At 30.1% G+C, this 54,666-nt stretch carries 74 protein-coding genes and 2 tRNA genes (1 of these 76 only partly in view); 13 read left to right on the top strand and 63 right to left on the bottom strand.

What is annotated here, in order from left to right; genetic code table 11:
- The 18 genes from N5E64_RS06485 to N5E64_RS06400 all read right to left on the bottom strand — a co-directional run.
- Positions 1-123 carry the 5' portion of a hypothetical protein gene (locus tag N5E64_RS06485; RefSeq protein ID WP_280036496.1) on the bottom strand. Its footprint begins 90 nt before the window's first position, so 123 of the gene's 213 nt are visible here — the first part of the coding sequence; its start codon is at positions 121-123; its stop codon lies off the left edge, out of view.
- 2 nt (positions 124-125) lie between these two features.
- Complete coding sequence (locus N5E64_RS06480; protein ID WP_280036494.1) at positions 126-1,736, bottom strand: hypothetical protein; 1,611 nt, start codon at positions 1,734-1,736, stop codon at positions 126-128.
- Positions 1,736-4,198 (bottom strand): phage tail protein, encoded by a 2,463-nt coding sequence (locus N5E64_RS06475; RefSeq protein ID WP_280036491.1) that lies wholly within the window; start codon positions 4,196-4,198, stop codon positions 1,736-1,738. The genes N5E64_RS06480 and N5E64_RS06475 overlap by 1 nt, the downstream gene beginning before the upstream one ends.
- Positions 4,183-4,821 (bottom strand): hypothetical protein, encoded by a 639-nt coding sequence (locus tag N5E64_RS06470; RefSeq protein ID WP_280036490.1) that lies wholly within the window; start codon positions 4,819-4,821, stop codon positions 4,183-4,185. The genes N5E64_RS06475 and N5E64_RS06470 overlap by 16 nt, the downstream gene beginning before the upstream one ends.
- Complete coding sequence (locus N5E64_RS06465) at positions 4,818-5,357, bottom strand: hypothetical protein (RefSeq protein WP_280036488.1); 540 nt, start codon at positions 5,355-5,357, stop codon at positions 4,818-4,820. The genes N5E64_RS06470 and N5E64_RS06465 overlap by 4 nt, the downstream gene beginning before the upstream one ends.
- A complete protein-coding gene (locus tag N5E64_RS06460) occupies positions 5,332-9,582 on the bottom strand; it encodes a tape measure protein (RefSeq protein ID WP_280036487.1) in 4,251 nt (1,416 codons plus the stop codon). Before N5E64_RS06460 ends, N5E64_RS06465 begins: the two co-directional genes overlap by 26 nt.
- Positions 9,582-9,803: a hypothetical protein gene (locus N5E64_RS06455; protein WP_280036484.1), complete on the bottom strand. Its 222-nt coding sequence runs from the start codon at positions 9,801-9,803 to the stop codon at positions 9,582-9,584. Before N5E64_RS06455 ends, N5E64_RS06460 begins: the two co-directional genes overlap by 1 nt.
- A gap of 5 nt (positions 9,804-9,808) precedes the next feature.
- Positions 9,809-10,324, bottom strand: coding sequence for a hypothetical protein (locus tag N5E64_RS06450; RefSeq protein WP_280036482.1), 516 nt, complete (start codon positions 10,322-10,324; stop codon positions 9,809-9,811).
- Positions 10,325-10,470: 146 nt separating this feature from the next.
- A complete protein-coding gene (locus N5E64_RS06445) occupies positions 10,471-10,992 on the bottom strand; it encodes a hypothetical protein (protein ID WP_280036480.1) in 522 nt (173 codons plus the stop codon).
- 25 nt (positions 10,993-11,017) lie between these two features.
- Complete coding sequence (locus N5E64_RS06440) at positions 11,018-11,419, bottom strand: hypothetical protein (RefSeq protein ID WP_280036477.1); 402 nt, start codon at positions 11,417-11,419, stop codon at positions 11,018-11,020.
- 5 nt (positions 11,420-11,424) lie between these two features.
- Positions 11,425-11,874 carry a hypothetical protein gene (locus tag N5E64_RS06435; RefSeq protein ID WP_280036474.1) on the bottom strand — a complete coding sequence of 150 codons (450 nt, stop codon included), beginning with the start codon at positions 11,872-11,874 and terminating at the stop codon, positions 11,425-11,427.
- Entirely contained in the window at positions 11,865-12,197 is a 333-nt protein-coding gene (locus N5E64_RS06430) for a hypothetical protein (protein ID WP_280036472.1), read from the bottom strand. Before N5E64_RS06430 ends, N5E64_RS06435 begins: the two co-directional genes overlap by 10 nt.
- Complete coding sequence (locus N5E64_RS06425; protein WP_280036470.1) at positions 12,185-12,505, bottom strand: DUF6706 family protein; 321 nt, start codon at positions 12,503-12,505, stop codon at positions 12,185-12,187. Before N5E64_RS06425 ends, N5E64_RS06430 begins: the two co-directional genes overlap by 13 nt.
- Positions 12,506-12,507: 2 nt before the next feature.
- Complete coding sequence (locus N5E64_RS06420; RefSeq protein WP_280036468.1) at positions 12,508-12,963, bottom strand: hypothetical protein; 456 nt, start codon at positions 12,961-12,963, stop codon at positions 12,508-12,510.
- 11 nt (positions 12,964-12,974) lie between these two features.
- A complete protein-coding gene (locus N5E64_RS06415; RefSeq protein WP_280036466.1) occupies positions 12,975-14,060 on the bottom strand; it encodes a major capsid protein in 1,086 nt (361 codons plus the stop codon).
- A gap of 19 nt (positions 14,061-14,079) precedes the next feature.
- Positions 14,080-14,469, bottom strand: coding sequence for a hypothetical protein (locus N5E64_RS06410; RefSeq protein WP_280036464.1), 390 nt, complete (start codon positions 14,467-14,469; stop codon positions 14,080-14,082).
- Positions 14,470-14,485: 16 nt separating this feature from the next.
- Positions 14,486-15,142: a hypothetical protein gene (locus tag N5E64_RS06405; RefSeq protein ID WP_280036462.1), complete on the bottom strand. Its 657-nt coding sequence runs from the start codon at positions 15,140-15,142 to the stop codon at positions 14,486-14,488.
- A 412-nt stretch (positions 15,143-15,554) separates the two neighbouring features.
- Positions 15,555-15,812: a helix-turn-helix domain-containing protein gene (locus N5E64_RS06400; protein ID WP_280036461.1), complete on the bottom strand. Its 258-nt coding sequence runs from the start codon at positions 15,810-15,812 to the stop codon at positions 15,555-15,557.
- A gap of 174 nt (positions 15,813-15,986) precedes the next feature.
- On the opposite strand from N5E64_RS06400, the gene N5E64_RS06395 reads away from it, so the two are divergent.
- Together N5E64_RS06395 and N5E64_RS06390 are read left to right on the top strand one after the other, a co-directional pair.
- Positions 15,987-16,181, top strand: coding sequence for a hypothetical protein (locus N5E64_RS06395; protein WP_280036459.1), 195 nt, complete (start codon positions 15,987-15,989; stop codon positions 16,179-16,181).
- A 120-nt stretch (positions 16,182-16,301) separates the two neighbouring features.
- Complete coding sequence (locus N5E64_RS06390) at positions 16,302-16,577, top strand: hypothetical protein (RefSeq protein WP_280036456.1); 276 nt, start codon at positions 16,302-16,304, stop codon at positions 16,575-16,577.
- Between the two features lie 186 nt (positions 16,578-16,763).
- Here N5E64_RS06390 and N5E64_RS06385 read toward each other — a convergent pair whose 3' ends face one another.
- From N5E64_RS06385 to N5E64_RS06215, 35 genes are all read right to left on the bottom strand, one after another.
- Positions 16,764-17,792: a hypothetical protein gene (locus N5E64_RS06385; protein ID WP_280036454.1), complete on the bottom strand. Its 1,029-nt coding sequence runs from the start codon at positions 17,790-17,792 to the stop codon at positions 16,764-16,766.
- Between the two features lie 18 nt (positions 17,793-17,810).
- Positions 17,811-18,074: a helix-turn-helix transcriptional regulator gene (locus N5E64_RS06380; RefSeq protein ID WP_280036452.1), complete on the bottom strand. Its 264-nt coding sequence runs from the start codon at positions 18,072-18,074 to the stop codon at positions 17,811-17,813.
- Between the two features lie 58 nt (positions 18,075-18,132).
- On the bottom strand, positions 18,133-18,324 hold the full coding sequence (locus N5E64_RS06375) for a hypothetical protein (protein WP_280036451.1): 192 nt from the start codon (positions 18,322-18,324) through the stop codon (positions 18,133-18,135).
- A 10-nt stretch (positions 18,325-18,334) separates the two neighbouring features.
- Positions 18,335-19,726 carry a phage portal protein gene (locus N5E64_RS06370; protein ID WP_280036448.1) on the bottom strand — a complete coding sequence of 464 codons (1,392 nt, stop codon included), beginning with the start codon at positions 19,724-19,726 and terminating at the stop codon, positions 18,335-18,337.
- Positions 19,727-19,733: 7 nt separating this feature from the next.
- The gene (locus N5E64_RS06365; protein ID WP_347881226.1) at positions 19,734-20,855 is read right to left on the bottom strand and encodes a terminase large subunit; all 1,122 of its coding nucleotides are present in this window, start codon (positions 20,853-20,855) and stop codon (positions 19,734-19,736) included.
- Positions 20,856-21,049: 194 nt separating this feature from the next.
- Positions 21,050-21,283: an NUMOD4 domain-containing protein gene (locus N5E64_RS06360; RefSeq protein ID WP_280036446.1), complete on the bottom strand. Its 234-nt coding sequence runs from the start codon at positions 21,281-21,283 to the stop codon at positions 21,050-21,052.
- A gap of 7 nt (positions 21,284-21,290) precedes the next feature.
- Positions 21,291-21,734 carry a hypothetical protein gene (locus tag N5E64_RS06355; RefSeq protein ID WP_280036444.1) on the bottom strand — a complete coding sequence of 148 codons (444 nt, stop codon included), beginning with the start codon at positions 21,732-21,734 and terminating at the stop codon, positions 21,291-21,293.
- A 5-nt stretch (positions 21,735-21,739) separates the two neighbouring features.
- Entirely contained in the window at positions 21,740-22,930 is a 1,191-nt protein-coding gene (locus tag N5E64_RS06350) for a hypothetical protein (RefSeq protein ID WP_280036442.1), read from the bottom strand.
- A gap of 8 nt (positions 22,931-22,938) precedes the next feature.
- Positions 22,939-23,364, bottom strand: a complete 426-nt coding sequence (locus N5E64_RS06345; protein ID WP_280036440.1) for a hypothetical protein — start codon at positions 23,362-23,364, stop codon at positions 22,939-22,941.
- A complete protein-coding gene (locus tag N5E64_RS06340; RefSeq protein ID WP_280036438.1) occupies positions 23,345-23,941 on the bottom strand; it encodes a hypothetical protein in 597 nt (198 codons plus the stop codon). Before N5E64_RS06340 ends, N5E64_RS06345 begins: the two co-directional genes overlap by 20 nt.
- Before the next feature lie 3 nt (positions 23,942-23,944).
- A complete protein-coding gene (locus N5E64_RS06335) occupies positions 23,945-24,460 on the bottom strand; it encodes a hypothetical protein (RefSeq protein ID WP_280036436.1) in 516 nt (171 codons plus the stop codon).
- 161 nt (positions 24,461-24,621) lie between these two features.
- A tRNA-Phe gene (locus tag N5E64_RS06330) sits at positions 24,622-24,694 on the bottom strand.
- A 34-nt stretch (positions 24,695-24,728) separates the two neighbouring features.
- Complete coding sequence (locus N5E64_RS06325) at positions 24,729-25,154, bottom strand: hypothetical protein (protein WP_280036434.1); 426 nt, start codon at positions 25,152-25,154, stop codon at positions 24,729-24,731.
- 348 nt (positions 25,155-25,502) lie between these two features.
- Complete coding sequence (locus tag N5E64_RS06320; protein ID WP_280036433.1) at positions 25,503-25,808, bottom strand: hypothetical protein; 306 nt, start codon at positions 25,806-25,808, stop codon at positions 25,503-25,505.
- Between the two features lie 220 nt (positions 25,809-26,028).
- Positions 26,029-26,238, bottom strand: coding sequence for a hypothetical protein (locus tag N5E64_RS06315; RefSeq protein WP_280036432.1), 210 nt, complete (start codon positions 26,236-26,238; stop codon positions 26,029-26,031).
- A gap of 42 nt (positions 26,239-26,280) precedes the next feature.
- Positions 26,281-26,703 carry a hypothetical protein gene (locus N5E64_RS06310; RefSeq protein ID WP_280036430.1) on the bottom strand — a complete coding sequence of 141 codons (423 nt, stop codon included), beginning with the start codon at positions 26,701-26,703 and terminating at the stop codon, positions 26,281-26,283.
- A complete protein-coding gene (locus N5E64_RS06305) occupies positions 26,703-27,038 on the bottom strand; it encodes a hypothetical protein (protein ID WP_280036428.1) in 336 nt (111 codons plus the stop codon). The genes N5E64_RS06310 and N5E64_RS06305 overlap by 1 nt, the downstream gene beginning before the upstream one ends.
- Positions 27,035-27,625, bottom strand: a complete 591-nt coding sequence (locus N5E64_RS06300; RefSeq protein ID WP_280036427.1) for a hypothetical protein — start codon at positions 27,623-27,625, stop codon at positions 27,035-27,037. Before N5E64_RS06300 ends, N5E64_RS06305 begins: the two co-directional genes overlap by 4 nt.
- Before the next feature lie 617 nt (positions 27,626-28,242).
- On the bottom strand, positions 28,243-29,226 hold the full coding sequence (locus N5E64_RS06295; protein ID WP_280036424.1) for a phosphoadenosine phosphosulfate reductase family protein: 984 nt from the start codon (positions 29,224-29,226) through the stop codon (positions 28,243-28,245).
- Entirely contained in the window at positions 29,223-29,501 is a 279-nt protein-coding gene (locus tag N5E64_RS06290) for a hypothetical protein (RefSeq protein WP_280036423.1), read from the bottom strand. The genes N5E64_RS06295 and N5E64_RS06290 overlap by 4 nt, the downstream gene beginning before the upstream one ends.
- On the bottom strand, positions 29,491-29,886 hold the full coding sequence (locus N5E64_RS06285; RefSeq protein WP_280036422.1) for a hypothetical protein: 396 nt from the start codon (positions 29,884-29,886) through the stop codon (positions 29,491-29,493). The genes N5E64_RS06290 and N5E64_RS06285 overlap by 11 nt, the downstream gene beginning before the upstream one ends.
- Positions 29,864-30,808, bottom strand: coding sequence for a hypothetical protein (locus tag N5E64_RS06280; protein WP_280036421.1), 945 nt, complete (start codon positions 30,806-30,808; stop codon positions 29,864-29,866). Before N5E64_RS06280 ends, N5E64_RS06285 begins: the two co-directional genes overlap by 23 nt.
- A gap of 127 nt (positions 30,809-30,935) precedes the next feature.
- Positions 30,936-31,778, bottom strand: coding sequence for a DUF4373 domain-containing protein (locus tag N5E64_RS06275; protein ID WP_280036420.1), 843 nt, complete (start codon positions 31,776-31,778; stop codon positions 30,936-30,938).
- Between the two features lie 5 nt (positions 31,779-31,783).
- Positions 31,784-31,999: a hypothetical protein gene (locus N5E64_RS06270; protein ID WP_280036418.1), complete on the bottom strand. Its 216-nt coding sequence runs from the start codon at positions 31,997-31,999 to the stop codon at positions 31,784-31,786.
- Between the two features lie 109 nt (positions 32,000-32,108).
- Positions 32,109-32,375 carry a hypothetical protein gene (locus tag N5E64_RS06265; RefSeq protein ID WP_280036417.1) on the bottom strand — a complete coding sequence of 89 codons (267 nt, stop codon included), beginning with the start codon at positions 32,373-32,375 and terminating at the stop codon, positions 32,109-32,111.
- A 13-nt stretch (positions 32,376-32,388) separates the two neighbouring features.
- On the bottom strand, positions 32,389-32,820 hold the full coding sequence (locus N5E64_RS06260; protein ID WP_280036416.1) for a recombination protein NinB: 432 nt from the start codon (positions 32,818-32,820) through the stop codon (positions 32,389-32,391).
- A 9-nt stretch (positions 32,821-32,829) separates the two neighbouring features.
- Positions 32,830-33,651 carry a site-specific DNA-methyltransferase gene (locus N5E64_RS06255; protein WP_280036415.1) on the bottom strand — a complete coding sequence of 274 codons (822 nt, stop codon included), beginning with the start codon at positions 33,649-33,651 and terminating at the stop codon, positions 32,830-32,832.
- 4 nt (positions 33,652-33,655) lie between these two features.
- Positions 33,656-34,405 (bottom strand): MBL fold metallo-hydrolase, encoded by a 750-nt coding sequence (locus N5E64_RS06250; protein ID WP_280036412.1) that lies wholly within the window; start codon positions 34,403-34,405, stop codon positions 33,656-33,658.
- Positions 34,406-35,293, bottom strand: a complete 888-nt coding sequence (locus N5E64_RS06245) for a recombinase RecT (protein WP_280036410.1) — start codon at positions 35,291-35,293, stop codon at positions 34,406-34,408.
- A gap of 19 nt (positions 35,294-35,312) precedes the next feature.
- Positions 35,313-37,304: an ATP-binding protein gene (locus N5E64_RS06240; protein ID WP_280036408.1), complete on the bottom strand. Its 1,992-nt coding sequence runs from the start codon at positions 37,302-37,304 to the stop codon at positions 35,313-35,315.
- Between the two features lie 19 nt (positions 37,305-37,323).
- Positions 37,324-37,758 carry a hypothetical protein gene (locus N5E64_RS06235; RefSeq protein WP_280036405.1) on the bottom strand — a complete coding sequence of 145 codons (435 nt, stop codon included), beginning with the start codon at positions 37,756-37,758 and terminating at the stop codon, positions 37,324-37,326.
- Positions 37,755-38,126, bottom strand: a complete 372-nt coding sequence (locus tag N5E64_RS06230) for a hypothetical protein (RefSeq protein ID WP_280036403.1) — start codon at positions 38,124-38,126, stop codon at positions 37,755-37,757. The genes N5E64_RS06235 and N5E64_RS06230 overlap by 4 nt, the downstream gene beginning before the upstream one ends.
- Before the next feature lie 3 nt (positions 38,127-38,129).
- Positions 38,130-38,444, bottom strand: coding sequence for a hypothetical protein (locus N5E64_RS06225; RefSeq protein ID WP_280036402.1), 315 nt, complete (start codon positions 38,442-38,444; stop codon positions 38,130-38,132).
- 93 nt (positions 38,445-38,537) lie between these two features.
- On the bottom strand, positions 38,538-38,870 hold the full coding sequence (locus tag N5E64_RS06220; RefSeq protein ID WP_280036401.1) for a hypothetical protein: 333 nt from the start codon (positions 38,868-38,870) through the stop codon (positions 38,538-38,540).
- Positions 38,871-38,888: 18 nt separating this feature from the next.
- A complete protein-coding gene (locus N5E64_RS06215; protein WP_280036399.1) occupies positions 38,889-39,179 on the bottom strand; it encodes a hypothetical protein in 291 nt (96 codons plus the stop codon).
- A 105-nt stretch (positions 39,180-39,284) separates the two neighbouring features.
- Here N5E64_RS06215 and N5E64_RS06210 point away from each other — a divergent pair, with 105 nt between their 5' ends.
- A complete protein-coding gene (locus N5E64_RS06210; protein ID WP_280036397.1) occupies positions 39,285-39,524 on the top strand; it encodes a hypothetical protein in 240 nt (79 codons plus the stop codon).
- Positions 39,525-39,527: 3 nt separating this feature from the next.
- Here N5E64_RS06210 and N5E64_RS06205 read toward each other — a convergent pair whose 3' ends face one another.
- From N5E64_RS06205 to N5E64_RS06190, 4 genes are all read right to left on the bottom strand, one after another.
- Entirely contained in the window at positions 39,528-39,761 is a 234-nt protein-coding gene (locus tag N5E64_RS06205; RefSeq protein ID WP_280036395.1) for a hypothetical protein, read from the bottom strand.
- 21 nt (positions 39,762-39,782) lie between these two features.
- Positions 39,783-39,853: transfer RNA gene (locus N5E64_RS06200), tRNA-OTHER, on the bottom strand.
- 450 nt (positions 39,854-40,303) lie between these two features.
- Complete coding sequence (locus N5E64_RS06195) at positions 40,304-40,552, bottom strand: response regulator transcription factor (RefSeq protein ID WP_280036394.1); 249 nt, start codon at positions 40,550-40,552, stop codon at positions 40,304-40,306.
- 21 nt (positions 40,553-40,573) lie between these two features.
- Entirely contained in the window at positions 40,574-40,846 is a 273-nt protein-coding gene (locus N5E64_RS06190; RefSeq protein WP_280036393.1) for a hypothetical protein, read from the bottom strand.
- Between the two features lie 209 nt (positions 40,847-41,055).
- Here N5E64_RS06190 and N5E64_RS06185 point away from each other — a divergent pair, with 209 nt between their 5' ends.
- From N5E64_RS06185 to N5E64_RS06160, 6 genes are all read left to right on the top strand, one after another.
- Entirely contained in the window at positions 41,056-41,502 is a 447-nt protein-coding gene (locus N5E64_RS06185) for a hypothetical protein (protein ID WP_280036392.1), read from the top strand.
- 174 nt (positions 41,503-41,676) lie between these two features.
- Complete coding sequence (locus N5E64_RS06180; RefSeq protein WP_280036390.1) at positions 41,677-42,420, top strand: S24 family peptidase; 744 nt, start codon at positions 41,677-41,679, stop codon at positions 42,418-42,420.
- Positions 42,421-42,424: 4 nt separating this feature from the next.
- Complete coding sequence (locus N5E64_RS06175; protein WP_280036388.1) at positions 42,425-42,931, top strand: hypothetical protein; 507 nt, start codon at positions 42,425-42,427, stop codon at positions 42,929-42,931.
- 98 nt (positions 42,932-43,029) lie between these two features.
- A complete protein-coding gene (locus N5E64_RS06170; RefSeq protein ID WP_280036387.1) occupies positions 43,030-43,971 on the top strand; it encodes a putative phage abortive infection protein in 942 nt (313 codons plus the stop codon).
- 96 nt (positions 43,972-44,067) lie between these two features.
- Positions 44,068-44,628 (top strand): DUF6932 family protein, encoded by a 561-nt coding sequence (locus N5E64_RS06165; RefSeq protein ID WP_280036386.1) that lies wholly within the window; start codon positions 44,068-44,070, stop codon positions 44,626-44,628.
- Positions 44,625-45,545 carry a hypothetical protein gene (locus N5E64_RS06160; RefSeq protein ID WP_280036385.1) on the top strand — a complete coding sequence of 307 codons (921 nt, stop codon included), beginning with the start codon at positions 44,625-44,627 and terminating at the stop codon, positions 45,543-45,545. Before N5E64_RS06165 ends, N5E64_RS06160 begins: the two co-directional genes overlap by 4 nt.
- A 40-nt stretch (positions 45,546-45,585) precedes the next feature.
- Here N5E64_RS06160 and N5E64_RS06155 read toward each other — a convergent pair whose 3' ends face one another.
- Complete coding sequence (locus N5E64_RS06155; RefSeq protein WP_280036384.1) at positions 45,586-46,878, bottom strand: site-specific integrase; 1,293 nt, start codon at positions 46,876-46,878, stop codon at positions 45,586-45,588.
- 314 nt (positions 46,879-47,192) lie between these two features.
- Positions 47,193-47,654, bottom strand: coding sequence for an Lrp/AsnC family transcriptional regulator (locus N5E64_RS06150; RefSeq protein ID WP_115001022.1), 462 nt, complete (start codon positions 47,652-47,654; stop codon positions 47,193-47,195).
- Between the two features lie 328 nt (positions 47,655-47,982).
- Between N5E64_RS06150 and metK the strand changes: the two genes are divergently transcribed.
- Positions 47,983-49,242 (top strand): methionine adenosyltransferase, encoded by a 1,260-nt coding sequence (gene metK, locus N5E64_RS06145; RefSeq protein WP_280036383.1) that lies wholly within the window; start codon positions 47,983-47,985, stop codon positions 49,240-49,242.
- A gap of 58 nt (positions 49,243-49,300) precedes the next feature.
- Here metK and N5E64_RS06140 read toward each other — a convergent pair whose 3' ends face one another.
- A complete protein-coding gene (locus tag N5E64_RS06140) occupies positions 49,301-49,678 on the bottom strand; it encodes a hypothetical protein (RefSeq protein WP_115001024.1) in 378 nt (125 codons plus the stop codon).
- A gap of 98 nt (positions 49,679-49,776) precedes the next feature.
- Positions 49,777-50,160, bottom strand: coding sequence for a hypothetical protein (locus N5E64_RS06135; RefSeq protein ID WP_115001026.1), 384 nt, complete (start codon positions 50,158-50,160; stop codon positions 49,777-49,779).
- A 145-nt stretch (positions 50,161-50,305) separates the two neighbouring features.
- Between N5E64_RS06135 and fabG the strand changes: the two genes are divergently transcribed.
- Both fabG and menD read left to right on the top strand, forming a co-directional pair.
- Positions 50,306-51,049 (top strand): 3-oxoacyl-[acyl-carrier-protein] reductase, encoded by a 744-nt coding sequence (gene fabG, locus N5E64_RS06130; RefSeq protein ID WP_038336119.1) that lies wholly within the window; start codon positions 50,306-50,308, stop codon positions 51,047-51,049.
- Between the two features lie 82 nt (positions 51,050-51,131).
- Positions 51,132-52,802 carry a 2-succinyl-5-enolpyruvyl-6-hydroxy-3-cyclohexene-1-carboxylic-acid synthase gene (gene menD, locus N5E64_RS06125; protein WP_115001028.1) on the top strand — a complete coding sequence of 557 codons (1,671 nt, stop codon included), beginning with the start codon at positions 51,132-51,134 and terminating at the stop codon, positions 52,800-52,802.
- A 56-nt stretch (positions 52,803-52,858) separates the two neighbouring features.
- Here menD and N5E64_RS06120 read toward each other — a convergent pair whose 3' ends face one another.
- Complete coding sequence (locus N5E64_RS06120; RefSeq protein WP_038336116.1) at positions 52,859-53,230, bottom strand: hypothetical protein; 372 nt, start codon at positions 53,228-53,230, stop codon at positions 52,859-52,861.
- A gap of 10 nt (positions 53,231-53,240) precedes the next feature.
- Positions 53,241-53,897 (bottom strand): vancomycin high temperature exclusion protein, encoded by a 657-nt coding sequence (locus tag N5E64_RS06115; protein WP_125349808.1) that lies wholly within the window; start codon positions 53,895-53,897, stop codon positions 53,241-53,243.
- Positions 53,898-54,054: 157 nt separating this feature from the next.
- Here N5E64_RS06115 and N5E64_RS06110 point away from each other — a divergent pair.
- Positions 54,055-54,666: M64 family metallopeptidase (locus N5E64_RS06110; RefSeq protein WP_280036382.1), on the top strand; the 612-nt coding region annotated here is incomplete at its 3' end.

Raw genomic sequence — 54,666 nt, 5'->3', positions numbered from 1 at the left:
TTCCCAAATTGTTAGAATATCACTTTTGAAAATTACTTTTTCATCTCCTTTTCTGTAAAAATGACTTTCGGATATAATTCCTAAATCAATTGCTAATTGCTCGTTTATTATTATGTAATTCATTGTTATATTTTTAATGTTAAATCTTCTCTTAATTCGTAATCTAATTCTTTATTTTCAGCGTTTAAAGCCACTATATCAGCCATTGAAATATTCACTTTAAAACCTTTGTACTTAAAAGTTCCATTTGTTTGTTTAATCCACCCTACCGAAAAGTATTTTTCTGGATTTTGCATAACACCATCATTTGTTTTGATAATCATTTCGGCTTCGACTGAACTTGCTGATGCATCAATTCCACCTTGCGTTATTAATACTTCTTCTTTGTATTCTGGAAATTTTTTGATTAACAAGAAATCAGATTTATACGTTTTGGCAGGTTTAGTTGCTGGTCGATAGTTTTCTGGCAATTTAGTTTCAGATTTGTATTGAGCAGTTTTTTGAGCAACTAAATTATTCAAATCTTGTTTTGCAGGTGACCAATTAGTTGATACGCCTCCTATCTCATATTTAACATCCCAAATGTAAAGGTCAACACTTTCACTTACTGTCAAGGTGCGTAATTGTATTTGAAGAATTCCTGTACCATTACCTACAACCCCTTCCCATTTTATATATTCTTCTTTATTAGCTTCAATATCTATAGTTCCACCAATATTAGAATTTAATTTAACAGGTTTAGTCAAAGTCTTAATTTTAACAGAAAGAGATACTATTTCTCCTTGTTTTGGTGCATCAATAGATGTTAATGCTTTTATTAAAGCACTTCCTCCTTCAGACTTAATATGCGTTACTTTTTTTGAATTGTAATCAACAATTTGAGTAGTTATTTGCGAACCTTGGTAACCTGTAAATGAAGGAGTTTGTGAGTTATTTCTCAAATTCTCACCCTCGCTTTGATACAATCCCCTCCACTCAACAACTTGCGGGTCTACATCTACTTTTTGTTTAACTAATTGATTCACGTATTCCGAACAATCAGCTACTTCAACACGAATAACATCTCCTGTTTTAGAAATTTGCGAACTTGGAATGAAAAGTCTTTCAGTTTTAGAACCTACATAACCATTAGCATCTGTAATCTCTGTGTTACCTTTGTACCAATAATAAGCAGCTGGTAATTGTTCTATACCACGAAATAATCTCGCTTGCGTTAATAAACCATCTTGATTTTTATTAACAAACAAAGTACCTCCAACAAGCATTGTAGCTTCAAGTGTTACAGGAGTTTGAGCAATTGGTAAGGTAACTAAATCAAAATTTTCTTGAAAATTCACCACACGCTTAGAAATTGGTTCTAAATACTTTGCTGTAAAAATTATCGTTACAGGCTCTAAATCTGAGATGTTTTTATAAATTGATAATTGCCCTTTTTGTGCATTTTTACCAATTTTAAAATCTGAATCGCTTTCTAAAATATCTTTAAAAACACCATTTTCTGAGATTTTCCAACTGACAGAATTCAAGTCTGAATTTACATTTCCGTTTTTTAAATTATGTGGGTCTGTTACGCCACACTCTACCATTATAACTAATGGGTCGATACGTCTATCTGGCTCAAACGTCATTGTATCGGCATTGTAGTTCTGACGCTCAGAACCGCTTAAAACCCTAAGACTTTTAGTTGCGTTTAAGGGTTTGTAGTTTAGTTTTATATTTGTAGTTCCTGTTTTCATTATATTGTTATTTTACCATCAATTGTTTTATTCCCCTCTAATAATGCAGTGCATATAAAAGTATGTCCGTATTCAAAAATATCACTTGTGAAATCAGCAGGAGTTAATACTAAATCTTTTGTTATTTTACCTATTTTCCAAATTTCATCAGCGTCTTGTGCTTCTTGGCTTAATCCGCTTTCTCTCGTCCATTGCCAACTTATAACTTCATCTGTAACGTCTTTGAAATACCTATCAACAGAAACTATTAATGTTGTATTTAAATCGTCAATGTCAAGTAAATCGCCTTTTGTTGATGTTATGTAGAGATTTAATGAATCGTCTCCAAAAATTTCTTCTATTCTATCATCAATCTGATTTAAAGCAGGTGAATCTGACGTGAAGGTTATCTTGCCGCTAATCTCCCCTGTATCAAGGTCAAAATAAGTACCTCCACCACTCGATTCAATTCTACCCGTTTTTATAAATCTTCCTGAGACTGTTGTAAATCCATACATCAATGAGATTTCACGCGCCTTTACATCTTCCGAATAAGTGTTTATAATTCCGATTAAGAAATAATAAAAATTCCCTTGATCAACTACGTACTGCGTTTCCGTTATTTCAATTACACCTATATTATTTGACTTGTTGCATTTTGCGTACAAATAATAAGGCTTGTTCGACTCTAAATCCTTCTGACCTCCTTGAATTTGCCAATCAACTATTTTATCAGAAATAGTAAAATGAACAAGTTTACATGTAGACCATCTTATTTTATTTGGATTCCCTTCAAAATTAGGTTCGAAAAATGAATCGATAAGGTTAAATTGCATTGACTTAGCACCGACTTGCAGGTGAGTTGTTTCAATTGAATTTGGTTTAATTTTATCCGTATAATAATCACCTTCAACATCAAAAACCATATTCAAAACCTCCTGAGCATCTTTCCAATTACGGCGAGCTTTCGCAGGATCATTTAGATTATTTAGTTTTATAATGTTTTTAATCGTATTGATTTCTCCTGGAATAGTCCCACTTAAAAAGTTTGTAACTTTTGAATCTGAAAGCGTTAATTTATAATCAAATGGATTTTTTAAATCTCTTTCAATTGATTTAATTCTGATATAGCGATTAATATCAAAATCTTCATCAATAACTTTGATAAAATCACCAATTGAAAAGAATTGCGTTACAGTATCATTTAAAATTCTTTGAAGATGTAACGTATCAACATCAAGCAAATATTGAATGTTTGGTTCAAGCTTATCCGATAAATATTCATCAGCTTTTTCAAACAATTCAGCTTCTGCGTTATCGATATATGTTTGTGGCATTTGAATATCTAAAATAACATACTCATCGCCAATGCCAATTCTGAACGCATCACTATCTTTTGAAGGAAATTCATAGCTATTTTCATCAGCAAATTTGATAATATGAAATTCTTTTGTTTCGTGATTGTAATCGTGAATTTCGAATTCGTAACCAGCTAAATCACCTGTATTAAAATGAATCTTTGCATTAATTCCGTTTAGTAAATATTTAGTTCCGTTTTCATCTTTCTCTTTTAAATTAAAATCCATTGATGAATCAGAAAATTTGTAAACCGAATCCGAATTTATAGAAGTTACTTTTCCTTTACGTCTTGGATAAATATCATCAAAGATTTTAGTTGATTCGTAAATTCCATATTTAGCGACCGCTTGCGTATTTTCAATGTAAGAATTTGGTTTATTCTTATCTTTTAAGACTAAACGATTAGCACGGTAATCAGTTCCTAAGTTTTTATCTGAACCATAAACTTTTAAACGAGTAACAATATCGCTTGCGTCAACTTTTTCACGAGTTAAATTGTATAAACCTTTTTGAAAACCTACTTTAAACTCTAAAGAAATCTCTTCTCCAACCTGTTTAAAGTTTAGAATATTAACTCCGTTATTATCTGTTTTAATGATAAAATCAGTATCGTATTCATCGCATAACATTTGCAAGGCAGCTAAACAGTTTTCTTCTTCTGAAAATGTAATTGTTTTCGTTTCTGTTTCAGTTGGAATTTCGCCTAAAATCCACTTACCAGGAAAAACACGATTGATATTTTCAATTAAAATAGTTGCGAATAATTCTAGATCAGCAGTTAATGTTTCGCCATAAATAGCAGATCCTGTTGTGTCAATATTTACATCATAAGAAGCACGACGCAAATCAAACATTACTCCTTCAAATGTTATTGAATATTGAAAATCATTCGAACTATTTTTAAAGTAACGCGGGATTTGATTTAACGTATATTTTTGACCTAAATAATAAAAAGAATCACCAATTGTAAAATTGATAAATTCACGGCTTGAAAGTTCAACATTAATAACGTCATTACTTCTTAATTCAGTTGATTGGATGATTGAAGTAATAAAACTTCCTTTGTTTTTATCCTCAAGTAAATACTCCGAGTTATTTGCGCGTTTAACTAAAATCTGTTCCATAGAATAGTTGCATTTGAATTAAACGTTGTGATTGAATCTAAATCACCTAAAATCATAGGAAAATAAATCTCATTATTAGTGTATCTATGAGAATAGATTTCTTTATTAGGAGAAGTATATTCTTCGATTCCGTCTCCCCAATTAATTACTAAAACCTTTTTCGACTTTAAAGTAATTGTTGTTATTCTTTCAGTTGACTGAAGTATACGCTTAACAGGCATATTTTCAATTAACTTTAATTTGAAAGTACCAACCGCATTAGAATCGTCATATATCAATTTATTTTCTGCTGTGTCTTGTCTGAAAACTTGATATTCCATTCTTAAGTCACCTGCAATTACAGATAATCTACGAGATCCTTTTTGATCTAAAGCATTGAAAAAATTATTATACTTTTCAATACATTCTTTTAATGAATTAGCGGGAATAAAGCAATCAATCGTAATCGTTTTTGAATTATGATATCTAGATTGCAAATCGATATCATATCCGTGTTCATCACTCCAATCCTTCTTTTGATTTTCTTTTATAGAAGCTTTATCAAATAAGTTTGAAGAATCTGAAACATAAACATTGTAATTTTTAAAGGGTATTTGATCAAGTAAATAAATTACAGGAATCATCCGTACGTTTTTGAGTTTTTATATGAGATTTTTACATAACTATCATCGTTACTTTTATAAATAACTTTAGCACCTTTATAGCAATTCACTCGAACGTTAGCCTTATCGCTCGCTTCGATTTCTAACTGAACATTGTCGAAAATATCAATCATCACAAACGCGCTATCTCGAACAACTAATCGAGCTTTCGAGTTGTCGCGTAAATACATCTGAGTAACTGAAAATTCATCAGCTAAGTAGTTTAATCTTGAATCACCAAGACAAATAATATCTCTGTTATTATGTAAATCAATCGAATCATCAAGAAAAATTCCTTTATGTTCCATTTTACCTTTTAAATTTCTACGCATAAAATCGTTTGATAGAAATTCAGATGAAAAAGAAAAATCAATTCCTTTGATATACATATCAAGTAACTCATCCAAAGTTTGGGCGTTATCCATTTTAACCGCCCATTCTTCGCATATCTCGTTTTGTTTAGCTCTTTTAAGAGCTTCTATTTTTATATTATTAAAATCCATATGCTCGTCCTGCATTATCTATTCTGTTAATTAATTTTTCTAAAAGTGGTAAAACACTTCTCGTGTTGTAGTCTATGTTGGCCAATCTATCCAAACTATTTAGGAGTATTTTGTTCGAATCAATATTAATGGTTACAAGTTCCTTTTGAAGAATACGAATAGCGTTAAATTGACCTAAAAGAGCGTTACCTGTTTCTTCCGACATTCCTTTTATTGCTCCAGCCATTGCTGTCTCGTTTGGATCTTCCAAATCCTTAAACAAGTCAGAATATTGCTCTAATGCTCCTTGAAAGTTTTGAGAAATCTCTTCTATCTTATCTCTAAATTCTTGCTGTTCCTCTGGAGATAATCCGTCCCAACCTTTCTCATCAACTCCCATATCTTTTTCAAGTTGATCTAATGCCTTTTGAAGTTCTTCCTCAATATATCTCTTTTTAAGTTGATTTAAGACTGCGTTTTTAAGAACATCGTTCGCAACCTTTTCGAAAGATTTTGCTGCATCTTCTCCCTTACCGAATGCCTCGGCTAACGCGTCGCCCAAAGTTGATGCTAATTCTTTTGCAGATGTTTGTAAAATATCATTTGCAATATTCTCTTGTATTTCTATGATTTGTCTATCAATATCAGCAATCGCGTCTTCCCATTCATTGATTTTATTTCTATCAGTTTTCTTTTTCTTTTCTTCATTTTTGATCATTTGCTCCATTAAAACCTTTTGCTCTTCAAGATTTTTAATCTGATCTTTCTGCATAGAATATTCTTTTCCTCCTAATGCTCTTTCGATAGAAAAACTTAACTCATCATAGGCTCTTTTTAATTCTTTAACAGCCTCTTGTTGTTTCTTGATTCTTTTTTCTAAACGTTTATCTTTAGAACCTCCGATAATTTTAGCAACCTCAACAACGACTTGTGCAATACCCGCAACCATTTGCGCCCAATCACCCTTAAAGTATCCTTGAATAGCATTTTCTACACCGTTCACAATATTTTGAACAGATTGTATAGTTTGTTTTGCAGAATCATCTAACTTACCCCCAAATGCTTCCACAGCATCAGTAGTCATGTCCATGATTTCTTTAGTAGCTTCAAATACAGAATTAACTCCTGACATAAACTCATCTAAAGCTTCAAGTTTATCATCGTCTGTAGTTGCGTTCCAGAAATCATTCCATCCTTCTTGTATTGCTTTAAAAGGATTTTTTTTAGATATTTCGTCTTTTGCTTTTTGAAGTTGATCAAGGATAATCTTAATATCTTCAGCGGACATTTCTAAACCAATTTCAGGATTGTCAAGTTGTGATTCTATTTCTTTGATTAACTTATCTAAAGACTTAACCGACATTTTATCTAAATCACCTAATAGCTTTACAAATGATTCTGAGCTTTTCATTTGCTCTAAAGCGATTTTAGATAATGCTTTTTTCTTTTCCTGAAGAAGTTGTTCTTCTAATTTCTTATCGTTATTTAGTTTAGCAACTGAAATTTTATTATCAAAATCAAGAGTTATATCAGATTTTTTTTGTTCGAACGACTTAAATTCTAATAATAACTTATTGTAATTGTCATCGTTGGTAGGAAGATCTTTTGAATCTTCTGCGAATTTTACACCTCGCTTCCAAATTGAATCATTTATAACTGTTTTTTCAGCTTCCGTTTTTGCATTTTTAAGCGATTCTGTTAAGATTAGAATATCATTATTATATTCATTTGTAAGTTTTTGCAGTTGAGAGTAACCACCACCTAAAGAAGCGACTAAATCTTTGCCCACTTTGTCTAATTGCTCGAGCAACTCTAATTGAGTTTTATCAATAAATTCAATCTTAGGTGCTGTAAGTTCATTTGTATTTGAACTTAATTCATTTTTAACATCATCAATGATTTTTAATTTCTCAACAACTGAATCAACATTGTCAAGCTGTTTATCAAGATTATTCTTAAAAATTTCAACTTCACTATGATTAATTAATTTTAATAACTCATCATTTACGAATGAAAGTTTTTTTCTTGCAATCTCTGATATTTCAGCTGTTTTTGAGAGTTCTTTTTGTTGAGTACGCAAATACTCTTCATAAGTCTTTCCTTTACTTGACAATTGAGCTTGTAAAATTGCTTTCTCTGTTGCAAATGAAATATCATTAGCATCTAATATTTTTAAATACCTTTCATATTGTTCTTGAATAGCAGAAATCTGTTTTTTGTAAATTTCTACCGGATCATCTGCTTTTTTAGGCGTAGCAGGTTTAATGGATTTTGGCTTAGCAACCTTTGTAGATGTAACGCCCCATGCTTTTAAAGCATTATCAGCTTCGTTGATTTCATTTGTTAGCTTATTCCATTCTTCTTTATTTCTTGGATCTTTTGGATCGAGTTTATCTCTTTTGCTTGTTGCATCGGATTTTTTAGTATCCCAATATGATTTATTTTTTATTTCAGGAACAGCAGAATTAATCTGTCCATTAATAGCAATAAGTTGCTTCTGTGCTTCATTTAATTGAAAATTTAATCTTGAAACATCCCAGCTAAGAAAAGCATTTGAAACTTGATTCGCTAAATTATTTGTATCATTTTGTTTAATATTAACTTCTTGAATTGTAGAAATTTGCTTTTCAGTTGTTGAAATAATGTTTTCCCAATATACTCTTTTTTGTTCTAAAGTCATATTAGCAAATTTCATTTCTCTATCAATCTGATTAACAGTTGTAAGTTGCTGGTTATATTGATTATTTAATACATCTAATTTATTATAAAGACCGTCTAACGCAAGACCACCTTGACCATTTGCTTTATTTGCATTATCAATTTGAGATTTGATTGATTTAATTTGACCTTCAATATCTGATAGCTTCTGTTTTTGCAAATCAAGCCCTTTTACGTCATTCGCTTCGTTTACGAGTTTTTTAATCTCGTTAATATCCATAGCCTGAATTTGCTCAAGGCTTAATTTTTCAAATCCTTTAAGTTTAAGTAATTGCAATGCTTTATAAGCTTCAATTTGCTGATAAACTGTTGCTGTTTCGTCTTTTAAAATACTTATATATTCCTCAGCTTTTTGTTTAGTTTCATCAAGTTTAGATTTAACTTCTTCCTGCGTTTTATTATAGGATTCTTGCGCTTTTTCAGCAGCAGATGTATGATCTGCTAAAAAATAATAAGCTGAACCTAATGCTACAACAGCGGTAATAACAATTGCATACGGATTTGCCATCATAGCGGCATTTAATGCTGTTTGAGCTGCTGTAAGTTTAAGAGTTGAAACATATCTTAAAGCTTGCATAGCTGTAACTCTACCTTCTGCAGCTCCAATTGCTAAAGTTGTAGTTAATCTTGCTTTTTCAATAACATTTAAAACAATTAAAACTGCTTTGTAAGTTCCGTATGTAGCGACTAACACAGCTATTGTTTTACCAATTGCTTCATAATTCTCAACTACACTCGAAGCACCGCTAATAACACTTGTTACAAACCCTTGCGAATCTTTACCGATTTCGTTAAACATAACATCGACAGCGTCTTTTAGCTGTTCGATTTGTCCTGCAACAGATTTTGATTGAGCTTCCATTAAGCCACCGAACATCGAACCACTCGCTGTAAGATTTTCAATTACTTTTTGTACCTCTGGAAAACCTACTTTACCAGCTTCAACTAATCCTTTTACCTCGTTTTTAGAAACTCCTAAAATTTTTGCAAGCTCGTCCATCATCGGAATACCACGACCTAAGAATTGATTTAAATCTTGAGTGTATAATCGACCTTGCGTCATTGTTGTTCCGTACAAATAAGCAATATCTTTCAAAGGAATGCCAACTCCTGAAGCGATATCTCCAAGTTTTCGCATTGTATCTAAAGCAGTATCGGCACTTTCTCCATAAGCTAAGAGCATTTTAGTAGCTTCTGAAGTGGACTGCAATCCAAAAGGAGTTGTTGCTGCAAATGTTACAATTTCTTGCATTAAAGAATCTGCTTTCTCCTTGCTACCTAGCATAGTTGTAAAAGCAATTTCCAACTGCTCAAATTCTCCTCTAACTTTTACAAGTTGAGAAACAAATTGAGTTGCATAATCAACTGTTAAAAAAGCCGCTACTCCTTTTGCAAGTGTATTAACTACTCCTGTAGTTTGAGTAAATTGATTTTGAACGTGTGTATTAAAACTTTCAAAATCTTGCTTTGTCTGTCTTAGTATTTGTTGCACTTGTTTATTATCAAGTGTAATCGTGTACCCTATTCCGTTATTTATATCCATTAGCTTTGAAACATTTTAAGAATGTCATCTGCATTCTGTTCTGTTATTTTTACTGCTTTTTTTGTTTGGGTATTTTTATTTTCGTCATCATCGTAATCGTAAGAAGGTAAATCTGCCATCAAACGAATTACTTTTGACCAGGGGATTTGGTTTTCTAAATAATCAAGTGTCCAACTGAAATGCGCACAAATAGAAGCCCTTGTTCCGTAAGTACTTTTCATTCCTTTTACTCTACTTCGTTCGGACTTATCGTCATCTTTATCGATGCTAATCGAGTAGAGTGCATAAAATTTGCGAGATCTTGTGATTTAAGAATCTCATTTAAGACTTCAAATAGTTTTGCTGGTGTAAGAGAATTGTAAAGAATGTTTGAAACTCTTTTAAACTCTGATTTTGAATAATCAACGCCAAGAACTGCAACCGTAACTATGTTTGACATTAGTTTTGCGTTTTTATATGCAATAAGTTTTGTTTGATTAAAAATTTCAAGCTCGTTATTCAATTTACCTTCATCAAAAAATAATTCGATTTGATATTGGCAAAGTCGGTCCAAAGTCGATAATGTACAAGGTTTGATTTCGAACTTTTCTTTTACTTTTTGAACCTCAGTTTTTTCATATGGAATTAATCCAAAAAAGAACTTTTTTTGAATAATTACTTTCTTGTTATACTCAACTTCAAACTCGTAAGGCGTTTCAATCAAAGTTTTGATTTCTTCTCTTTGTATATCTTTCTTATCCATGGATTTCGATTTATACAAAAATGGTGAATAAATGAGAATTTGATATTGTAAAATCGAGCGAGATAAGAGTGAGTTAAGAGGAAGAAATAAAAAAAACCACTCCTAATAAGAGTGGTTTTTTAGTTATAAAATATTAAATCAATTATTTATCCAGCAGGAACTAAATCTGAAACCTTACCTGCTAATACCGATTTCATTCCTGCTCCAGGCGATAAAGGTTTAGCTGTGAAATTTAGAGTTAATAAACCACTTTGATTCAAATCACCTGCAATAACAGCAGAAATTGCAGCCTTTGGAAATTTAAAATACAATCCTTGTTGCGGCTTAATAAATAAAGCTTTTTGAACTGATTTCTTTTTTCCGTCAAACTCCCATTCTTTTGACGTTACTCCAACTGTACCTCCTAAATAATCAGATAACATTTTAGGATCTGCGTTCATAATATTAAATGCAACAGTAATTGAACCAGGTTTTTCAATAATAACTTTTGGATCTGGATTACCTTCCTCAAAAATTTCAGTCTTATCCCCTTCTTCTTGAGTCAAAGATGCTGAATCTTCTAATACTTCACCAATTTTTGTCATTGTTGAAATTTCAGGCATTAAACCTGTTTCAAGTACATCTGCTACTAAAATTTCGGCATTACCGAACGTATATACATCTGCCATAATATCGTTTTTTAAAAATTAATAATTAGTTTGTTTTTTGATCGTAAATTCTCCATTGAATGCGAAGATTTACATAATGTTCTTTTCCGTTTTGTTCTTGGATTATTCCTAAGTCTGAAATATAAACTGACTTCCCTATGAATTGATGATCTTCAAATACTTTGCGAACAACTCTCGAAATCTCTTTTAATCGTCTTGAATTTTTGATTCCTAATTCTAAATCTGGAACATAAATATTAATATTTGATGTTGCTAATTGCGGCTTAAAAACAGTTGTTATTGTAATAGTATTCACGACAATGTCTTCGTTCAGTGAATTTATTGGACGACTATCATTATACAACTTACCTTTGATAGCAGATTTAATTTCATCAATATTTAAAGCTTTAAAAAGCAATTCGTTTGCATCGAAAATATCATACATCATTTTATTTACATTTTTGGATCTCGCATAAAATTTCTAAACATACTTAACGCATGTAGTTTTGCCTCATGTTCTGTTGCCGTCAAAACGTTGTAACCTTTAGATTCTACATATAAAGCGTAATTCATTCCAGCGGTTAAAACAAGTACAATTTTATTATTTCGTAAAGTTGAAGCTATTCTCTTTGCTGTTTCTGGACCTTCTTTAATACCTTCATGTCCTTTTTTATGAAGAGTATATGCTTCTTTGTAAACTTGACCATTCACAAAAAGGACATAACCAATAGATGATCTTAAGTTTCCTGTTTGATCCGTAAATTCTACGTTATTTTTAGCATGAGTTACAAATGCTTCTCCGAGGTATAAATAGCCCCTTATAGCTTTATCGAAAACTTGTTTCTCAATCTTCTTGTGATACTTATCTAAATCTTTACTCGAAAAATTCGGTCTTATACCCATAATCGATTGTGTAATAAACCTTCTGTAAACCTTAGTGCACTACCTTTAATTCTTATGTCCTTACCTTCTAAATCATTTGAAACGATGATAGTTTTTCCTAAATCAATCGGTAAAACAGATTTATCCAAATGAATAAGAGAATTAAACGCGATTGTAATTCCATCAGTTCCAGCTATCATTTTTCCGCTTGAATTAACTTGTTCACGACACATAGAAACGAATTTTATTCCGTTTTCATTCGGAATCATTTCGCCTGTTTCCTCATCGTAAATCAAAGAATTATCTTCAATAAATAAATAATGATTGTGTCCTATTGCCCCCATGGATCAATCGCTGTTACAGTTGGTTCGTTTTCATCTAATGGATTAGGTAATTCTAGCTTTGAAGCCAAACGACCTAACATCATTCGAATCGCATTCCAATTCCATTTAACCGTCATATCTCCTTCGGAAATACTTTCGTACATCGGAATCCAAGAACAAAAAGAATCATACAAAGCTTTTTCGCAGTCTTCCAAAATCAATTGTGCATCTGGATCTAAATTTGGATTTTCAGCAAATAAAATATTTACATCATTTTCATTAGCTCCAACTCTCGACATTACGCTTTGTATGTATTCTTTGTTTGTCATGATTACGCTTCTGAGATTAGTTTACGTTCTAATAAAGAAGTAATACGAGATTCTTCAAAATCAACAGGAATAACTTCGTTCACTTCGTAAATCTTTGATTCGTTATTCTGGTCACGGAAACGAGAAATAACTTTGTAAGATTTAGCTGTTTCGTCTAAATTCTCGTCTAAATTCTGAAAACTTTCTCCTTCTTTAGACGCTAATGATTCTTGAACCTCAGCTTTCTTTTTAACACGAATAACTTGACCAACTTTAAAACCTTTAGAAACTAATCCAGGTTCTTTGTCTAAATCTTCCTGAGTTAACTCAATCAATTCAGTAGTTTCTAAAACTTTGTACAATTCGTCTAACTCCGATTGCTCAATTTTTGAACCTACTTCGATTTTTCTCTCAGCTAGCAATTCCGCTAACTGAGAGTTTTTTTCTACTAATGTTTTAGTGATTGTTACTTTAGCCATGATGTTTGATTTTAGCCTTTTGGAAGCGCTGCTTCATTTGAATTCAACACATAGATACCGTCAGCATTAGAGATTACAGGTAAAACTTTTGTTTCAGCTTTTGTAAACTCAACTAATGGATCTAATTCACCAAATTTTGAAACTAAGATGTAGTCAGCTTCTGCGTAATCTGCTGTTTTCTGACGTCTTGTATGTTCAATTGTTTTTGAATAAACTAAAGCGCCAACACTTGATGATGTAGAAAAAACCAAAGTTCCATTCGTCCAAGGTTTAACTGTTTTCGTTTCTCCGTTATCTTCAATTTGGAAAGTCTTATCAACTCCTGTCACTAAAGTAACTCCCCATTCAGATAAGAAATACTCCTTAACTTTTTGAGCATTTAACAAAGGATATTTGTTTTCATCAGCCAAAACAATACCTGAATCATTAGAAAACGCTTGACGTAAAGAAATAGAGTTTTTTAGTTTAGTCAATGAAGCATCATCTAAAAACAAAGTTGTAATTGTATTGCCTTCATCTTTAGCTTTCTTTAAGATAGCTTCAATGTCGTTAACTTCGATTTTATCCTTAGTCGCAACTTTGAATTTATTTTCTTCTTTATACCCGAAATCAGCACGAATTTCAGTTCCTTTTGATACGTTTTTATCAACCGCTACAACTCCATTACACAATCCATATAAGAATGAATATTCATTCAAACGGAAAATATTAGTAATTGCAGCTTTTGTGTCCTCAAACAACTCTTGAATAATTGTTTTCTCTTCAACACCTTGACGAATCATATTTTCAATATCTTCAAACTGCTTTTCAGTCATCTGATATTTATTTGAAACTTTAGGAATTTCACCTTGCGCCATTCCTTTAGAACCACGAGATTTTAAAGTTGCCGGTGAACCGATTGCGACATAATCCGCAATTAATCTTTTAAACATTCCTGTTAAAGAAGTCCAACGTCCATCAATAGAAAGTTTCTTTTCTAAATGTTTTTGATACAAGAATGTTTCTTCTTGTTCGTTTGTTCCATTGTATTTTTTTACAATAGCTGTAACCATTCCTTGGAAATGATTAATATAGTCTAAGAAAAATGATTTTACCATTTTTAAAAATTGTTTTTGATTAGTCTAAAATGATTGAAGGGCAAGCCGTTTTCAATGCTGTTTTTACAGCTTCAGGCAATTTATAAGGCATTGCCTTTTCATTGATAACTGCCGCAACTAAAATAGATGCAAAAGCTTTATCAGTAAAAATAGAATCAGCTAAAATCCCAACGATTACTGTACCTTCTGCTGCTGCTTCAAAGTTTTCACCTGATACGGTTACTGGTTTAAATTCTCCTGTTGTAGTGTCTTTTACGATTATATGACCTGCATACAATGCTTTTTCTGTAACTCCTGTTACATCTAACGAACGACCTCCATCTAAGAAGGCGATTCGTTTTTTAATCACAACTTGATCCTTTCCGTTTGTTGGATTAGAAGTGTTTTTTGTTAAATCTACAAATGCCATAGTTTAAAAATTGTTGTTAAACGATATTATCGTATTCAGCTTCCGTTAGCTTTCCTGTTGGAGCACCTCCACCATTACCCGGTTGATGACCTGCTAAACCTTGATTTACGATTGTTTGATTGATTGTTTGAATGTCCGTTGTAGTTTCTGTCAAGTATTCCTCAAAAGATTCATCGTTTTCAAAAGCCATTCTCCCAAAATCTTTAAGCGTTTTAGCTTTTAATTCGGGATTGACATCTTTTAAAACTTCTTCCATACGAGAAAGCCTTGTTTCTGTAGTTTTGCTAGCTTTGATAGAGTTGATTTCTTGCAATAATGGAGTTGTTGCTTTTTCAATAGCATTCGCAACGATTGAAGCAATATCTGTTGGATCTGAACTTCCTCCTTCTTCCTTTTTTGGTTCAGGATCTCCTGCTCCTTCACCACCTTTACCTTTGCCAGCATTTTCTAAAGCTGTTTTTGTTGCTTTAGCAATTTCAGAATCTACTTCCGAACGTAATTCTTTTTGAAATTCAGTAACTTGTTCGTCTGTTAACTTTTCAACAAGTGCCTGCGCTTCTTCTTCTGTTGTGATTTGTAACGAATAAGCTGTTGCTAATCGTGCCAAAACATCTTTTCGAACGCCTTTACCTAGAAATCTAGCATTAAGTAATTCAAGTAATTTATGTTTCATTATAATGAGATTTTAATTTCAAATCGATTAAAACAAAAATATTGAACGATTTTCGCTTAAGTTGTGTATTTTTTAACGAGATAAGAGCGAGTTACGGGAAAGAAAAATTATCCAATTACGGTTTTACGTAATTTTTATCTTATCTTAATGATTATTTTTGATTAAACTTCTAAATATGACAAAAATTGATAGAAATAATAGTGCAAAATGGATATTCATTTTAGTGATGATAGTACTAATTGTGATAATATTCTTATTTCTTTTTGAATATTTAGTATTAAATAACATTTAAAAATTAATGAAAGTCACAGGTCAAAAAACAAATGAAACTGACTACTTTTGGATTGGATGGGTGTCGAATCAATATTATTAAATAAAAAAGGAGTAGATTCTCTTAGTCTACTCCTTAAAATTACTTGTAAATATAACCTATAACGGTTTCATTTCCTTTTTCATCTTTTATATATATAGGTGTTTCACTTCCTTTTTGCGGGATAAAAAGCTCTAAAAAATCAACTTCCAAAGCGTTTGCTATTTCTTCTAATCTTTGTATTGTAGGATTTCCGTTTAAAGATTTCGATAACCCAACTTCGGTAATATTGATTTTATCTGCTAGATCCTTCATCATTAAGCCTTTTTCCTTACATATTTCCTTTACTCTTAATTTCATTACTTATACATTTTGTTTAACTGCAAATGTACATAAATTAATCTTTTAATTTAATTTTATAATATAAATATACATATTGTATAAATTTTAACATTTTATCTCTTGCATGTTATTAAACTATTCGTATATTTGTAAAAGAAAATTAAACGAAACGTATAATTAAAAATTACAATTATGTCACTAAGAATCGAAAAATTAACAGATTGTGCAAGCGGAAGCTGGGGTTATTTTGTTGCAGTTTACAAAAACGAAAAATGTTTAGGAACCGTTATGACAGACGGAACCTTAACAGCTAAAGAGTGTTATGAATCTTTGAAAAATAACTGGGAAATTGACAAAATGGAAAAGAACCTTACAACCTACTATTAATTTAGGCGGTTTAAAATAAATAAACAAAACTTATCCTATCATAAATAAAAGTGATAGGATTATGTGTAAATATTTGTAAAAGAAAATTAAACAAAACGTATAATAATAAAATAAATAATTATGTCAACTACATTAGTAAACAGAAAGCAAAAAACTATAACTACTTATCAAATTACAGATTCTGTTATTGAAAGTTTTAAAGAACTTAATAAAATGTTTAAACAAAATGACACTCCTGTATCTTTAGGATTTCAAAGACTTGAGAAGTTAAGTAAAAAGAAAAGACAGAAACTAGAGGTTTCTTTTCTTCTTAAGGGTTTAGGACAAAAAGAAGTAAAGAATTTTCTTGAATCAATGACAGAAAAAGAATATATAGAATTCAAAAAGTCAAAATAACTTATAAAGAAGCTAAAAAAATAACCCTTGCAGAAATAAGCGAGGGTTTGCATTTTAAAGGTCAATTTTTACCAAAAGAAAATTACTTAATACTTGGTAAATCTGTAAAAGTTGCAGAAAAAGCCTTTAATCATGTGCATGTAATTGAATTTAATCAAAATAAATACTTTATCAGCGAGGAGTTGTTTAAAGATAACTAACCCAATAAGGAACAGTTTTATATCCCCTATAAATGTCTGCTTTTTCTTTCAAATGTTCTTTGAAGTTAACAGGCATTTCTTTTATCTCAGTTTTTTGAAAATTACCTAAGTGCGAATAAGAAGGTTTTACAGCTCCTTTTAATTCATCCGTAAACATTTCGATTGGTTTAAGGATTGGGATTTGGTAACAGCGACAATTAACGTGAAATCCAATGAATTTAAACGTCTTTGGATATCTTCCAGCTAACGGACCACAAATACCACAATCAAAAACATTATTAGAACGTTTGATTTCAAAACCAACAACAAAGTCCATTGACTGCCAACGTTGATTTTCTGATTCTTTGTAAAAAGTATTGATTTCTGAACTTGCCAGCCTTAAAGCATTTTTATGAGCTGAACGATAAACTCCTTGTCCTGGATTATAAGCTGCAGCATTTTTACTTAGATGCAATTGACCTTTAACATCGCGAACTCTTCTAAAAAGCTTTTCGGGTTCGTTTAAATATTGTTTAATATCTCGTGCTAATATTTGAGCTGAATCACCATTTTTTAAAGCTATTTCTAACGAATCAATAATATTAGTTTCGAATTGCTTCGAATACTTCCAAACACGATCCGATAACTTAAATTGATTTAATCTTGATTTGCGTGCTTGCATATAATTATCAAGATTGTTATTTCGGAAAATATCTTGAGTAGCTATGTTTAGTTTATTAATGTCAAAATAAGTTTCAACGAATCTTGTTGCGGTTCCTTGCGTTAATAACCATTGCTCCTTTGTTGCTGAGTTGATTTTATTTTCTAAATCAAAAGCAAGTTGTTTCGTTAGCTTTTCAATTTCCTTTTTTAATTGCGGAGTTAAGGCATCTAAATCAATATTTTCGTTTAATTGATACAAAGAAATTACTTTCGAAATGTATTTTTGAAATAACTTTTCGATTTGTTGCAAGTTTTTTCCCGCTGCAATTCTTGCAAGTTTTTCGTCTTGGATTATGAATTCTTCGATTGACATTTTAAATATTCTTAATTTTTATAAATCCCAGCTTAACTCAACTTTATGAATTGTCTTATCTAAAAATTGAAAAGGAAAGTTTAAAAATTTCATTATCTCATCTATTTTTTTATCAGATAGTCCAATTCCTAATTTTTCGTATTTAGATAAATTTGACTGAGATAAACCTTTTATTTTTTTACACAAATTAGTTTGTGAATAGCCTCTAAATTCTCTAGCAAACTTTAATTGTTTACCTCTGTTAAATTGTTTTTTGACTTCTAGATGATTACTAAAATTCATTTGATGGTTACTTGATAAAACCTACCATCGGTATTACCGATAGCAGGTTGATTATTCTTTAATAAATTGTTTTAATAGGAGATAATTCCAAAGGATTAAAAATCATCGTTTCTGAATTTAAAGAAACAATATATTCAACACCTAAATTTGTTATTCTATAACCTAGAACTAACCCTGTGCTTTGCTCCATATCTGTTTTACAATAAACATTGTCACCGATTTCATATTCTACTTCTATTGAAAATCTCATAATTTTTAATTTACTCTGTTACAGGATTAAAGTAATCCCTATTACTCGCTTCGGTTTCTTCCTGCTTAATCTTCTCGTAATCCTCAGTATCTTGACCTTGCCAATTCTTAACAGACTTCTCGTGAGATTCTAAAGGTTTATTTCCGTTTTTAAGTAAAGCGATTTCGACTTGTTCTTTTTCGTTTTCAACCATAAATGGAACGATTTCCGGTTCGATAACAAGATTGTCAATTGCAGTTTTCCAAGCTGGATTTAATGTTGCAAGAATTTTTTTAATAATATTGATTCGACGCTGCAAATACTCATCATAAATTTCTCGTTTCTCCATTACTTTCAAATGCGCATCAAGGAATAACATTTTTAAAGCAGTTCCTGAAAGAGCACCTAAAGATTTTACTTCATCGAATGAGATATTTGGAGTTTGAGAGAATAATTGAATATTCTTTACAAGATTGTCGATTTCAAGTTTTATTGAGTCTGTGGCTTGATCCCATGATAAATAACTCATATCTGAATCTTTGTCAAGTTCAACTCCTCCTCCTGGTCCTTTGTTTAGATAATTTTTAAGTTTACCAATTACTTTAAGAATTGGATAAGCATTTCGGTCATTCACTTCTCCGTGATCTGAAACTAAAGTCTCAACCCTTTCTATTAAGTCTTGAACATCATACCAAGAAACATTCTCTTGTTCACCAAAAACAGCAGGAATTTTTTCTAGTACTTGCTTTTTAGGATACCCCTCTACAAGCTCCCATTCTTTAAAATTCTCGAATAAATAAGTAAATTTTTGTGTGTAAACTTCAAAAAACTCAACTTCTTTTCCTTCAATCTTTTTTATGTAATTACGAGAGAAACAAATCATATCATCAAAGTCATCTTTACACGGATATAGTTGACTACTATTTTTTAAAGACAATAACATTGCTTTGATTTTCATCTTAGTTTTAAATCCGTAAGAATCATGTTCTTCGCCTTCTTTCAAATACCAAAGCTCACCTCCTTCTGTAAAAGAACCAATTGATTCAGCAATCTTTCGATTAAATGATGGTTCTTTGATGTCGTATAAAATTCTTTCAATCGCTTTTAAGATAGATTTTTCGGTTTCGTCTTTTGGGTTAGCTCTTAAAATAGGTTGATTTCCAAAAATCATAGCTTTTTCTTTTCGAACAATCCATTTTTGATAAGCTAAAGAAATAGAAATTACATCTTTGTTTTTATCTTTTTCATCTTTATTCTTAGGTCGTCTAAGAATAGGATTCATAATGTCATGCTGTTTCGGATCTAATTCCTTTTTAGCTTTTTCAATGATTTTGGTTTTATCTTTTCCTTGCTTTAAGGCTTCGATAATCTTTTGTATATTTGAGTCTTCGGGTATATTTAATAGTTTACATAGTTCGTTCATTTATTTTTTAAAAGTTCAATCTTGATAGTATATCTTCGGTATTTTCTATTGAATTGCTTACCACGTTATGCGGTAATACTTCAATACCAATATATCTTAATGCGTCCATTGCGTGATTATAATCGTCGATAGGTCTATTTAGCTTCTTTCCTGTCTTATCGACATCCCAACAATATTTTCTAAATTCTTCGATAATATTCGTCGAGCGTTCAGTAATATTGAAATGATGATTTTGTAAAACTTCAATACCAAACATTATCGAATCACGTCCTTTACTTGCTGGTTCAATATAAAATCCATAGGAATTTATTTCATCAATTGATTTAGGCTCTGCCGAATCAGCAACCATTTTATCCTGTTCAGTAAATCCTTCTTTTTGAAGTTTACGAGCAATATTTCTGTTCGACATACCTGTTTTATACTCGACTTCATCAATGTAATATTCATTATTAAATTGATATAATGCAGGAATAGCAGTTGGATCATTCGTATATCCAAAGTCAATTCCTAATCCAAGTAATTTTGCTCCGTTTGGAATTTCTTTCACCTTTGACCAATCGCTAAAAATAACACCTTCTAAAGCTCCAAGTAATCCAAGCCCGTAAACTTTCCACCAGTTCGACCAATATTGATTCTTAATATTAGTTTCATTAAATAGTTTATCAATTGGTAATAATGGATTATAAAAGCCTTTTGTTCTTGCTTTCTCAAGCTCCTCAACGATAGTCTGCGGTAATGCTTCGTTATCTTTATAAGTAAGCGTCAACCATTCTACGTCACTATTATCTTTTTCAGATAATTCTTCGTGTGCCCAAAATTCATTTGATGGGTTAAAATCTATCCAAATTTCATGTGATGTACGAATAGCTAACTGATGATAAGTATCGAAACGAATATTGTTCGCTTCGTTCATATATAAAACATTACGACGTGGACCACGAACACGTTCCTCGTTATCGACTGAAAAGAACTCAATATAACTTCCGTTAGCAAAAGTATATGTAAGCAAAGTTCTATTGTAATTTTTATCAATGTAACGCCCTGTTGCTTTCATTATCTTTAAGAAGTCTTTCAAAGCTCCTTTACGCAAATGCGGTACCGACTCAGAAACAACAGATATTTCCAACATTGGAGTTTTTGCTGCTTTATCAATTAGAATTGGTAAAATACCAAATGTTTTTCCTTTATCTCCCCTTCCGAAATTAATCAGAAGGGGCTAACAACCTGCGGAGCTTCCTCCAGGAATAACCCTAATCCTTTTGGTTAGCTCTCGCAGTTTTTTAATTGCTGTTGTGTAAACGAAACCGTTATGTTTTTTAGTTTTTACCATTGTTTATATTGCCATTTAAAGCTATAGGCTGTTTTATAAAATGATTTACCTTCTTTACATAGTTTAACTTGTAAATATCCAGTCTTTTTCAACTGAAGTTTAAGCACCCTCTCTTGTTTAGTTCTTGAATCAGTAGAGTTGCCATTACCTAAACTCTTAACATTACCTAAGTCAGATATTTGATATAGATTTTCAAATCCTTTAATATCTCTCCAATTTTCTTTCATAATATTATTAATCATCTCCGAATAATGGTTGTTCCGTTTTAATTGTTATTTCTTCTTTCTTCGGAGCAAAATCTCCGTTAACTTTAGCTAAGTAGTCCAACGCTCTTAATCTATCTCCGTCAGAAGGAATAAGAATTTGCTCCCCTATCTTTCTTGCTTTCCCTAAAGCTATGTTACTAGCTATTTCCAACCTCTCGTCTTTTGTCAAAATAGCCTTTTTAAGACGTTCTGTTTCCGCTTCCAGCCTTTTGCTTTCTAATTCTTTCTGAATCAGCTCTTGCCTTTCTGAATAAGTAGAATTAGCTTCTTTCCAATATCTTTTGAAAGATGATTCACTTAGCGTCCATTTACGTCCAATTACGCCCAAACAAGCAGAATAAGTCGAACCTTTCTCAAGTTCAACTAAAATCAATTCTATTGCTTTCTGCTTATTTAATCTTTGGCTCGGCATTTTTTTTATATAATTACTGTTTCATTTGCATTAAATTCATCTCCATGATAGATCATGATTTGATTGTGTTCATCATCAAATAAGAAATCTAATTTTGTGCTATATTGTTTTTTTACCCAACTAAATGAAGGGTAGTTAGCTGGAATATTTAAGCCAGCTTTTGAATGCTGCCAATAAAGATGTAATAAGTTTCTTAAATCCATTTTTTTATAAAAATCTTTGTCATTGATAACAGCTCTATTAAAGATGTATTTTGAAATATTTCCTTGTAAATCTGGAAGTCTTACCGAAAAGAAATTGTAAAACTCTTCAAAATATATATAATCTCCTATTTCCTTTGTAACACTTACCCAGTTAAAGAAATCATCTAATGTAGGTAACAAGTTATCGTAACATTGTTTAAATTCGAAATAATTACTATTTGTTAAACCTGTGTCCATACCTAAAAGGTTCAAATTGTTTTCAGAGCAATAATTCATCATTTCCATACCTTGATCTATCCAATTATCTTGGAAACCTTTTGATTTTGCTTCTGTAAGTAATTCCGTTCCTAATATTGACTTCTCTCTATCTGTTAAGTTTGACTGCTGTTTAGGTGTAAGATGTAGTTTATTAATAACAAATGATTCTACTCCTAACTTTTGAGCTTCACTAATTATTTCTAAAGGATTTGAGCAAAACGTTTTATTTAAAGGATTGATGCTAATTATAACTTTATGCCCTTGTTTAATTAATTCCTCTGTCATTTCCCAGCGCTCGGACAAAGAAGGCGCTTTGGGTTCGTATTTTTCACGAATAACATCATCAGAATAAGGAATAGTTACATAAAAAACACTTGGAGTTATTTCTTGATAAATATCTTTCCACCCTTGCCCTCCTCTTGTTGCTAAAGCAACTGGAATCTCTAGATCTCTCAATGTCAATATCAAATCATTAACATAAGGCTGATTCGACTTACTAAAAGGATCTATGTTGTTTGAAAATAAAATAGGATATTTTTCTCTCATGTAAAACGAAGCTAAATCATCTCTTTTTTTAAAATTCTTTAATTGAGATAACACTCCTTTTACATCCAACTTTCTCTTAGGATTATTTATATTCGAAAAACAATAAACACATCCATGAGAACAATAGTTACCTGTAAATTGAATAGGTATTGGATTAGTTAAAAATCCATTTGTTAAAACATCTATCATAATTCAATTTAACCCATGTACCAATTATAATTCTTCTCAAATTCATTAGCTGAATATTTATGTCTCCTAACATCTTTAGACGAGTACCTTCTTGTTACAGTATATAATGATCCGTGTTTTTCAACTTTTATTTTAAGACTTCCATCTTTACCTTTAAGAGAAACTGAACCTGGATTTTTAGAACCACTCATAGCTTCAACTTTAGAGCCAAATTTTTTATAACTCGTCGACACGAAAGAGCCATCTTTTTGCAATCCATTTTTAGAAGTGGATTTAGAAGCTGCCCCTTTTGATTTTGTTTTTTTATTTGCTGCTTTTGCAGCTGCTTTTGCTAAAAACTTTGATTTACCAGCTTTTATAGCAGAATTAAAAGCGCCTATTGAAGCTTTGTTTGGGCGCTCTTTACAGATTTCGTTAGTCAATGCCTTTTTCATTTGAGTAGAATTTTATTAATTCAAAAATTGCATTCTTATCTTTTTTCTTGTTAAGATTTTCTTTAATCTTATTCCATACTTCTTGTTCATCATCTGTCAAGGCAACAGCAATCATATTAGATAAATCTTCAACAGTTTTCTTGTGCTCTAATTCCTCCTCGTCTTCTTCCTCGTAATTTTGATACCCTAATTCCTCAACATCAATATCAAATTCAGCAACCGCAACCTCTTCAATCATTGAATCGTCAAAATTTATATTATTCTTTGATACGGTATTAGCTAATAATGCCGCTTCATAAAACTCCTTTGTATCTGATTTAATATCAGTTCTTTTAATTACAATAGGTCTTTGTCCGTCAGTTTCGATTAAAATAGGTTCTACATCTCCAAATTTCTCTAACATCTTTTCTTGACGTGCATTACCAGTGATAATTTTGTCGTCCAAAGAAACAGTAAAACTCTCTATAACCCCTACTTTATCAATAGAATTACCTAATAACTCCATACCAGCATCAGTGTGCTTGTTGAAGTTTTTATTATCTTGTTTTAAATTTGATATTTTAATTATTTTACTCATAAATTAAACTTTATCAATTACTTGGTTATTTGTTATTATTTGCATCACGTCATTATAGTTTCTGCGATACTCTGGAGTGAATTTAAAAAGATCGTCGTGCTTTTCGACAATCAGTTCAATCGTTTTAATTGCTTTGTTTATTTTTTTAGAAATAAGTTTCTTTTCGATTTTATATGAAAAACAAATAGTAACATAGATTGTTCTAGCATAAAATAAATGAGTTCTCCTGTCATTTAAAGCATAATCTTGAAGGTTTAATCCTGTTACAATATTGATTGCTTTTTCAATTTCTTCAAAGATTAATTGAGTTGAAGTTTTCGGTGCTGAATCTGCATATTCAATTTTATATTTTTTTTGTTCAGCTCTAAATTTTAAAACAATAAGCTCTTCATCATTTATCCAATCATTTGGAAGAAATAGATACTGCTCATCTTCCAAAATCTCAATCCTTTTTGAAAGGTCCGGGATTAAAGATGTTTGAACATTCTTTGAGTTAAATCTATTTACTTTTTGATCCATGAATAAAAATAAAAAAGGCAGTAAATAGCGCTTTGCTACTTACTGCCTAATTATTAGCGCCTTTGATTATATAAAATTTAAAATTCATTTTTAAATAAAAGACTGACTACTAAACTTCATCAGTCTTTAAATACCCGAAACATTTCTTTTAACAGAAATAGTGGAAAAGAAAGGGCTCGAACCTTTGACCTTTGGAGCTTCAATCCAACGCTCTACCTACTGAGCTACTTATCCAACCAACAAAACACAAAAAAATATATGTAAAAATTCACCTTCCAAATATTAAAAGCATCGCGTCTCGTTGCTCTTGGTTTGTTCTTTTTTTTATTCCTGTAATGAGTGAAAAATCCTTGTTATCTCTTTTTTTAGTGGTTGGTTTTACCTTAAAATGAGTTAAGTTTAGATATTCACACATTTCAACAATCTTATAAGCTACTTCATGGTTTCGTCCTGTTCGGTTTCCAATATTTGCATTAATCGATGCAGAACCTTTTTTAAGTTTATGCCAATTAGATTTATTTAAAAATCCACATTCGACAAAAACTTTAATTTTCTCAGTTCCAAAATCATTTTTTAATGATTGTAACTTATCATAAAGCTCAAAGAACGATAGGTTTGCTAACTCATAATTTTTATTGTGAATTAATGCAAAACCATTTTTCTCAACGTCTGGATCTATTCCGACTAAAATCATATAAAAAACCTCCTATTTTCATAAGAGGTTTAAAAATCAAGTTCAATTGATATTAGCCACAAAACCCCTTTCGTTGAATATTGATTCAAATATGAGGTAAGTCTCTGTATTAAAAAAGAATAATCGTATAAAAAACATGTTTTTTTGGTGAAATTTCTGTTTTTGTTTACGGGTGTGTTGTAAAGTTTACAAGGGTGTAAATTTTATGATGTTTTTGCGCTGAATTTATATTTTATTTCTTTTTGCAATTTGTTGAATTCTACTTTTCTTTTTTGGGATAAATTATCGTAATTCCCATTTTTGAAGGTTTTTAGTTTATCTGATTCCTGGCAGTAAATTGCCTTTACGTTAAACATTTTCATATCTAGAATTATATAAATCGTTTGCTTTTTTGATTGCTTGTTCGGTGGCTTGTTGGCGAGAATCTTGATATGATGTCAAGTTATAATTTGCTTCTGTATTTACAATACAAAGAAATTTATCCCCTAATATTCTTGAATAATGAATTTCAATATAAATCCCAACCGAATCAAAAAACTCAATGATTAATGTATCTATTAAATGTAATGGATATAAAACGTTTAAATCTTGAAAATAATAATTTTCAAATACCCATTCTTTAAAATCCTCTTTCGCTTTATCCGTTAAAATCATAAAACTTCTATTGTTAAAATATTTTCTTTTTGGTATACAGTATAATCCGTTGTTCTGATATTATCTCCATTACTACTCAACGAGATGAACATATATAAGATTAATTTCATAGTATTTTTTTTGAAGTGTTCGGATTTTCCGAACGGTTGCGCCAATCTGAGTGTTAAGCGTCATTGCTTTCGTTCCTTTAAATCCTATATCTTTTAATTTTGATTAGGTTTTAAAATGGGAGATCTGATTCAGGTCGACAATCACTTATTGTAAACTCGTTAATTTCAAATGATTTTATTGAGCATAAAACAAAAGCTTTCTTTTTGTAGATTCTTGCTAATCTCTTCGCTTCATTTTCGGCACTATCTAATGTTGTGTGTATAAATGCTGGTGTTTTTTCATTTTCCAAATACACCATAAAAAAAGGTTGTGTTGTCATAACTTATTTTTTATTTTTTCCGAATTATCTTCTTAAACTCTTTTATATTGCTTTTAAGTCAAGTTGATTATTAATTCGTTCAGTATTTTCGATTAAAAAGTTAACACAGTGCTTTGTGTTGTTTATTTTATCGTGTTTCATCAATTCAACAAACCCCATTAAGTCAATGTACTCATCAACATTTATCGTCGATAAAAGATTAATTAATCTTCGTGTTGATTCTTCAGCGTAAATGAATTGTTTTTGATTTGCACTGTAATGTTGGTTGTAAATTTTTGACTGTAAATCTTCAATCATTGAAATGTTTTGCTTTCCAATATTTTTGAAGTGTTGATTCCAAACTTCTTTCTTATCTGCGATTTCGTCAAACTTTTCAAGTATTACTTGATTTAAAATTGCAATTGTGGTAAGTTTTGCATTTAAAACTTCTTGTTTTTGAAATGGCTTTACAACTAATTTATTCATTATATTTTTCTGTTTTTAAATTTTTGTTCGAAATTTTCTTTCCCAAGTTTACCTATTGCAGATGATAAATTATCGTAGCCTAACGATAGAGCAAATTCAGTTTTTTGCTCGTAAATATCTCTGTACTCAATCTCATTAGCTGTTTCAGCACCTAAAAGAAGTTGAGCTATATTTTGGGATTTTGCAGTTTTAGCTACGTTTAAAAGCAATTTTGTATTATTCGTAATTGCATTAGCTACGTTTACAATGCTGTCAGCTTTTTTAGCGTCAATTTTACCTGACTCAAGACTTTCTAAAGTCTCGTATAATTTTTGATTTAATTCTAAAATATTCATGATTTTTCTTTTATTTTTTTGTTGATTTTATTGATTAATCTAATTGTTTCTTTGAGTTCATTAGGAGTTCGATTTTTGGAATTTTCAAAAGCTAATTCTGCATCAGATTTTAAGACTAAATTTTCTTTAACAATATTCAACGGATTACCATCTTTAAAACAAACATTCATTCTTTTTGGAACTTCATCTATCTGGTTTTTATAGAAATAAGGCGCATAAGGAGTAAATCTATCTTTAAGCCGAATAACAACAACACTTCTTCCTGTAGAAAGCTTCCAAACTTTTAGAGTTCCAGTTTTTGTTACTCCTCTTGTTTTCCATGATTTTTCCGAAGTATTATATTTCCCGTTCCTTGAATTAGTTTTAACTATTTCTAACTTTTGTTTTTCAGTTCTCTTTAAACCTAAGTACCTACGCTTCTTTTCTATGTGTTTTTTAGTCCAACCCTTATTTTTTGTCCATTTCGAATTAAAGATTTTAGCAAGTTCAACATCACCAATTTTCTTGTAATTTTCTTTTAAAAAATTCACTTGTTCATCTGTCCAGTATTCAAGCTCCATTTTCTTTAATCCAAGTTCATAAATCAATGTTCTTGTTGTAGTTAATTTTAATCCAAAATGATTTGCAAATTGTTGATTTGTGTAGATTTTAAAATTATTTTGAACAAAGATTTTTTCTTCTTCTGTAAAAGAAATTTTATTATATTTCCCTATTATTGGCATAGTAATAAATTACATTCCTTGTTTAATTATTCTCCTTTGTTTTAATTTTGCATAATTGCGAACTTCTGCTATTATTTCATCGCAAGATTTCCCTTGTTGTTTCACTATGAAAATAGGTTTGTGTTTTGAACCTATATTCACGACATAACCAAGTTTAACTACTATGTTTAAGTAGAATTTACAGAACAAAAACTTTTCTTCAACTTTGTAAATTCGAGTTTCAGGATTCTGTTTTATATATTCAAAAATCAACTCTAATTTTTCAGGAAGATCTTTGTTTTTTAGTTCTTTACGTTGAGTGTTTGATTCAGCTTTTATCTGTTCATTTTCTTCCTCAAAAAACGTCTTGTAAAATTCATCTCGCTTTCTTGCAAATTCCTTTACTCCTAAGGAATTAATACAGTCAGTTCGGCCCTTTAAAGCCTAATCTTTTCGACATTTCGATTTGCGCTCGTTCTTTAAATTCTCCTGTATAATTCATTTTACTCACAAATATTATACACTGATTTACATTTAAATAACGGCTCATCTACAAACATGTCAAGCGTTGCATTTTTATCATTCACATATCTAATAACATCGTCGACAATAGGATATGTTTTGCCATTTTTATCTATCTTACTATGGTATCGTTTTGGTATTTTATCTGGTGGAAAGAATGATGAATTTGCTTCAATTTCTCCCGTTCGAACTTTATCCATTGTTTGTGGTGATTTTTTCACAGTAATAGCTATTTCATTAATCCCTTCCATTACGCATGGATCACACCCAACACGGGAATAACCATTATAGTATCTTGGGTTTATTTCATAACCTCTATTCAATGAAAAATAAATAACTTCATCTCCAGTCATATAGAAAACTGGACGAATAAGAGAATCATCATACTTATTGCACCACTCAAAAACTTCTTTTTTTCTATAAGTAAAGTATTTAGGATCTTCTTTCCCTTTTGCTAATCTTTCTTTAGCTTTTTCATGCTTTTTAACCTGAGCAAGAGAAGGTTTATTTTTTAGATTTTTAAAATTTTCAATTATTATTGAATTTGTTATGTATGGTTCAAAGTAGTATTTAAAATATCTACACTCAGGTAGCATTTTAGAACGCTTTTCACTTTCATTCGCTCGAATTCCATCAATAATAATTATAGATTCATTTAATGATAAAATATAGTCTACCATAGGATATATCTTTAATTCTTCAGTACAGAACCTAGCAGTTGTAGACGGAAATCTTCCTCTTTTTTTTGCTAAATCAACCATTCCATCATATTTTTTTGATGAAAGTATTTTGAATTCAACTTTTGACTTTTCTACAAAATAATCTATATGTTCATACGTTTCAGGTGCTTCCCATTTCACATCACAAAAAACATAAATCAAGTTTTTTGATCCATATTTTTCTTTAGCCCAAAGCGCAGCAGCTTGACTGTCTTTCCCTCCAGATACAGGTGCTAATATTTTCATCTAATTTGCTTTTTTAAGTTCAACAATATACAATACCACTTCACCCAATCTTCTTTGAGTTCTCCTGTGGTTATGCTTCGAATATTATTTGGTTTTGTTAGGTATGACTTGAATGATTTGAAGTAGTTTTCTGGATCTTTTATAAATGTTCCAGATTCAAGTCTAAATCCTTGTTTTGGTCTTTTATGGTAGAGAGTTTTAATTAGAGAAATTACTAATTCAATCAATTCCTCATTTGTTTTATCGGTGAGATTATCGATTTGTTCAAGTTCCATTTTGTAATTGCTTTAATTTTTGAATCTCTAATTTCAACTCAGCATTTTCGGCTCTCAGTTTAAAAACTTCATCTGTTCTTCTATTTTTTAACTCGTATAAATTCTTAATCATGTAAATTACTTTGATGGAATGACTGTATAAGTTCTCATTTTCCTTGTATTTATCATTTTTAAGCAACTTTTCAAGTTTATCTGTATCATTGACGCATTTAAGTATCCAAGAGTTGTTTAAATCGCTTAATTTCAGCCCTAAGTTATTTACAACTGAAATCATATACTCTCGATTCGTTTCATCGTCCATTGTTTCAATAGAATAATCCCATTGTTTTAGAAAGAATTCAATTGCTTCTTGAATTGTTTTTCTAGAATGGGAAATCGTCATCATCTTCTGTGGTTGTGTAGAATGCATCATTTGGATTTGCTATTACAGTTAAATTTGTTTGATAGTTTTGTTCATAAATCTCTTTAGATTCTAATTTTGAACCTTTTGAAAATTGACTTTGACCATTTTCTTTTCGTTCATAATAGCGTCTTGACTTCCAATCGTAAAAAATTGGATACACGCCTATTTTCGCTATTCCTTCTGGTTTAGCTTTTAAAACATGGATGTTAGATTGATTTGAAGTTACCCTTTCTTCTCCAGGTTCTAGATCTTGATCTTCGTTAGGAGTTGGTCTTTCGACTAATAATTGAAGCTTAGCTTTTCTTTGATTATTTTTACCTCCATAAAATTCGTCACCTCCTGCTCTATACTTTCTCCTGTTACCGTTTTTATCGATGAATTTAGCTGTCTCAGCAACATGATTTACAACTATGTCAATTCGATTACTTGTTTCACATTGATAATCGATGTATGATAAGATTTTCTTTACTTCTTCTGCTTTAGGTTCAAAACCATCAATATCGTAAATCGGATCAATGACAACACAATCAAATTTTATACGAAACCTCTCTTCAGCTTCTCCAACAAGTTTGTAAAAGTTTTCTATTTTTTGATACCCTTTGACTGTTGGGTTTTGTTCAAAAACATAAAGGTGATTGTTTATAAATTCTTCTGCAATTGACTTCTCAGCATCATTCATTGCAAATTCATTCTTTTTCAAATCTGATCGAACTCTCGAGTATTGTTTTCCTATGTACATTCCGTAAAAAATTGAAAAGACTTTTGCAATATTCCCAGATTCAGAAGAAAATAGAGCTACTTTGAAATCATGTTTTTCCATGAGCTGAAGTATAATTTCATTTGTAAATTGTGACTTACCATGATGTGGCTCGCCGCCGATCAATACCCATGTTCCTCTTGACATTTGCAGTAATTTTCCATTATCAAAGTCATTGAAGGATTCAAAGCCAAGTTGTATCGGTTCAATTTCTCCCTCATTTCGTATTTTTTGGAGTTCGTATTGGAGTTCTCGACCGTGCTTAAACATAATTTTAGTTTAGAAAATAATAATCGTCTTTGGGTTGTGATTTCTTAGGTTGTGATTTTTTAAGATAAATCTCTTTTAATTTTGAATCGTCAAGTTTTCGACACCAAGATGTAAAATGTGATTGAAATTCGTTTTTCTTAGTATGAATTTTATTCTCTAAAATCAAGTGGTTTAAAAATTCTTTCAAAAGTCTTTTAAGATTGATATCGTTTTTGGAATTTGGGATTTTCAAGTTGATTAAAAAAGCTTCTATCCAATTTCTAGATTTAAGAGTTTCTTGACAAAATTTGATATGGATTTCTTCATTTTGTGGTTGTGGATTTTTTTCGCTTTCCTCTAATACTACTTCAGTAGTATTATTTACTTTACTTTCCTTTACTTTACTTTGTGTACTAAATTCCGAATTAACTTGGGTTTCTTCCGAATTAACTAGGGTTTCTTCCGAATTAACTAGGGTTTCTTCCGAATTAACTAGGTTATGCTTTGAAATATTATACTTCCTTTTAGCAGTAGAACAAATCAATTTATACCTTTCTTGAATCCCTTTTGAAGATAAAATATTTTTTGAATTGTATAAATTTTCTGAAAATAAATCATTTCTCAAACAGAATTTTACAACTTCATTTACGTACTCCTCTTTTAGCCCTGTGGCTTCGGAAATTATAAATGGTAATTCAATATCCCATTTAATAAAATATCCTTCACGATATATTTTACATAATAAGTAAGCGTAAACAGAAATAGATTTAGCTCCTAAATATTTTATTAATTTTCTAATTTTAATGTCTTCAAAAAAGTCTATATCTAAAGGGAAATAGTCTAATCCTGTTTTAATAGGTCTTGCCATGTTCACTAATTTTGTTTAATCAGCTCCTTTAATTTCTCGCAAGCCCTGTTTTTGATTATGATGCGTTCGTTGACGTTACAGCCTGTAAAGATTTCACCAAAACAATGATCGCCTGTTTTAGTTTGGACGATGATATTAAACTGCATAGGACTTTCGTAATGCTCAACTCTAAATCCTTTGGCTTGTATAGTTTGTTTTAATTGTTCGATATCTGCTACCATAGTAGTATGTATTTGATTAGTTTAAAATAAAGTGCGACGATAAGCACCGCGATAATTGATGAAGAAAGAAGAAGCCAAAACAGCTTCTTATCTTCTTTTTCGTATTTGGTCATGGGTTGAATTCGGTTTTTAAAATTTTATCAATTTCGTTTTCTTGCCATTTGAAATGGTGAACATATTTTTCTACATCTTCAAGTTTAATATCTTTAATAATATCTCCTTCAGATAATTCGTAGAGTGTAATTTTTTCTGTGTTATCTGAAAATCTATAATAAGATAAACCTTTGTTGAGTAGTGGAAATTCTATTTCGTAACAGAATGGTATTTCATCTAATTTATATTCTGTGAAACCTAAAGATTTAAGGAATTTTATCATAAGTTTTAATAGATTAAATAACTCGGTTGTTTTTTAACTCAATTTCGATTTGTAATAGAAAGTCTTTTTCATCTGGACTAGGTAAGTAAATTCCAGCTTCAGCGCTTGAATAGTCTCTAAAATTCTCAATTGCTTGAGTCATTTCTAAAGTATCTAAATTCGCTGTACTTCTCCAACGTTGTATAGTTACTATTTCTCCAATCTCTCCTTCGTAGAATAATGCAGGATTAACTATTTTCTTAAAGATTTCTTGCTTAACTTCTTCAAGTGTGTAACCTGTTTCGCTTGCAAAAAATCCTAAGATTAGATGTAAGTAACGATTTTGTTTAATAGTTCGGATTGGTTTCTTTTCGACAATTTCAACGATTGCTTTATTGTCAAGTAGTTTCTTTATTCGGGTAATTGCTTTTTGTCTTTCAACAGGATTGGAAGTGTTGTAAATCATTAAAGCTTGCTAAATATTTGAAAATAAATTAATACCTTCTTCGTTTTCTATTTCTGTTTTAGCGAATCCAAATTCATTTATGTCGTTTTTGCGTTGAATAGTTTTTTCAATCCAATCTTTTGCTTTTGAATAAAATTCTTTATCAATTTCAAAACCGTAGGCTTTACGGTTTAATTCTATAGAAGCTACTAAAGTACTGCCACTTCCTGCGCAAGGATCGATAACTATCTCGTTTTCATCAGTAAATAATTCAATTAATCTTTTTAAAAGTCCTATCGGTTTTTGAGTTGGATGTAATTTAGGGTAATTGTTTACATCTTCGTCTTCAACCCATTCAATGCAATTCATTACCATTTTACCTTTATTATTGAACTTAGGAAGCTTGTCACGATATAATAATAAACCATATTCACAATTTCCTACTATCTTCATATTTGCTTTTAAAACTTGTGCGGAAAATTTCTTCCTAAAAATTAACGGTATATAATTATTTAAACCGTACCTCTTTCCAAGTTCTGCAACATCATACATTTGGTTAAAAGCGCAGAAGATTATCATTGCTGGAGCTTTCCCTTTTTCCTTTGGCTCAGCCTTAAGCATCTTTGAGCAAAAATGCATAAACTCAGCTGGTTTAAAATTCTTATCTGTCATAAAGAAATCTTTACCCGCTAGCTCGCTTTCTCCGTTTTTGTTATCCCCTTCATTATACCATGCAGGATTTGATGCGTAAGCTTTATTTCCTAAATTATAAGGTATATCTGCGATTATTAATTGAGCTTTAGGAATTCCGTAAACTTTATAATTTTGATGATGATCTCTATATAAATTCATTTTTCTAAAAAGGATTTTTGTTAAACTCTAAATTTTGATTATTGTTTGCAACATGTACGATTTTACCTGTTGCTTCTTCAATTACTTTTTTAAATTTTCGTTCATCAGAATTTGAATCTGATAAGTGAATAAGTACAATTTTCTGTACTTGTGAAAGATCGTTTGCAAGCAAAGTTTCCTTACAAGTATTAAGGCTCATGTGTGATTTAAGAATTCTATTTTTCAAAAATTCACTTTGCCAGGAGCTACCAAGTTTTTCTTTGATTATTTCTTCGCAATAATTTGCTTCAATGATGATGTTATTTAGATTGGGAAAAGTATAATCAATGTATGTAGTGTCGGTTACAAAAAGTACTCTGCCTGTTTCTTCGTGATCAATTAAGAACCCTAAAGGCTCATTGACATCGTGATGAACATCGAAAGGTAATATCTTAAAATTTCCGATTTGAAAAGCTTGTTTTGATTTGATGATTTTAGCGTTGTGGTGATTGATTAAAAAGAAATCAAATGTTCCGGCACTTGCATAAACTGCAATTCCATTCTTTAAAGCATCTTTTATTCCTTTGCCTCCTACACCAGAATGATCACCATGCTCATGTGTAACCAAAGCTCCAACAACCTTACTTAAATCAAAATTCAACGCTTCTTTTATTTTGGAAAAATTAAGCCCCAATTCTATGATTAGGGCTTCTTTTTCATTTTCTAGGATGTAGCAATTACCTACTGATCCTGTGCTAAGTATTTTGAGTTGCATTTACGCAAAAGGTGGTTCGGTTGGAAATTGCATTTCGGTAGTATTACCTTCAACAACTTTACTATTTGAAACATCAACTACTTCTTCAACAACTTGTGCTTCTTCAAAATCTAAAGGCTCTGTATTAGCATTTTGTTGAATTGTTTGCTTTACTTCGCTTTCAGTTGGAGAAAGTTTAGCTGCCTCTTCCTCTTCACTTTCCATTAATGCAGAATCATCTGAAGAACGAATGATTAATTTACAAGCTCGATTGATAACTGTTTTGATTGCCATTTGATCAGGAAATTTTTTATGAGCAGGAGAAGCTCCATTTGTAGCTCCTTGTTGCCATGATGCTTGAATCTGTTTAATATTCATAATTTCGACATCGTGTGTTCCGTTTTCCATTTCAATAACAGCATAGGCTCCTATTACATCTGTACTTCCTAAGTTTTCTAATGTTTGAGAATGCTTAACAATTTTCTTTCTTCCTGTTGTTCCGTCAACTTCGAATTGAAACTCATCGCCTTTGAAAATAGCTTGTGCTTTAATGTTTTTCAAACCTCCATATCGTTTTGCTAATGCAATGTTTCCAGAATAATCTGGAGTACATTCTAAACGATTGCCATACATAATGAAGTAACATTGTTTTTTAAGTGGAGATAATCCCCAAATAACCATTTTCAACAACGCTTCTGCAATTGATGCTTGTGTACAATGTTCTAAAGCTAATTTTCCGTCACGATTCTTAGTTTCGCTTAAAATGATATATGCAGATTTCAAAGCGTTTGCAGGAATGTAATCCTTTGGAATAGTTAATTCTCCAGCTTCTTGAAATGATTGAACTTTTTGTAAAACTTGCGCTGAAATATCTTTTTTAACTTGCGCTACTTGTGTATTTTCTGACATTTTATTTTTGTTTTTGGGGTTAATTAAATTTTAAAGTTTCTTGATTAGGATCTACAATCAAACTGATGATTTGACTTTCGGTAGGAATTAATTCGGTTACAGATTCGCGATTATCCAAAAATACAGGAGCGTTGATTTCATTCACTTTACAAAGAGTGTTGATAATATCTAAACCTGCATTGATTCTTCCAGCTGTATTTGCTGAACCGAAAGGAACTCCGTTAACCAAAGTAATACAAGTAGGATTTAAACCTCCGTTTACTTGCTCTTCGAATAATTTGAAAGTAACGTATTCAAACTTTTCATTAACTGATTTTTCAAGGCTTTCAGTTTTGACTTTCTTGAACCTCTCAATAACAAATTGTTCTTTTTCAAGGTTTGCAATAATCTGAGAAAGTTCTTTTTCTCGATTAGCTAATTCTTTGATACGATTATCAATAGATTCATTTACAGAACTCTTTCCTTTAAGTTCGATTAACTGCTTAATTTCCGTTTGTAAAGTTTGTTTTTGTAATTTCAATTCGGAATTATCAGCTTGTTTAACTTCTTTAATTTTCGATTGAAGAGTTGCAATTTCGATTTTCAATTTTGACAATTGCGCATTATCACTGATTAAATTTTGATAAACTTCTTCTTCGTTTTTAGGAGATTGGAGATTTGATTTTTCGGTTTGGATCTCAGAATTAATATTGTCAATATCTGATTGATATTTATTAATATCTTCTGATGGAGTTGCTAAATCAAGCAAAACTTTTTCTACTTGAGATTTATATTGCTCAATCTTAGATTTAATCGAATTACCTTGATCAATTATCTTAGATAATTTTTGATTCTTTTCTAAATTAAACTCTTTCTCCGGTTCGTCATTGTAAACAAATTTTGTTTGACAATTAGGGCAAGTACAAGAGTATTTTTCAGCATCAAAAACTTTAGCATTCTCGAGATTGTATTTTGAAACTAAATCAGTTTTATCAGCTTCTAATGCTTTTATACTACTTTCATAATTACTAATATTCTGCTTTAAAGAATTAAGGTAATTATTTGAATTTTGTAGCATTGTTTGAGCGTTCCTCAACTTCGATTTCAAAGAATCAATTGTAGAAGTATCAATAAAACATTCTTGCTTAGCTTGATTTCTTAAACCAATTTCAATCTCTGATTTTTGAGAGTTTAAAGATTGAATTTCTTGTTGAACCTTCGTATTTGCATCAACAATATTTTGAACCGATTTAGAAGCGTTTTCCAGCTCTGAATCTATATCAGAAATTTTACCTTCTTTCTCCTGGATATCCGAATCAATTTTCGCAAAATCAACATCTTCAATTTTTGAATTTTTAAGTTCGTCAATTCGAGCAGGAGTATCTTCTTTTTCTTGCTTTGATTTTTTGATTGAAGCTTTTAACTGAGTATCATATTCATCTAAAGTTTTGTTGGTTAATTTCAATGATAACTCTTTAAAATCTGCATCAGAATTAAATAACTCTTCATCCGAAACTTCACCAGCAATTGAAACTAAAACTTCGCGTTTCTTCTTCCAATCTAACGATTCAAAAGCACTCGGATTAGTTATAAGTTTAAATAAACTTTCCTCAGAAATTTCAGCAACTTTTGCATTGAATTCTTTTAAGGAAACAGGCACTTGATTAAAGATTAATTCAGTTTCGTGACCTTTGAAGGTCTTTTCTTCTGCTCCTTTTACTTTTTGCCACTTCTCTTTGTAGATTCGTGATAAAGTAACTTCTTCATTATTGATTAATAAAGTAGCATGGACTTCAACATCAATCTGTTTTTGGACTTGATTGTTTTCGTCAAGAGGTTTAATCTCGTAATCTTTTCGATCGTTGGCATCTTTTCCAAAAAGTAACCATAAAAAAGCGTCGAAAAGTGTTGATTTTCCTGCTCCATTTTTTCCGTAAATGAAGTTCTCTTTTTGGTTGAAATCGTCAAATTTGGCATGACGAAAGCTTTTGAAGTTCTTCAACTCCAGCGTTTTTAATACAATATTTTTCATGTAATTGTTTGGGTATTTGTTAAATGTGTGAAAGTTTTAATTCGCGTTTTAAAGAATTTCTGACAGCATCTTTAACGCTTAATCTGCGAACAGGCTTATTTTGTAGTTTTGCTTTTTCTAAGACCTTTTGAGCGATATTCTTCTGCTCTTTACTTTCTGAATAAGTAAGAAAAGTATTTTCTTTTTGAATCTCCTTTTCTTGTTGCTTTTTAAGATTTGGTTTTGAATTTGGTCTGCCAGCTCCTACTTTATTTTTAGGTTTTGTAAGTGGTTGTAATGGAATTTTAAAATCTGCAACAATAGCAAAGTAATGATCTTTGAAAGGAGATTTCTTTTTAATTCTAATCATTAAAGATTTATATGTAATTCCAAATCTTCTCTTTAATTCAGCTTTATTTTCTGTTTCAAAGATTAACTTGTTGTTCATGTCATAGACATAAATCATTTCATTCATAACGAATAAGTTTTTATCGTTGCTATTTCAGTATATTTCCGTGGCATAACAGCTTTTGCAATTTGAAGTATTTTAGCTGTTGTAAAATCATTGAATTGATATTCGATGTTATAATCATACAATTCTATATTATGAAGTGATTCTAATTCAGTATAACGATAATTAGGGAAACGTTCGTCAATTGCATTCTCGTTGTAATTGAAATTCAATCCTAAAGTAAGATTATGACCTTTGTAATTTGGATCAGTACATTTCAATTCAAAAGCTAATTTCATTTCACCATCAACGTTTCTAAAACAATCTGGCTTCATTTGCATGAAATCAAATTCAATTTCTGCAAGTTGAGGGATGTAGATTTTTCTTTTCATAAGTTAATATTTATCTTCTTCATCAAAAGCGTTGTAAATTGAATGTAAAATTTCTAAATCAATCTTCTCATCTGCTTTCAGCCATTGCTCGAATCCATTATCTAAAACATAATACTCCAGCACTTCTTCAAGTCCTGATCTAACGCAAGTCCATTTATCTTTCTTGAAATCATAAGAAACTAAACTTAATTTAACGTCTTTGTTGATGCATTTTATTTTAGCAATGAAATAATCCGAAAACCCTAATTTAACATGAGCGCTATCCTTGCTTTTTGGAGGTGTTTCTGATCCTTGTTTAGTAATAAATAACTTCACCATCTTAAAACACAATTTTAATTACGAAAAAACCAACTACAATAAGTGCTGCAAGACAAATCATTGTATTTAAATCTTGCACAAATTTTTGCTCGTTCATAGCATCTTATCAATTACAATTAAACCATTCTTATTTTCATACAAATCAATAGCTTCATCTAAAAAACCATCGTTATACATATCAATCAGATATTGCTCTTTTAAAAGAGAATCTGTGCATTGGTGATACCTTTTTAAATGATCGCTCAATGATAACTTTTGACCTTCTTGAAGTCTAAAATCAAACACAATAACTTTGTTATTTGCGTTGACTTTTATCATTCCTACCAGAATTTTAATTTCTTCTGGTTCAGTTGTTTTTTCAACTACTTTTTTTCGTTGGAAAAATCTTTGTAGTTTTGCTACATAATGTTCGAGAAACTTTTTCATACATTATAAATTTTGAAACTAAGCTTCAGGTGCAACTGGAGCTTTTTTTATGTTTAAAAAATCAAGCGGATAAATTCCGTGAAGAGATAAGAAGTCAACAACATCAGAAGTCTTAAAGAGTTGTTTTGTTCTTTTGTTTTTAGGAATTTTAATAATATCAATTTTAGCCTTGCTAATTCTTCTATCTTGATTACTAGAAGCTTTAACATAATAGTTTTCAAATGTTCTAAAGTCTATTTTAAAAACTTTTGGAAAGTCACTTCTCTCCAAATATTTCTTCTTTTGAAGGTAATTTTCTACTTCACTCATTTGGATTAGTTTTTTGGATTAGTTCCTGTCAACGGCTCGAACGTTGAAGCTTGCCAATCAGGAATTTGTATATATTTGTAGTTCCAACAATAAAATATATACATTATGAATGTTTTTAAGATTAATGACAAAGTCAGATACAATAAAACAAACTTTATTATCAGTGCTTTCTTAGATGATAAAAATGAAAGAAGTTTTATTCAAGTAGATCATAAATGGGTATTGTTATATCATCCTAAATTCTCTACGCAAATTATTGTATCAATTCATTTAATTGAAAAGAAGAAAGAAAACACTTCTTCATCTCTCGGTCCGGATGAAATTCTAGATAGTGTATTTCCTTAGTAATTAAACCTCTTCGGAGGTTTTTTTGTTTTCTAAAGTGTCAATCATTTCATTGATTGGCACATATTTATTAAGCTCTTTTTTTAATACTTTTTTAAAATACCAGAGCATCGCTTTATTTTCTGACTCAGAAAGTGCATCTTCGTTTTCTAGTAATTTGTATAAATTGAGTTGATTTTTAATCCTTTCATCATCAAGAAATAAAAATCTATTAATTCTTCTGATTAATTTTTTCATAAGCTATTTGATTTGTTTTAGTTCCTCAAATCGGAATCGAACCGATGACGCATCAAAGAAATATGACCGTTCTACCACTGAACTATTGAGAAATAAACAGGTATTAAATACCGCGCCTTATCGCGGTTTGATAATCATAATAATTCGGATGCTTCAAAGGTTATCCCCTCGCTCTTAGCTGTTTCTTTAGTAATTCATACAATTACAGCTCGCAGACTCACCTAACATGATATAGTTAGCAATGATTATTATATTTATCCCAATAATGTCAAAGAACACTTCAAAAAAAATGTATTGTTGAAGTTTCTTTTACCCGATTTCTTCTTAAGATTATAATTTGATTTCTTTATTCTTGTCCCGCTAAGAGAAGGATATACGTCTTATTGCACGCGCTTATAGAACAAATTAATGCGCTGTAAGAACCTACTGACAACCCCGCCAATAGAAGGAAAAAGAAATACTTTTTATCTTTTCTGAATATTTTCGAATTTTAAAAGAACGCTTCGTTTATATTTTAAAGTCCGTAGACTAAGATCTTCTGCTTATGCTAGAAATGTTTGCTGATTTGGATTTAAACTCACCTTATCAAACTCTTTTGAAATAAGTAGTTGGTAATAGTAAGCTGCTAGAGCATTTAATCGTCTTGCGATTCCTGTCTTATCGTAAATCACTTGTATTTGCTTAGTAATTGTATGTTCACTTCTGCAAACCTTATCAGCAATTTCTTTTACTGAATTACCACTCGCAATCATTTGAGTGATTAGTTTTTCTCTTTCTGTTAATTGTTCCATTTTTCGGGTATTTAGGGTATATTATGATTGATTAATCTTAGGCTTTTCCTTTTTGATAGGATCGGACCAAATATTCTGAGTTACACCATGTTTTTTGAAGATTCTTTCGATAGTTGCCATATCCGATGGACTCATAGGTCTTTCTCCTCTCATCTTAGAGTAATAAGTGCTATCACTTTTCATAGCTAAAAACATCATTACCTCTTTTTTAAAAGATTGGAAAGAATCTCTTTTTAATTGACCTACTCCATTTGAGAAACTTTTGTATTTTTTAAGTTTTAAACTGGCTTCCATATCTGAACTATCTTATATAATTGGTATATTTTTACTACTTTTACTTCTTATACCTTGTGTAACTTTGTGCACAGTGGTATTTTGTTTTACAAATATACTACAATTTATAGTATTTACAAGTGTTTAATACTAATATTTATAGTATTTAAATAAATAATATTTTATTTATCTGATTATCAATAATATAAAATGAATAAAATTTTAAATAAATGGTAGCGATTGACTATTATAATATTGTTTTAGCGAGTTTCAGTGTGATTGTTGCTGTTTTGATAGGTTTTCAAATTTTTCAAGTATTCAATATTGCTCAAATAAAGAATGATATTAAAAAAGAGCGAGAGATAATTAAAGAAGAGAAACACAAAATGCTCAGTATCTTATATTTAGAGGTAGCTAAAACACATTTCAGAAGTGAGGTGAATAAAAAATGGGTTATTGATTTTAAAATTTATTCATTAAAATCACTATATCACGCTTTTGAAGTGCATGACTTAAACTTTATTGAGTACATGGATAATCTTTATGAAGACTATCCTATTCCTTTACAAGGTAAAAGCGCAATAGACACAATGAAGATAAATGAAGCTATAAGATTATTTACATTAGAACAAATAATTATTCTTAAAAAGAAAGACAATTTAAGGCAGTTATTTTAATTATCACCTGTTAATCAATTCGCTAAAAGTAAGAACAATAGCTATAGCTAAAGCCACGCAACCGACGGCGAAAATTGTCATAACTGAAGCCATAACAATTTTAAATACAAAGTCTTCATGTTTATCGAAAAATGATTTATGCTTCATAACAAGGATTTTAATTCATACAAATATATGAAAGAAAAAGAAAATACTACAAATTATAGTAAAACTACTACTGAAAGATTGAATAATGTAGTAGATTATATTATGTTTAAATATAAAATAAAAACTAAAACAGCTTTTTCGAAATTGATTGATATTTCGCAACCCAATTTATCAGCTGCTTTAAATGGTAGTGAAAAATATCAAACAGAAGGATTGTTTAGAAAAATAAATAATGTTTATTCAGAAATAAATCATAATTGGCTTTTAACAGGAGAAGGTTCTATGTTAAATGACAGCGATGAATATGTTGAAGTAGACACAGAAGAAGTTAAAAGCTTACCTATAAAGAAAATTCCTTTTTATGATGTAGATTTCTATTCTGGGTTTACCAAAATTTTCAACGATCAAACAGTTGTTCCTTCTTATTATTTTTACTTACCTGAATTTCATAACGCACAATTTGCAATTAAGAATTCGGGAAAATCCATGTCCAAAGAATTAGGAAACGATGATATATTAGGATTAAGAGAAGTTCCAGAGTGGCAAACATATTTTCCACAAGGAGAAATATACGCTGTCGTAACAACAAATGACTTAAGAACAATAAAAAAAGTAAGGAGAGATAAGGATAATAAATATCTTGTTTTAATTCCAAAACCTTTAGATGAAGATAAATTTGATTATCCTGAATATGAAGAAGTGCCAATTTCAATGGTAACAGCTTTATTTCAAGTTGTAGCGTCAACTCATAGTAAGAAATTAGCTTTATAATCTTATGAAAAATATAGTTTATCTTCTTCTTATTAGTGTTCTTTTCTCTTGTTCAGAATCGAAATTAAATAAAGATATTCAAGAATTATTACCGCAAATAAATAAGATTGACAGCTTAAATACTGAATTAGTATCAATGAATTTCACTATTGGAGAAGAAGCTTATAAAAATAAAAAATACGCTTTATGTAATTCTTTAAAGTTTGAAGACTGTTATGTGAGTGATTATAAAAAAGCAATTGAAAGATTGCAATTTGAAAATATTTATAACAGAAAAAGTGATAGTATTGGTAAATTATTACATGAATTAAATTATCATTTCGGTTACATTAATAAGCCTAATAAAAACGAGAAGATTAAACACGATAATTTTATTAAATTACATTCTTTACTTAATAAATATGTTTCAGAAACAAAACAACCTGTTGATGAAAGTTTCTTTGATTACAAATCAAATTTAAACTCAATCAAACAAGAGGTTAATATATTGAGTAGTGAATTGAGAAATTAAAAGAAATCAATTGTAATTACGGTTTCCCGTAAAATAAACAAACACTAATAATTAGTACTATTGCAAAAATTATATTAAAGTATATATTAAAATAATTGATGGACGAAGAAATTAAAATAATTGAAGAAGATTTATCTCTTAAAGAATTTGAAATTACCAATAAAGTAAAATCTTTAATGGTTAAAATAAATATTTACACAATACTTGCCTGGGTATTTGTGCTAATTGGATTTATAATAGTTGGGTTTTCAATAAACTATTATTTAAAAAATGATAAATTTGAATTAAATGAGTTAGGCGATTTTCTATCAGGTTCCGTTGCCTCTACATGGTCATTAGCAGGTTTGTTATTTGTGTATGTAGCTTTTCTAGGACAGAAACAACAATTATTACAACAACAACTTGAAATACTATATAATCAATTTGAATTAAAACAAAATAGGCTGGAATTAAAGAGTCAAAGATTAGAAATGACTCTTCAAAATGATACTTTGAAAGTTCAAAAATTTGAAAACACATTTTTTCAAATGTTAAGTCTATTTCATTCAATTGTAAATTCAATGGATATAAATGAATATGGAGATAAACATCATACAGGTCGTGAATTCTTTAATTATTTAAAAAATGATTTAAATAGATCATTTAGAGTTTATTTAAATGAAAATAGAGACCCTTATACGCAAAAACGATTAAATGAATCAGATTTAGATGAAAAGAATATCATTTATATTTATGGAAAAATATATTCACAATACAGAAACTATTTAAGCCATTATTTTAGAACGTATTATCATATTATCAAATTAATCGATAATACGGAGGACATTGATAAAAATCGATATATTTCAATTGCAAGAGCTCAATTATCTAGCTCCGAACAAATTTTATTATTTTATAATTGTTTACATACAAACGGTAGAGAGAAATTTAAGCCATTAATTGAAGAATATACTTTATTTAATAATATTGACTATAGTTTACTTGTAAATGATCAAATCAAAAATTCATATACCAAAAAAGCATATGATAAAGAAATGTAAAAAATAAAGATCTACTCTTTTTTTTTGCATGAAACCGTAATTGTATTCAAAATATTATTTGTAATCTTACATAATTTAATACCCGCAGTAAAAGATATGATACCTGATTTTGACCATAATCATGTTACTCCACCTCATATTGGTGATCCTAGAAAAGAAGAAGAAATTAGTCCGTATTATTCTAATACATTAGAGTTTGTGACTAAATTTGGCACATCAATTGAGAGAATTGATATATTAAAAAAGTTTTTAGAATTTAGACAGAAATTAACTGAATATGGATTTACTAATGGCTATCAATGGTTAGATGGTAGTTTTACTGAAAATATAGAAATTTTAGAAAATAGAGCACCTAGAGATTTGGATATAATAACATTATATGATCAGCCTATTTTCACTAATGATCAAATTTTAAATATTAGCAATAATTTCAAATCATTTTTCGATTCTGAAATATCAAAAAGAGAGTACAAATTAGATCATTATCCATTTAATTATACAAATAACCCTGATTTCACAGTAAAATATACAACGTATTGGATACAGTTATTTTCACATAATAGATTAGGGGTCTGGAAAGGTATTATTAAAGTTGATTTGAATACGCCAGAAATCGATCAACAAGCTATTGAATATTTAACTAATTTAGCTCTATGATAAATTTAAAATCAAAATTAAAAGGACAAATTATTGAACTTGAAGACCTATTGAAACTTACAAGTGGTGATCCTTTTATGTCAATGAGTTTATCAAAAAAAATTGATTTATTAAAAAAAGAATTAGATGAATTAAATAATAATGAAGATGTTATCGAAGCAAAAGTTTCTTTACTTTTTAGTGGTAATGCAGTAGTTGGTTCCAAAGGGATAAAAATTGATTTTTTAAGTAAAATTCTCAAGCCATTTCAGGAATTAATTAAAACAGAAACTTCAAAAATAAAATTTGGTACAGTTAAAAATAGAGGAAAAATAAAAGACATCAAAGAGGCTGAACTTTACTTAACAGCTTTACCTACAGGCTCTTTTGGAGTGCAACTTACTCAATTAACTCAAAATAATATTTTCACAGAATTAGAAATAAATCAAGCAATAGAAAATGTAATTACATTAATTGAAGTGACAACCAAAAGTGATGAAGATTTTGAAAATACAATTCAGAAAATCCCAAATAGAAGTTTAGGTAATTTAAAAACTTTTCTTAAAGAAATTTCAAATGAAAACTCAATGTTGCAATTTCAAAAACTTGCTGATTCTATAACAATATCTAGTGATCAGATTCATAATGGTTTTGAAAGAATTAATTCAACAATAACAACAGATGAAAATTTAATTATTAAAGGAACTTTTAGAGGTGTATTATTAGATTCAGGTAAGTTTGAATTTACTGATGAAAATGAAAACAAAATTTCAGGTTATTTTGATGAAACTATAAACGAAGATAAAATAACTGAGTTAAATTTCGATTACTTTAATAAGCGATGCGAATTAGAATTAAAAAAAATAAAAAGAATTTTTCCATCTGGAAAAGTAAAAATATATTATACTTTAATCGATATACATCCAATTGAAGTATAACAAACAAATTTAACTATAAGGATTCATTTGGATCCTTTTTTTATTTCCCAAAAACCGCTTCAATAACCTTCAAATGTTCTGCGTCTTGGATTTCGTAAGGTGTAGCGCCTTGATAACCCATTGAGATACTATTATCAGAATGGCCCATTATATTTTTAAGCATCATTTCATTTATCATTAGATTCCCTGCAATAGTTCTGAAAGTGTAACGCATAGTTTTACTTCTTAATTTATTACTACTAAAAGAAAAATTGTCTTCAATAGATTTATATACCTTATCGTAATATTGCCTTTGCGCTTTATATCTTTCGTATGATTCTGTTGGATCTCGCAAAAATGAAAATATTCTCTCATGGTCCTTTGTTCCAATTTTTTCTATAATTTCTAAAGCTAAAGGATGTAACATATTATCGATAGTTTTTCCGCCAAACTTGTGTCTTACATTTTTTGCACGTTTAAAAACTAAACGATTATTAACAATGCTTGACCATTTTAAAGATGCGATATCTATTAAATCATGTCCACCAATTAAAAATTGAAACTTATGTATTTCTCTTGCTAATTCAGCTCCTGGTCTTACAGGGTATTTTTTAGAATTAACAAATATTAAATCAGAATTAAAATAAGCCTTTAATTCTTCTAATGAATAATCTTTATTTGTTCTTTCCGAAATTGACTTAATATCTATTAAAGAAAAAGGATTTTTATCTTTCACAAACAAATGCTCGTGCTTTTTCGCTTCGTTATATATATGATTATACTTTTCAAAGTAAGTGTTTATTGTCGCATTTGAAAGCTTTTTATTTTTTGAACTCACAGACTCTACTCCTCTTAAATAAAGATCAAGATTATTCACAAAGTCATAATCAATATTATTAATAGGAATATCTAAATTAGGTAGAATAAATTTTTTGAAGTGATTTATTGCAGTTTGAAATATTTCAATTTTCTCGTTTCGTTTCAATTTTTGATTTAAAAATTTTTCAGCAAATTGTATAAAACCAATTGAAGGTCTTTTCTTTTTTAGCTCTGCTAATTTAGATTCAAGAATTTTAATTTCAAGATCAATATCATTATCTGGAATACCATTTTTTAATACATCCATACAAGAATCAAAATCTAAATTATTCCTTCTGCAATAAATCAATCTTTCATCAATATCATATTGCAATTTTCTAATTTCAGAATCAATCACTAAATCTTTTTCAAGCTGATACTTTTTAGTAAGAATGTATTTATTCTGTTTTTCCTCCTGATTGTAAACTCTTATTTTAATTGGATATCCTTTGTTTGTAATTCTTCTTGTATCAACAATAATAATAGCTGTAATCATATTTCGGGAGTTTAAAAATGCTTTTGTGCAAATATTCAAAAATTTGCACAAACTATTGTTATTCTCAACACTTTTTATCAATTTACATCACACAACGACAAGTTATAACAAATAAAGAAACCCTTTGAATACAAAGGGTTTGAATATGGAATTTATGTATATTTATTAATGTCAATAAGTTAAAAAAATAGTATGATTTTACACACACCAAAAACATCCAGCTCCTAAAACTGCTATTTCCTTGCTCATGTCTTCTCTATTTTTACTTATTCAATCAAAAAAAATTCTAATCTATCAGAACCTTTCTACTATTTTTATACCAATTGGAAAGCGGTATCATCTTTTACATCACCAATCACAAAAGTACTGTGAGTACTACCAATTACCTTTATTGTTGTTAGTTTATTTACCATAAAATCTCTGTATTCGTCCATATTTTCGAAAGACATTTTGATAATGTAATCGTAATCACCACTTACATGATAACTCGCCTGAACTTCTTTTAAATTCACAATTTCGTTTTCGAAAATCTTGATGTTATCAGCAGAATGTTGTTGTAACTTAATATGACTAAATACCAAAAGTTCTCTGTTAATTAATCTTCTGTTTACAAGCGCAACATATTTAGAAATAATTCCAGATTTTTCTAATTTCTTGATTCTTTCATGAATTGCGGTTGACGATAAATTTAACTTATCAGATAATTCTTTGTAGGTAATTTTACTGTTTTCTTGTAGGTACATTAGTAGTTGTTGATCGAGAGTGTCAAATTTCATTTCAATTAATTTTTTTCTAAAGTAACAACATTATTTTGAATAATTATCTATACAGAGTTAAAAAATTAACCAATCAAAGAAAATATATTTGTAATTTATTTAAATACACCATTTTTATTCTATTTCTAGAATTCATAAAATATTAAACTCTATAATTTTCATATACTAATAAATGTTAAATATCTTTCTTTATTCATATTATTCATTGTATATTTGAGCTCGAAAAAAATCGAGAGGAATGATTTGACTGATTGCAACCTCATAAAACAATTGCTAAAACAGGACTTCAGTTTATCCTCCCCTCTATCATTTAAAAAAAAGTATAGAAATGTCATATTTATTTACGTCAGAATCAGTTTCTGAGGGGCATCCAGATAAAATTGCCGATCAAATTTCTGATTCAATTCTTGACCACTTTTTAGCATTTGATGCAAAAAGTAAAGTAGCTTGTGAAACTTTAGTAACGACTGGACAAGTTGTTTTAGCAGGTGAAGTAAAATCTAATTCTTACATTGATTTGCAACGTGTAGCAAGAGAAACAATTGCTGAAATTGGTTACACGAAAAGTGAATATATGTTTGATGCAAATTCTTGTGGAATTTTATCTGCAATTCACGAGCAATCTCCAGATATTAACCAAGGTGTAGACAGACAATCTGACGAAGAGCAAGGTGCTGGTGACCAAGGAATGATGTTTGGTTATGCTACAAACGAAACTGAAAACTATATGCCTTTGGCGTTAGATTTATCACACAGATTATTGAAAGAATTAGCACATATCCGTAAATACGAGAAAGATTTGTTACCATATTTACGTCCTGATGCTAAATCTCAGGTAACAATTGAATATGATAATGACAACAAACCTGTTCGTATCGATACAATTGTAATTTCTACTCAACATGATGACTTCGCAAACGAAGAAGCGATGAGAGATAAAATTACAAATGACTTAGTAAGTATTTTAATTCCTCGTGTTAAAGCGCAATTACCTGTTCATTTACGTGATTTATTTACAGATAGTATTACTTACCATATCAATCCTACAGGAAAATTCGTTATTGGAGGACCTCACGGAGATACAGGTTTAACTGGTCGTAAAATTATTGTAGATACTTACGGTGGTAAAGGTGCTCACGGTGGTGGGGCTTTCTCAGGAAAAGATCCATCAAAAGTTGACCGTTCTGCTGCTTATGCTGCGCGTCATATTGCAAAAAACTTGGTTGCAGCTGGTGTTGCTGACGAAGTTTTAGTACAAGTTTCTTATGCAATTGGTGTTGCTGCTCCAGTTTCTTTATTAGTAAATACTTTCGGAACTCAAAAAGTTGAGTTAACTGAAGGAGAAATTTCTACAAAAGTTTCTGAAATCTTTGATATGAAGCCTTTCGCTATCGAACAAAGATTAAAATTAAGAAACCCAATTTACAAAGAAACTGCATCTTACGGACACTTAGGTAGAGAACCAAAAATGGTTTCGAAACGTTTTGAATCTGCTAATGGACAAGATGTTGTTGAAGTTGAAGTTGAATTATTCACTTGGGAAAAATTAGACTTCGTAGATCAAATTAAAACAGCTTTCGGATTATAATCTGAAATTTTAAATCATACTAAAAAATCCACTCAATATTGAGTGGATTTTTTTATGATTAATTTTTACTAATCGAATTGACTAACCAATATCGTTTTCCTTCTTTGTAAGAAATATTGATACTATCTCTAGAAAGCATAATCAGTTTTGTTGGTGTCCAACCCACATTTCGTAACGAATTGCTTCCTGTCATTTCCATTTGAATATTTTCTATTGGATCAATTTTTTGAGTTGTGATAAAATCAAATTTATATAAATTCTTAGATTGAGAAACTTGCACTACTCCACTATCTTGTACAATTCCTCCTAAAGAATCTTGAAAAATAATAAATCGTCTTTCATATTTTTCTTTATAAATAGTATTCTGGCTATCATCCTCATTATTACAAGAAAATATCATCATTAATACTGAAGCAAAACATGCAATCGTTCTCATAAAACATCATTTTATATTTAACTATTTTCAGCTCAAAATATTGTACAAAAAAAAAGACGCTCACTACTGAACGTCTTTTATATTATTATTCCTAAAAATTATCTTGTTGCATTTGCAGTCCAAGTTTTACCGTCTTTTGTGTAAAGAATTGTCAATTTAGCATTATCAATTCTAATATAAGATAATTCATCTGCTCCAACACTCACCAAAGTATTGTCACCTTTTTTCTCAAACTCAACACCGTTTAAATCTGGAATTTTATCAGAAAAAGCAAAATTATACTTTGTTCCGCTTGCAATTTTTGTTACAAACACACTACCACTTTGAGTTGATAATGAATTATTCGCGTCTTTATAACTTATACTTCCTTTGTAAGTTCCTGCAAAAAAATCGTTGTTAGCTGGATCGTCATCATCATTACAAGCTGTGAATACAAATAAGGCGAAAAATGTTACCGCCAAAAATTTCAATAGATTCTTCATGTTTTTATTATTTTATTGGTTATAACAATCAATATTTTCAATTATAATACCATAAAATGTTAAATAAAATTGATAAAGTATTTTTTAACATTTTTAACTCTCACAAAAAATCGTATTTTTGAAGCAATATATAATACCTATAAACATGAATTTATTGCAAGGTAAAACAGCAATCGTTACAGGCGCAACTCGCGGTATTGGAAAAAGTATTGCTGAAGTTTTTGTGAAAAATGGCGCTAACGTTGCCTTTACTTATGCTTCTTCTGTAGAAAAAGCAAAAGCTTTGGAAGAAGAATTGGGACAATTCGGTAAAGTAAAAGGATATCAATCTGATGCTTCTGATTACGAAGCTGCTCAAAAATTAGTGGAAGATGTAATTGCTGAGTTTGGTCAAGTTGATATTGTAATTAATAATGCTGGAATTACGAAAGATAATTTGTTGATGAGAATGTCTGCAGAGGATTTCGAAAAAGTAATTCAAACAAATTTAAATTCGGCTTTCAACTTAACAAAAGCAGTGATCAAACCGATGATGAAACAACGTTCTGGATCTATAGTGAACATGTCTTCTATCGTTGGAATCAAAGGAAATGCTGGACAAGCAAATTATGCTGCATCTAAAGCTGGTTTAATTGGTTTCTCTAAATCTGTTGCGTTAGAACTAGGTTCTCGTAACATTCGTTGTAATGCAATTGCACCAGGTTTTATCGAAACTGAAATGACAGAAGTTTTAGATCAAAAAGTGGTTGAAGAATGGCGCAATGGAATTCCATTAAAACGTGGAGGACAGCCAGAAGACGTTGCAAATGCATGTTTATTCTTAGCTTCAGATTTATCAAGTTATGTAACAGGACAAGTTTTGAGTGTAGACGGAGGTTTACATACTTAATTCTTAAAAATATCATACTTTTTGAAAGGTTTTGTTTAGTAAATTTGCTAATCAAAACCTTTTATAATTTAAGACAACTACGTTGAGAAAAATATCAAATAAATTAAATGTTCAATTGATTGCTGAAACTTTTTTGGCTTTCGGAATTGATCATATCGTATTATCGCCAGGATCTCGAAACGGAGCATTAACCATGCAATTTGCGAATGACAAACGTTTCAAAACTTATAGTGTAATCGACGAGCGTTCGGCTGGATTTGTCGCTTTGGGAATGGCTCAGCAAATTCAAAAACCTGTTGTGGTTTGTTGTACTTCTGGTTCGGCAACGGCAAATTATTATCCAGCAATTACGGAAGCTTTTTTTCAAAATGTTCCTGTAATTGTGCTTTCTGCCGATCGTCCCGAACATTTAGTTGATAATTTTGATGGACAAACCATTCGTCAAAATAATTTATTCGAGCAACATTCTGTTCATAATGTTCAGCTTTCCGAAAGTGAAGAAACAGATGATTTAACTCGAAATATGTTGTTGACGAAATATGCATTGATTGATTGTATGCACAAATCTGCGCCAATTCATATCAATATGCCTTTTTCTGAACCTTTGTACGAATCTGTAACAACGCCAGATATTGAAATTGATACGATAACAATTCCTGCAAAAGATTATCCAGAAATTGATGTGATTGATTTGATGAAACGTTGGAATGCTTCGACGCGTAAAATGATTTTGGTCGGATTACATCATCCTGATGCCGAATTTGATCATTTTGTGAAACAATTGGCGCAAGATGATTCGGTTGTTGTGTTGACAGAAGTAACGTCAAATATTCATGATGAACGATTTTTCAATAAAATAGATCAAGTTATTTTCCCTTATTCAGAAGAAGAATTAGAAGCGTTGAAACCTGATATATTATTGACAATTGGGCAAAATGTCGTTTCGAAAAAAATTAAAAAATTCTTACGTGATCAAAAACCAACGCAACATTGGCATTTAGACGAATATTGGCAACCAGACACTTTCCAAGCGTTAACAGATAAAATTGAGACGAAACCTGAATTGTTTTTAGAGCAATTTGTTCCGTTTGTCAACCCAAAAGAATCTGAATATTACACTACATGGAATTCGATACGAGAAGCGAATAATATCAAACACAAAAATTACATCAATATGATTCCGTTTTGTGATTTGAAAGCATTTGATTCTATTATCAGAAACTATCCTAAAAATTGGCAAATTCAGTACGGAAATTCGACAGTTATTCGTTACGGATTATTGTTCGATCATAACAATTCGAATCCTGTTTTCTGTAATCGCGGAACAAGTGGAATTGATGGTTCTACGTCGACAGCAATTGGCGCTTGCATCGCTTCTGGTCAAAATACGGTGATGATTACGGGCGATATTTCATTTTTCTATGATTCGAATGCGTTGTGGAATGTCAATATGCCAAATAATTTCAGAATTATTTTGATTAATAATGGAGGCGGAAATATTTTCAAATTTATTCCTGGTCCTTCTGAAACCGATGTTGTTGAAGATTATTTTGAAACAAAACACCATTTCACTGCCGAACATTTGGCTAAAATGTATGATTTTGAATACAATGTTGTTTCGAATTTAACTGATTTAGAAAATTCGTTCAACGATTTTTATGCAGAAAGTGATCGTCCGAAGATTTTGGAAATTGATACACGAAATTCAGCTAACGATGCTATTTTAAGAGGATATTTTAGTAGTTTGAAATAAAAATATTAGAAGAGAAATCATTAGTTTGGTTTCTCTTTTTAATTCAAATAATTTTCCTAAAACATTTTCAAAAAGACACCTTCTATATAAATTCTATATAAACTAGGTTGGTATTCTCCGATTGAAATGATAACATAATACTCGGATGTTTCCTTTAAATACACATATAAATTCTCAGCGTTTCTGTAACTAGTCAAATCAACAATAAAATTATTTTTAATAATTCCTTTACAATGACTAATGATGGAAGTAAAAAGATTCTTCTCAATATTATTTTCTACAATATTTAACTCTACTAATTCTTCAAAATCAAAAGTAAAATCTAATTCATTATTTATTTTAAAATTGTGTTTACCATAAATAAAAATGCAATCAGAAGATTGAATTAGAAGCATTTTACTCATTATTTGCTTTATATCTTTATTCATTGAATAAAAATTAAATTATCTCAATTTTCTCTCCTAAAAACTTTGGTTGAACACCAAAAAAGCTATCAATAAAAACTTTCGTTCGAGCAAAATACTCGCGGATATTTGTTTTTAATCCAGCATGTTTATTGACATCTTTTGCACTGTAACCATACGCATTAATTCCGTTTTGACGTGCAATATAAACTGCTCGTTGATTGTGAAACTCTTGGGAAACTACAATAAATTCATTCTGACTAAAAATTTCCTTTGCACGAATCATAGAATCTAATGTTCTAAAACCTGCATAATCCAAATAAATCACATTTTCTGGAACTCCATTTTTTATTAAGGCTTGTTTCATTGCTTCAGGTTCGTTGTAGTTTTTTCGACCATGATCTCCACTCAAAATAAAGTACGTTACTTTTCCTGATTGATACAATTCTGTTGCAGCTTCTATACGATACGTAAAGTAATAATTTTGATAACCACTCACCAAATTTGGCGCTGTTCCCAATACAATCGCAACTTTGGTTTTAGGTAAAATCTCTAATTTATCTGTGACAAATTCTTCCGTTGAGTTTTCTATTTTATAATTTGCAAAAGCTGTGAACAAAAGACTTCCAATTCCTAAAATAAGTAAAGTATAAAAAGATTTTTTCAGAAACTTTTTGGTTTTGATTTTCATAGTTGGTTCAAGATTATTTCTTGTGTTAAAAATACAATATATTCTTCAGTTTTATAATGATTTAAGAACTCCTATCCGATAATAAATATTTAAAATCAAAATTTCATTAAAAAAATCTATCTTACTATATTGCGTATTATTTTTTCAAAATACAACTATGAGAACAAGATTATTTTTTCTAGCCACCACTCTATTTACAGTTTCAACTCTATCAGCACAAAAATTCGAAATTGATACCTTACAATATCAGGGAAGTGATAAAAACATTATCAACCTTGTTGTTTTAGCAGATGGTTATACAAAAGACGAATTAAAATATTATAAAGAAGATGCAAAACGATTTACAGACTATTTTTTCAAAACGGAACCATTAAGTCAATATATCAATTATTTTAATGTATTTGTTATAAATAGTATTTCTGAGGAATCTGGTGCAATTCACCCATATTCTACCAAAGAATGTCCCACAGAAAAAGTAGATTGGGATCAGTTACCTGAACGTTATAATAAATTTGTAAAGAAATATGAAGTTCCGAAAACTAATCCAAATACAATTTTCGGAAGTAGTTTTGATATTTCTGGAATTCATCGTTTAGTTGTTCCAACGAAAAATGAAAAGGTATTACAAGTTCTGAAAGATAATATTCCCAATTATAGTCAAGTTGTAATTCTTGTTAATTCTCCTTTTTATGGTGGTTCTGGAGGAGAATTTGCGACGACAACAGTTAATTTTAAAAGTAATGATATCGCTGTTCACGAAATTGGACAT

This window comes from Empedobacter sp. GD03739 (genome assembly GCF_029843245.1).
GTDB classification, from domain to species: Bacteria; Bacteroidota; Bacteroidia; order Flavobacteriales; family Weeksellaceae; genus Empedobacter; species Empedobacter falsenii_B.
The sequence above is the reverse complement of the archived record's forward strand: the minus strand, read 5'-3'. Positions and strand labels throughout refer to the sequence as shown.

Bases quoted from the DNA above. Each gene is read 5' to 3' on its own strand.
- N5E64_RS06480 (WP_280036494.1), bottom strand. From the start codon at position 1,736: ATGAAAACAGGAACTACAAATATAAAACTAAACTACAAACCCTTAAAC.
- N5E64_RS06475 (WP_280036491.1), bottom strand. From the start codon at position 4,198: ATGGAACAGATTTTAGTTAAACGCGCAAATAACTCGGAGTATTTACTT.
- N5E64_RS06470 (WP_280036490.1), bottom strand. From the start codon at position 4,821: ATGATTCCTGTAATTTATTTACTTGATCAAATACCCTTTAAAAATTAC.
- N5E64_RS06465 (WP_280036488.1), bottom strand. From the start codon at position 5,357: ATGCAGGACGAGCATATGGATTTTAATAATATAAAAATAGAAGCTCTT.
- N5E64_RS06460 (WP_280036487.1), bottom strand. From the start codon at position 9,582: ATGGATATAAATAACGGAATAGGGTACACGATTACACTTGATAATAAA.
- N5E64_RS06455 (WP_280036484.1), bottom strand. From the start codon at position 9,803: ATGAAAAGTACTTACGGAACAAGGGCTTCTATTTGTGCGCATTTCAGT.
- N5E64_RS06450 (WP_280036482.1), bottom strand. From the start codon at position 10,324: ATGGATAAGAAAGATATACAAAGAGAAGAAATCAAAACTTTGATTGAA.
- N5E64_RS06445 (WP_280036480.1), bottom strand. From the start codon at position 10,992: ATGGCAGATGTATATACGTTCGGTAATGCCGAAATTTTAGTAGCAGAT.
- N5E64_RS06440 (WP_280036477.1), bottom strand. From the start codon at position 11,419: ATGATGTATGATATTTTCGATGCAAACGAATTGCTTTTTAAAGCTTTA.
- N5E64_RS06435 (WP_280036474.1), bottom strand. From the start codon at position 11,874: ATGGGTATAAGACCGAATTTTTCGAGTAAAGATTTAGATAAGTATCAC.
- N5E64_RS06430 (WP_280036472.1), bottom strand. From the start codon at position 12,197: ATGGGGGCAATAGGACACAATCATTATTTATTTATTGAAGATAATTCT.
- N5E64_RS06425 (WP_280036470.1), bottom strand. From the start codon at position 12,505: ATGACAAACAAAGAATACATACAAAGCGTAATGTCGAGAGTTGGAGCT.
- N5E64_RS06420 (WP_280036468.1), bottom strand. From the start codon at position 12,963: ATGGCTAAAGTAACAATCACTAAAACATTAGTAGAAAAAAACTCTCAG.
- N5E64_RS06415 (WP_280036466.1), bottom strand. From the start codon at position 14,060: ATGGTAAAATCATTTTTCTTAGACTATATTAATCATTTCCAAGGAATG.
- N5E64_RS06410 (WP_280036464.1), bottom strand. From the start codon at position 14,469: ATGGCATTTGTAGATTTAACAAAAAACACTTCTAATCCAACAAACGGA.
- N5E64_RS06405 (WP_280036462.1), bottom strand. From the start codon at position 15,142: ATGAAACATAAATTACTTGAATTACTTAATGCTAGATTTCTAGGTAAA.
- N5E64_RS06400 (WP_280036461.1), bottom strand. From the start codon at position 15,812: ATGAAATTAAGAGTAAAGGAAATATGTAAGGAAAAAGGCTTAATGATG.
- N5E64_RS06395 (WP_280036459.1), top strand. From the start codon at position 15,987: ATGTCACTAAGAATCGAAAAATTAACAGATTGTGCAAGCGGAAGCTGG.
- N5E64_RS06390 (WP_280036456.1), top strand. From the start codon at position 16,302: ATGTCAACTACATTAGTAAACAGAAAGCAAAAAACTATAACTACTTAT.
- N5E64_RS06385 (WP_280036454.1), bottom strand. From the start codon at position 17,792: ATGTCAATCGAAGAATTCATAATCCAAGACGAAAAACTTGCAAGAATT.
- N5E64_RS06380 (WP_280036452.1), bottom strand. From the start codon at position 18,074: ATGAATTTTAGTAATCATCTAGAAGTCAAAAAACAATTTAACAGAGGT.
- N5E64_RS06375 (WP_280036451.1), bottom strand. From the start codon at position 18,324: ATGAGATTTTCAATAGAAGTAGAATATGAAATCGGTGACAATGTTTAT.
- N5E64_RS06370 (WP_280036448.1), bottom strand. From the start codon at position 19,726: ATGAACGAACTATGTAAACTATTAAATATACCCGAAGACTCAAATATA.
- N5E64_RS06365 (WP_347881226.1), bottom strand. From the start codon at position 20,855: ATGTTGGAAATATCTGTTGTTTCTGAGTCGGTACCGCATTTGCGTAAA.
- N5E64_RS06360 (WP_280036446.1), bottom strand. From the start codon at position 21,283: ATGAAAGAAAATTGGAGAGATATTAAAGGATTTGAAAATCTATATCAA.
- N5E64_RS06355 (WP_280036444.1), bottom strand. From the start codon at position 21,734: ATGCCGAGCCAAAGATTAAATAAGCAGAAAGCAATAGAATTGATTTTA.
- N5E64_RS06350 (WP_280036442.1), bottom strand. From the start codon at position 22,930: ATGATAGATGTTTTAACAAATGGATTTTTAACTAATCCAATACCTATT.
- N5E64_RS06345 (WP_280036440.1), bottom strand. From the start codon at position 23,364: ATGAAAAAGGCATTGACTAACGAAATCTGTAAAGAGCGCCCAAACAAA.
- N5E64_RS06340 (WP_280036438.1), bottom strand. From the start codon at position 23,941: ATGAGTAAAATAATTAAAATATCAAATTTAAAACAAGATAATAAAAAC.
- N5E64_RS06335 (WP_280036436.1), bottom strand. From the start codon at position 24,460: ATGGATCAAAAAGTAAATAGATTTAACTCAAAGAATGTTCAAACATCT.
- N5E64_RS06325 (WP_280036434.1), bottom strand. From the start codon at position 25,154: ATGATTTTAGTCGGAATAGATCCAGACGTTGAGAAAAATGGTTTTGCA.
- N5E64_RS06320 (WP_280036433.1), bottom strand. From the start codon at position 25,808: ATGATTTTAACGGATAAAGCGAAAGAGGATTTTAAAGAATGGGTATTT.
- N5E64_RS06315 (WP_280036432.1), bottom strand. From the start codon at position 26,238: ATGACAACACAACCTTTTTTTATGGTGTATTTGGAAAATGAAAAAACA.
- N5E64_RS06310 (WP_280036430.1), bottom strand. From the start codon at position 26,703: ATGAATAAATTAGTTGTAAAGCCATTTCAAAAACAAGAAGTTTTAAAT.
- N5E64_RS06305 (WP_280036428.1), bottom strand. From the start codon at position 27,038: ATGAATATTTTAGAATTAAATCAAAAATTATACGAGACTTTAGAAAGT.
- N5E64_RS06295 (WP_280036424.1), bottom strand. From the start codon at position 29,226: ATGAAAATATTAGCACCTGTATCTGGAGGGAAAGACAGTCAAGCTGCT.
- N5E64_RS06290 (WP_280036423.1), bottom strand. From the start codon at position 29,501: ATGGAACTTGAACAAATCGATAATCTCACCGATAAAACAAATGAGGAA.
- N5E64_RS06285 (WP_280036422.1), bottom strand. From the start codon at position 29,886: ATGATGACGATTTCCCATTCTAGAAAAACAATTCAAGAAGCAATTGAA.
- N5E64_RS06280 (WP_280036421.1), bottom strand. From the start codon at position 30,808: ATGTCAAGAGGAACATGGGTATTGATCGGCGGCGAGCCACATCATGGT.
- N5E64_RS06275 (WP_280036420.1), bottom strand. From the start codon at position 31,778: ATGGCAAGACCTATTAAAACAGGATTAGACTATTTCCCTTTAGATATA.
- N5E64_RS06270 (WP_280036418.1), bottom strand. From the start codon at position 31,999: ATGGTAGCAGATATCGAACAATTAAAACAAACTATACAAGCCAAAGGA.
- N5E64_RS06265 (WP_280036417.1), bottom strand. From the start codon at position 32,375: ATGATAAAATTCCTTAAATCTTTAGGTTTCACAGAATATAAATTAGAT.
- N5E64_RS06260 (WP_280036416.1), bottom strand. From the start codon at position 32,820: ATGATTTACAACACTTCCAATCCTGTTGAAAGACAAAAAGCAATTACC.
- N5E64_RS06255 (WP_280036415.1), bottom strand. From the start codon at position 33,651: ATGAATTTATATAGAGATCATCATCAAAATTATAAAGTTTACGGAATT.
- N5E64_RS06250 (WP_280036412.1), bottom strand. From the start codon at position 34,405: ATGCAACTCAAAATACTTAGCACAGGATCAGTAGGTAATTGCTACATC.
- N5E64_RS06245 (WP_280036410.1), bottom strand. From the start codon at position 35,293: ATGTCAGAAAATACACAAGTAGCGCAAGTTAAAAAAGATATTTCAGCG.
- N5E64_RS06240 (WP_280036408.1), bottom strand. From the start codon at position 37,304: ATGAAAAATATTGTATTAAAAACGCTGGAGTTGAAGAACTTCAAAAGC.
- N5E64_RS06235 (WP_280036405.1), bottom strand. From the start codon at position 37,758: ATGAATGAAATGATTTATGTCTATGACATGAACAACAAGTTAATCTTT.
- N5E64_RS06230 (WP_280036403.1), bottom strand. From the start codon at position 38,126: ATGAAAAGAAAAATCTACATCCCTCAACTTGCAGAAATTGAATTTGAT.
- N5E64_RS06225 (WP_280036402.1), bottom strand. From the start codon at position 38,444: ATGGTGAAGTTATTTATTACTAAACAAGGATCAGAAACACCTCCAAAA.
- N5E64_RS06220 (WP_280036401.1), bottom strand. From the start codon at position 38,870: ATGAAAAAGTTTCTCGAACATTATGTAGCAAAACTACAAAGATTTTTC.
- N5E64_RS06215 (WP_280036399.1), bottom strand. From the start codon at position 39,179: ATGAGTGAAGTAGAAAATTACCTTCAAAAGAAGAAATATTTGGAGAGA.
- N5E64_RS06210 (WP_280036397.1), top strand. From the start codon at position 39,285: ATGAATGTTTTTAAGATTAATGACAAAGTCAGATACAATAAAACAAAC.
- N5E64_RS06205 (WP_280036395.1), bottom strand. From the start codon at position 39,761: ATGAAAAAATTAATCAGAAGAATTAATAGATTTTTATTTCTTGATGAT.
- N5E64_RS06195 (WP_280036394.1), bottom strand. From the start codon at position 40,552: ATGGAACAATTAACAGAAAGAGAAAAACTAATCACTCAAATGATTGCG.
- N5E64_RS06190 (WP_280036393.1), bottom strand. From the start codon at position 40,846: ATGGAAGCCAGTTTAAAACTTAAAAAATACAAAAGTTTCTCAAATGGA.
- N5E64_RS06185 (WP_280036392.1), top strand. From the start codon at position 41,056: ATGGTAGCGATTGACTATTATAATATTGTTTTAGCGAGTTTCAGTGTG.
- N5E64_RS06180 (WP_280036390.1), top strand. From the start codon at position 41,677: ATGAAAGAAAAAGAAAATACTACAAATTATAGTAAAACTACTACTGAA.
- N5E64_RS06175 (WP_280036388.1), top strand. From the start codon at position 42,425: ATGAAAAATATAGTTTATCTTCTTCTTATTAGTGTTCTTTTCTCTTGT.
- N5E64_RS06170 (WP_280036387.1), top strand. From the start codon at position 43,030: ATGGACGAAGAAATTAAAATAATTGAAGAAGATTTATCTCTTAAAGAA.
- N5E64_RS06165 (WP_280036386.1), top strand. From the start codon at position 44,068: ATGATACCTGATTTTGACCATAATCATGTTACTCCACCTCATATTGGT.
- N5E64_RS06160 (WP_280036385.1), top strand. From the start codon at position 44,625: ATGATAAATTTAAAATCAAAATTAAAAGGACAAATTATTGAACTTGAA.
- N5E64_RS06155 (WP_280036384.1), bottom strand. From the start codon at position 46,878: ATGATTACAGCTATTATTATTGTTGATACAAGAAGAATTACAAACAAA.
- N5E64_RS06150 (WP_115001022.1), bottom strand. From the start codon at position 47,654: ATGAAATTTGACACTCTCGATCAACAACTACTAATGTACCTACAAGAA.
- metK (WP_280036383.1), top strand. From the start codon at position 47,983: ATGTCATATTTATTTACGTCAGAATCAGTTTCTGAGGGGCATCCAGAT.
- N5E64_RS06140 (WP_115001024.1), bottom strand. From the start codon at position 49,678: ATGAGAACGATTGCATGTTTTGCTTCAGTATTAATGATGATATTTTCT.
- N5E64_RS06135 (WP_115001026.1), bottom strand. From the start codon at position 50,160: ATGAAGAATCTATTGAAATTTTTGGCGGTAACATTTTTCGCCTTATTT.
- fabG (WP_038336119.1), top strand. From the start codon at position 50,306: ATGAATTTATTGCAAGGTAAAACAGCAATCGTTACAGGCGCAACTCGC.
- N5E64_RS06120 (WP_038336116.1), bottom strand. From the start codon at position 53,230: ATGAATAAAGATATAAAGCAAATAATGAGTAAAATGCTTCTAATTCAA.
- N5E64_RS06115 (WP_125349808.1), bottom strand. From the start codon at position 53,897: ATGAAAATCAAAACCAAAAAGTTTCTGAAAAAATCTTTTTATACTTTA.